Source organism: Shewanella sp. SM74 (assembly GCF_025653725.1).
Lineage (GTDB): Bacteria > Pseudomonadota > Gammaproteobacteria > Enterobacterales > Shewanellaceae > Shewanella > Shewanella oncorhynchi.
Genome location: NZ_JAKKRZ010000011.1, coordinates 115,344 through 168,583, shown reverse-complemented (window position 1 = coordinate 168,583; position 53,240 = coordinate 115,344). Strand labels below are relative to the sequence as shown.

The following is a 53,240-nucleotide window of genomic DNA, read 5'->3' as shown; positions in this document are numbered from 1 at the left end:
GATGGGTTTTACGGACCTTAGACAGAATACAGATACTTGATAAAGTTAAAGACTCAACAGAAAATCAGCTTTCCGAATTATTATTAACGTGAGCCAGCGATGGACACGGTAATAAACAGAATTTGCTTGGTGACAATAGCCTTGTGGAACCACCTGATCCCATCCCGAACTCAGAAGTGAAACGCAAACGCGCCGATGGTAGTGTGGGGTCTCCCCATGTGAGAGTAGGTCATCGCCAAGCGCCTAATTTAGGTTAACGTGTAGACGCTAAGCTAAAGGAGTGGTAGTTCAGTTGGTTAGAATACCGGCCTGTCACGCCGGGGGTCGCGGGTTCGAGTCCCGTCCGCTCCGCCAACATTAAGAGATAAGCCTCATCGAAAGATGAGGCTTTTTTCGTTATGGCGTCGTGGATAATTCGTGTCAGTGACGCACATGCTTCGGGCTCGAAGCATGTGGTTATCGTCATAGTCGGGCATCATGTAGATGACATCCTTATCAGAATATGAAATTTTTGTTTTAAAGCTAAACCAATTCTATTAATTAGCAAAATTTATCCATTCCCGAAAGCACAACTGAGTCATCTTCTGTGGCTCCTCAAGACATTAATGCTATCGAGCATTACATAACAATATCGCCATACCTATTGAAACAACGATTTGCCAATGTGTGCTGCCTCGGCCATGACTACATCTGCTCTATCGGATTCAATTTGATTCAAACGGTTCCTGTAGTAGCCCAAAGCCAGCTACTTCATTTTCAAAACGATTGAGGGAAAGGATAGATAAGCGCACAGATGCAGCAAGGTGCGCTTAGGAAGGAGGGCTACTGGTTGTGCTCAGAATGTTTGCGATGGAGAACTTCAAGTAGTTCATCTTCGAGTTCGAAGCGTGTTTCCATGTTATGGGCGAGCTCAGATAGGTCTTTATCGAGTTGATACAATACGAAATCGTCTTGTGTTTCCGCATATTTATCGTTGAAATCTAATGCTGCATTCGTGGTTGGCGTTATCTTGGGCAATACTTGTTGTGCGAGCGTTTTGCTTGATTCGCCATATTCACTGCAGGCATTAACGACTTTATCATAGACCTCGAAATGTCCTTCGGAGACATAGTCAACTAATAAGTCACAGAAAGATTTAACATGTTCGAACGAGGGAAGTGATTTTTCTGATTTACTGTAAGGAGGAAGCCCAGCAATTTGGCAGTAATGCACTAACAGTTTTCGACGGTTTTTTAGCCATTGATCAATAAGCTTATTTGAACCGCCCCACTTCTGTTCTGCTTTTTCGAGTTCTCTCAGCATGATGCATTCCATTTAAGTGCCAGCACATAACTCTAATGTAGGGACAAGTTGCTAATCGATCAACTCTTTTCATGCGAATTTGCGAGAATGACGAAATGGACAAACCAGCTGTTTCGTATCGAAAAATGCAAATAAAAAGCCCAACGATAGAAACCTATCGTTGGGCGAGTAAAGTTTATAGCAGGCTCGATGCGACGAGCTTCTTGATTGTTCTTGCTAGCGCAGACTTTTTATACCAAAGGCGGGGAACCGGCGCAACTTTTTTCTGTCTGAGTGTGACTTCGTTACGAATAAATGAGCAGTATGTTAGCTGGCTAACATTTTCCGGTTTATGCGGTCAAATCGACGCCAATGATGGGGAATAGCTCACATAAATTTGCACATAAAGGTTACATTATTCGCGTAAATGCTAAACTACCGACCCAGCGGATCTCAATAAGACTAGGAACCAAGCCCAATGGCAGAATTAAAGAATGATCGTTATTTACGCGCCCTACTAAAAGAGCCTGTCGATGTGACCCCTGTGTGGATGATGCGTCAAGCTGGCCGTTATCTTCCTGAATATAAAGCCACTCGCGCTCAAGCGGGTGACTTCATGTCTTTGTGTAAAAATCATGAGCTTGCCTGTGAAGTCACGCTGCAACCTTTACGTCGTTATGATCTCGATGCGGCGATTTTGTTTTCCGATATCCTAACTGTGCCCGATGCTATGGGTTTAGGTTTGTATTTTGAGGCGGGTGAAGGCCCACGTTTCGAGCGCCCAACAGACACTATCGATGCGATCAAAAAGCTCTCAATTCCAGATCCAGAAGATGAGCTGGGTTATGTGATGAAAGCCGTTAGCACTATTCGCCGTGAACTGAATGGCGCAGTGCCGTTAATTGGCTTTTCTGGCTCACCTTGGACCTTAGCGACTTATATGGTTGAAGGTGGTTCGAGCAAAACCTTCGAAAAAATTAAGAAGATGGCTTACGCAGAGCCAATGGCATTACACATGCTGTTAGATAAATTAGCCGATTCAGTGATCCTATACCTGAATGCTCAAGTTGCTAACGGTGCGCAATCTTTGATGATTTTTGACTCATGGGGCGGCGCGTTATCGCACTCTGCTTACCGTGAGTTCTCTTTGCGTTATATGCAGAAGATTATTGATGGTCTGACACGCTTTGCCGATGGCCGTAAAGTGCCAGTGACGCTGTTTACTAAAGGCGGTGGTTTGTGGCTAGAAGCGATGGCAGAAACTGGCTGTGATGCACTAGGTTTGGATTGGACGGTAGACATTGCCGATGCCCGTCGTCGTGTTGGCCATAAAGTGGCATTGCAAGGCAACATGGACCCATCCATGTTGTATGCGCCAATTCCACGTATCGAAGAGGAAGTTGGCCATATTTTAGCGGGTTATGGTGAAGGTACTGGCCATGTATTTAACCTAGGCCATGGTATTCATCAGCATGTCGATCCAGAACATGCTGGCGCCTTTATCAAGGCGGTTCATGCGCAATCAAAGCAATACCATAAATAATTTTTGGTTTGCGAAACAGGCCCGCTTGCGGGCCTGTTTTATATCCGACATTTGAATTTGATAGCGTTGGAGCTTCTGGCGAAGGTATCTTTATGGATTAGCGTATGCGGTGGTTTCTATCGTCTGCGAGCTTAATGAGTCTTACTTTTAAACAACGACTTGAATTCCCTATATTCACATACTGATTATGTGTGAATTATCTTGATAAAAAAGTAAAACTTATAATCGTTTAATTTATAAATTTTAATTTAAATCAAAGGTATAAAATTGATTTAATTGCATGAAAATGTCTACTTTAGCAACGACTAAAGCAAAGTGATGTTTAATACTATTCGCAAATAAGATATGTTGCATGGCGCAGTGAAGGATTATGCAAGGCCGTCAATCAATTTAGTCATAACAAGCCGTGGTAAGAGATGCACATTGGCAAGAAAATAATGGTATTTATTGCGGGCTTTTGTCTCCCTGCGGTGGTAATTGTCTCCTATTGTCTTGGTTATTGGTACGACCATCGCGTCGAGCTATTACGTCAAGATAGTGCTAACCGTGAGCTTGCCAATATCCAGCAGCAGTTTCAAATTGATGTCGATCGCTTAACCTTTCTCACTAATATCTATGCCTTACCTTTGTCTCAATTAGATGAAGACCAACTTAAAAAGCTTGAATCCTCGTGGCGCGATAGCTCAATGTCAGCCAATCTGAGTTGGTATATTCTACGGCAGGGTGAATTGCACCCTTTTTTCCCCAATGAACGTCCCTTTGAGAATGATAAGTTACGAGAAATCGCCAGTGCTATTGTCAGTGCCGATAAGCCCAGTGTTGCTGGCGCTTATTTGATGGGCAAGTATGCTTATGTCGTTACTTCCGTGGCTTCTGCGCCCAATGAATCTGTGCTGCTGGTACGCCAACTGACTGATAAAGACTTACTTGAATATGCTCAGGCCTTATTGGTGACTAAGGTGAGCATGAGCCATTCTCGCGACGTTACGCCAACAGTTGATGGTGTGCACAGTGACGCGATTAACATTCCAAGTCTGTTAAAAGATAAGCCTGTCTACCTGCAAGTGCTGTTTTCCGATGGTCCCTTTAGAGAGGTTAAATTTCAACTCGATTGGGTATCGCTCGGATTTATTCTCTTTGGTGTGTTTATTGTTGGTCTTGGTTATATTTGGCTGCGTTCGGGCTTACTCAAACCCTTTAAAAATCTGATGCATCAATTGGCGCTGGTCGATCCTATGTCCAGTGTCTATCAACCCGTTACAAGCGAGGGTAATGAAGAATTAGAAGTGCTCGCCAGCCGTGTTAATAGCTTGCTGGCAAGAATTTATCAGCAAAAAGAACGCGCGAAAATCACCTTAGAATCCATTGCTGAAGCGGTGATTTTGACCGATGTCGATGCCAACGTGATTTATATGAATCCACGGGCCGAGTTGCTTCTCGATGTTGCTAGTTGCTATGCCATAGGTCAAAGCCTTGCGAGTCTGTTAAAGGCTGGGGAGCAGTTGAACCAGGCGGTTTTTACCTGTATTCGTCTCGAAGAATCAGCGCCGCAGGTCGAGAAAATCAAACTATTAACTGCTTCGCCTCGGATTATGGAGCGCAGTATCAGCAATCTGCGCAATCACGATAAAGAAATTGTTGGTACTGTCGTGGTATTGCGGGATATCACTCAAGAAGAGTTGCTTAAACACCAGCTACAAAAAAGGGCAAATTTCGATAGCATTACAGGGCTGCTAAACCGTCAGGCATTTGATGAGCAGTTACCCCAATTTGCCGCCTCTGCTAAAACCATCGCCGTTTGTTATCTCGATTTGGAGCAATTCAAGTTAATTAACGACAGTTGTGGCCATACTGCAGGCGATCGTATGCTTGCTATGGTGGCTAAGGCCATGCAGGCTTGTCTTGGGCCACAGGAGTTATTGGCGCGCCTTGGTGGCGATGAGTTTGGTTTAGTGATTTGTAATCGTAGTGCCTTATCTGTGGCGCAATTACTGAAGCAAATGATCGCGCAAGTCTCCATGCAAGTGTTGAACGATAAAAACTGTAATTATAAAGTTGGCCTCAGCATAGGTGTCGCTTTTGGTCGTGCGCCCTATATTGATGCGCAAGAATTATTGAAAGACGCGGACATTGCCTGCATTGCCGCTAAAGCTAAGGGGGCTAATCAAATTCATTTTTACGATGATAAAGATAAAGAGCTCACCTACCAAAGAAATGCGCCTAAATGGGCGGTACGTATTGCGCAAGCGATTGAAGAAAATGAGTTGATTCTGTATTACCAACCGATCCGCGGACTAGGCAGTGGTCCGCAGCGACAACGAATGGAAATCCTGCTACGAATTCAAGAGCCCTGTGGCCGCATTTTGGCGCCTGCGCAGTTTATAGCCGCCGCTGAACGTTTTAAGTTGATGCCAGATATCGATAAAGAAGTCATCCGCAAAGCTTTTTTATGGTTGTCTTTGAACCCCGTGCTTTGGCCTGATCATTGTATTTCGATCAACCTTTCAGGCAATAGTTTAGGTGCCGAAGGTATGGTGGAATATATCGCCCAGCAGCAACACATTTTTGATATTCCAAGCCAATGTATTTGTTTTGAAATTACTGAAACCACCGCGATCCAAAATCGCAATCGTGGTATGGAAATGTTGAAGCAGTTACGTAAACTCGGTTTTTCATTTGCACTGGATGATTTTGGCAGTGGTTTTGCCTCTTATGGCTATCTGCGTGAGCTGCCCGTGGATTATGTCAAAATCGACGGCTGTTTTATTAAGAATCTCGCCGTGAATGCTAAAGACTACGCCATCGTTAAATCGATTCAGGATGTTTGTCGGGTTATGGGAATCGAGACTGTTGCTGAATTTGTTGAGAATCAGGATATTATTGACAGGTTGTTGAGCATAGGCATTAACTATGCGCAAGGTTATGCGATAGGGCGCCCGCAACCCTTAGCTAATTATCGTGAGCAATACGAGATGAGGCTTGCACAACGCGCGTGAAGGATTGCGCTTTTAGCGTGATTATGCCAATTTAGCAAAAGGCGTAATTAACATAGCGATAACAAAGGAATGACTATGGATGGACTCACTGGCAAGGTCGTGATCATCACGGGTGCCTCAGAAGGTATTGGTCGGGCGCTCGCAGTGGCAATGGCGCGAATGGGCTGCCAACTAGTGCTCAGTGCGCGTAATGAAACACGTCTCGCATCACTCGCTTTAGAAATCGCTAATTATGGTCCGCCTCCTTTTGTATTTGCCGCCGATGTCTCCAGCCCAGAACAGTGTGAAGCCTTAGTTGAAGCTGCTGTTGCGCATTATGGCCATCTCGATATTTTGATTAACAATGCTGGCATGACTATGTGGTCACGTTTTGATGCACTGACTCAGCTCTCGGTGCTTGAAGACATAATGCGGGTGAATTATCTTGGTCCTGCGTATTTAACCCATGCCGCGTTACCGCACTTGAAAGCCAGTAAAGGCCAAGTGGTGGTTGTGGCGTCAGTCGCTGGATTAACGGGCGTTCCTACTCGCAGCGGTTATGCCGCTTCTAAACATGCTGTGATTGGTTTTTTCGATTCTTTGCGGATTGAATTAGTGGATGATAATGTGGCCGTAACTGTTATTTGCCCCGATTTTGTGGTGTCACAAATTCACAAACGTGCCCTCGATGGTGCAGGTCATCCTTTAGGTAAATCTCCGATGCAGGAAGCTAAGATACTGACGGCTGAGCAATGCGCTAATATGATGTTGCCAGTGATTGCAACTCGAGGCCGTCAACTGATTACTTCACTTCGCGGTCGTTTGGGGCGTTGGCTTAAGCTGATCGCGCCAGGCTTAATCGACAAAATTGCCCGCAGGGCGATCGCCTCCGGGCACTAAAGTCTTTGCCACTACAAGCTATTTGCCACTCTTATTGAGATGCTTAATGATGGATTGTTCAGCTTCACTTTGAGTCGCTTTGTCCCCATCGATATCGATAGTCACAGTCGCGTTATGACCCGTCATATCCTCTGCAATATGAAACCAATCTGGATGCCAGTAAAAGCTGGCTCCTTCTAGGGTTTGCCAGTTATGCACGCCTGATTTTTCACCTTGATAAATAAGATCTTTTATCGAATAACCCATATATTTACCCCATTAATTTCATGATTGTTAAAAATATAAGAAGCTAGATGGTGCACGTCATCTGAACCTAGGTATGTGCTTTACATCACATTTTCAGGCAAACATAAACCCCGCCAGAGCGAGGTTTATGATCTTAGCGAGATTAAGGTTTAGCACACTTATGGTTTGGTGCACTGGGTTGGCGAACCCACGCCTTTCCACTGTGTAGTGCCATCAGTGAGTGACAGGGGCACAAAGGTTAAACCTTGGCTCATATTGGCAGGTGGCAAGTCGGTTTCTAACTCATACATGCCCATGGGGATAGCCCCTGATGTGGCATTGGCGGCTGTTTGCGCGGCCGCAAGGCTTGAGTAGTGCAGGCCTAACATATCGAAATGGCTGCGCCAATCTTTGCCTGTGAGTTTACTCAAAGACACCAGCATAAAGTCGTTGCCCGGAATATCTTTCACCGTTTTGCCACCGTAGACACTATTGCCTTCAAACGGAAATTGGCCAAAGCCCAGTTTGCTACGAATCGCTTCCCAATCACTGGCGTTATTCGCATATTTACCGAAAATACGACTGTGTTGATACAGCAAGGTAAAGAGATTAAAGCCATTGTTCAGAGTGGTGCCGTCACTGAGCGTCATGCCGTGAGCCTTAAGCGCCATTTGGATGTAAAACGCCATGCGATAACCGTTATGGACAGCATAAGCATTGCTGGCCCAAGGCGCAGTGTACCTGTCTTCACCAACATCGAGCACCTTACAATTGGCGCCAAGCACTAGGCGTTTACCACTGGTGTCTGTTGTACCTGCAGCATCGGACATAAACACATAAAAGAGATCCTTGTGGTTCATGTGACCATCGGTCACTGTGCCTGTATTGCCGTCGCGCAGATAATGGGTTTTCCACTTCAGCACATAGGGGAAGATATTGTTGGAGTTTTCCCCTGCGCGGCTGCTATAACCTGCCCAGTTATCATGATCACTTGCCGCAGCATATTGCACATTGAGACGGTTAGTTTGCAGATTGTGGCCTAACTCATGGTTATCACCCCAACCCGTTGGGTCGATATTCCATGCTGCGTCCCAAGGGTTACCGCTACAACCTCCACCGCACTGGGCATTTTGGTCATAATTCGCGTGTTGAATGATAGTGCGGGTATGCAGACTATTATCGATACAGTCGTCGCCAAACAGTCCTTTGCAGGCCGCTAGTACATCGGCAGGTAAGGATTCACTTAAGCTCTTGCCTTGGATCTTAAGCCCCGCAAGGGTGTAAACGCTGTTGATATGGTCATCGACAATACTTTTGAGTAGCGCGTTTACATCGGGCACATCCCCGCCGATGGCGTTTAAAAAGCGGTCGCGACGCAGATGCTGCTCGGCACCATCGGTACGTAAGTCCACATGGGGTAATTCGGTATTTTGGATGCGATCGTTAAAGGCTGCTATTTCTGCAGGGTTTGAAAAATCCATAATGGTCGGATGTTTAGCCACATGCTCAGCGCTGACTTCGACACTTAACGCGCCGCCATCAGCACTCGAAGTATCGATATACAGATAAATCGGCCCGCCGTAGGGGGAAGAAAATTCAAGACTTTGTCCTTGAGCTAAGCGTAGGCGTTGCTGCGCCAACTCCAATGGACCGCGGTAGATTTTCTGCTCATAGGCACGGTTAGTATTACGTCTGTGGTAGTTGAGTTTGATCTCCACATTTGCAGCGCTGCTATCGAGACGAGTCAGTTTAATGGTTTGTCCTGGCAGTGCATACCAGCCCGTGGTCGTCCATTGGCCTGCATAGGGCACGCTAATAGTTTTACGTTCTGTGACAGTCGCAGGATAAGCGTAGTGTGCATTGCTGCCCTTGCTGAGGTTAGCTCTGTCGGTAACATATTCACCTAAATCTGGCTGGGCTAAGTTATGGCTACGGGCATAGCTGACGGTCCAATCGGCAAATAGGGCCTGCTGCCACTGGGCGTATTCGCTGTAGGCTATGGGGTAGTCAATCTCGCTGCGATACTTATCGGCGAGCAGCAGTCCGGCCTTCATCAAGGGGAAGTCTGCTTTGGTAAACACATCGATAGCATGGTTATCTAAGGTTTCAGCATTGGCTCGATACCAATCGGCACCCGCTTTGAATGAGTCAACAAAGGCGGCAGCATTACAGCTCAAGTAATTACCGCCGCAGTCGTTGGAGCGTGCCACCACAGCCAGTAATGCCCTCAAGCGTAAAGCCGGTATCGGCAGTAATGCTAAAAATAGCGCTTTTGCCAGACTCCACTTTTTGGCTGCTTGGACTCAGTGCGCCACCTATTACCGATAGGCTGCTGGCGGTGTATTGTACCAGCGCGGGAGGTTGGACTGGCGGCTGAGTGGGTGGTGTTGTCGTGCCAGCATCTTCTGAGCCGCCACCGCATCCGCTAAGCAGTATGGCAATGGAGGCATAAAGTAGTCTAATCCTCATGGGGAGTCCTTGATCTTTGTGTATTTAACATTTGGTTGACATTGTATCTTGTTGCTCCTGTTTTCAATAGAATTAATTATATAATTTTATTGAAAATCATGACGTTATATTTGACGCTTGTCAAAAAACAGGCACAAAAAAACCGGCTTCTTGCCGGTTTTTTAATAGAGATATTAATTAATCTTACTGTTCACGTGCGATTGCGCGATAACCAATATCGGTACGGAAATACACATCATCCCAGTGAATTTCATCAACCAATTTATAGGCGGCTTTTTGCGCTTCGGTGACGGTGTTACCCAGTGCCGTCGCACACAATACGCGACCGCCGTTGGTAACGACGTGGCCGTTTTTCATCTCAGTGCCCGCATGGAACACTTTGCCATTGTTATCGCCAAGGCTGAGACCGTCAATCACATCAAATTTGCGATATTCATCTGGGTAACCGCCAGCAGCCAATACCACACCCACGGCTGCGCGCTCGTCGTATTCAGCGGTCACTTTATCTAACTCGCCACGGGTGGCGGCTAAACAGAGTTCCACTAAGTCAGACTTTAACCGCATCATGATGGGCTGAGTTTCTGGATCGCCAAAGCGGCAGTTGTACTCGAGCACTTTGGCGCTGCCATCGGGTGATATCATCAAGCCCGCATACAAAAAGCCTGTATAGATATTGCCTTCTGCCGCCATTCCATCAACCGTCGGGCGAATCACGTTTGCCACAGTCCAATCGTGTACCGCTTGGGTTACCACAGGTGCTGGCGAGTAAGCGCCCATGCCGCCAGTATTTGGGCCGTAATCGCCGTTATCACGGGCTTTATGATCTTGGCTGGTGGCCATTGGTAGAATATTCTTACCATCGACCATCACGATAAAGCTGGCTTCTTCGCCCTTGAGAAACTCTTCAATCACTACGCGCGAACCCGCTTCGCCAAACTTGTTACCGGCGAGCATGTCATCAATTGCGGCATCGGCTTCGGCTTGGTTTTGGGCGATGATCACGCCTTTTCCGGCGGCTAAACCGTCGGCTTTGATAACCACTGGATAACCCGTTGTGGCCGTTAATTCACGCACGAAAGCTTTGGCATCGCTGATTTCAGTGCAGTTTTTATAACCCGCCGTAGGAATATTGTGGCGGGCTAAAAAGTCTTTAGTGAAGGCTTTTGAACCTTCGAGTTGGGCTGCGGCTTTAGTTGGGCCAAAAATCGCTAAACCTGCGGCGTTGAAGGCATCGACGACACCGATAACGAGTGGTGCTTCTGGGCCGACTATGGTCAGTTCAATCTTATTAGTTTTCGCAAAATCGAGCAGAGCAGGGATGTCGGTGGCGCTGATCGCCAGATTTTCAACATTAGGTTCTAGGGCTGTGCCCGCATTACCGGGTGCTACATAAACGGTAACAACTTGAGCCGATTGAGCGGCTTTCCAAGCTAGGGCATGTTCGCGGCCGCCGCCACCAATGATTAACACTTTCATGGTTAAAACTCCCACACATCGCAAAGGAAAAGGCCCTAATCGCTAGGGCCAAGTTTGATTTAAGTTGTTATCAATGACGGAAGTGGCGCATGCCTGTCATCACCATGGCCATGCCGTGCTCGTCTGCTGCTGCGATGATTTCAGCATCGCGCATTGAGCCACCCGGTTGGATGATGCAGCTAATGCCCGCAGCCGCTGCGGCATCGATACCGTCACGGAAGGGGAAGAAAGCATCGGATGCCATTACAGAGTTCACCACTTCTAAGCCTTCATCTGCGGCCTTGATGCCGGCGATTTTAGCGCTGTAAACGCGGCTCATTTGGCCAGCGCCGACACCGATAGTCATGCCGTCTTTGGCATAAACGATAGCGTTAGATTTAACGAATTTCGCCACTTTCCAGCAGAACATTAAGTCTTTCAGTTCGCTTGCAGTCGGTTGACGTTTAGAAACCACTTTGATGTCTTCTAAACCGACCATGCCTTGGTCACGATCTTGCACTAACAAGCCGCCGTTAACACGTTTGTAGTCTAAGGTTTGGGTCTTAGTGTTCCACTGACCACATTCCAATAAACGCACGTTGGTCTTCTTGGCAACCACATCGCGCGCCGCTTGGCTAACGCTTGGGGCGATAATCACTTCAACGAATTGACGCTCAACGATCGCACTCGCCGTCGCCGCATCTAATTCGCCGTTGAAGGCGATAATGCCACCGAAGGCTGAGGTTGGGTCAGTTTGATAAGCGCGGTTATAGGCATCGAGTAAGTCTTTACCTAATGCCACACCACAGGGGTTAGCGTGTTTAACGATAACACAGGCGGGTTCCAAGAATTCTTTTACGCACTCAAGGGCGGCATCGGTATCGGCAATGTTGTTGTAAGACAAGGCTTTGCCTTGCAACTGAATCGCGGTAGCCACAGAAGCTTCATCAATTTTAGTGTCAACATAGAAAGCCGCCGCTTGATGGCTGTTTTCGCCATAGCGTAAGTCTTGTTTCTTCACTAATTGGGTGTTGAACGTGCGTGGGAACTTAGAATCAGCAAAGCATTCGTCCGTGCTGTGTGCAGGAACCATAGTACCGAAGTAGTTGGCGATCATGCCATCGTAACCCGCAGTGTGCTCAAAGGCCGCAATCGCTAAGTCGAAACGCGTCGCATGGGTCGTGCTGCCATTGTTAGCCGTCATTTCTGCAAGTACGCGATCGTAATCGGCCGCATTAACGACTATGGTAACGTCTTTGTGGTTTTTTGCCGCCGCGCGCACCATAGTTGGGCCGCCAATATCGATATTTTCGATAGCGTCTTCTAAGGTACAACCGGCTTTAGCCACAGTTTCAGCGAAGGGATAAAGGTTAACCGCAACTAGATCGATGGCATTGATATTGTTATCGGCCATCACGCTTTCATCAAGACCGCGGCGCGCCAAAATGCCGCCGTGCACTTTAGGGTGCAGCGTCTTAACGCGACCGTCCATGATCTCAGGGTGTCCTGTGTAATCAGATACTTCGATAACAGGCACGCCGTTATCCGCTAACAAGCGAGCGGTGCCGCCAGTTGATAACAATTCTACACCTTGGGCGTGAAGTGCTTTGGCGAACTCGAGAATTCCGGTTTTATCTGAAACGCTTAACAGCGCGCGACGAATGGGTCTGGCATTATTTGCAGCAGTCATTTGGGTACAGGGTCCAGTTATTTTAGTTTCAAGGATCTTTCGGAAAACAGAACAGCCTTAACGTTGTACTGCTTTCCAAAAGTCCCTTGGTCCTATTTTTACTTTATTAGCTAACTTTTTATCCCTTCGTCACAGCGCGCGTATTCTAGCGTAAAACTCGATTTACGGGTGTTTTTTCTGCGTGATTTCACAATATTCATATCAGAACAAAGCGGCATTGCCGTGTTGGCTTTCAGTAAAGTTAAAATTACCTCTTGACCTTGGAGTAGGCTCCAAGGTTTATACTTGCATTATTGAGTTGTATGCTGGAAATGATCCCTGAGTTGTGGACTATTTCGCAAAGGATGAAGACATGTATCGTATTGGTGAATTGGCGGATTTATGTGAGGTGAAAGCCGACACGTTAAGATTCTACGAGAAGCACGGCCTACTCGCGCCTTCGAGCCGTACTGAGTCTGGCTATCGAGTATATACCGAGGCCGATGCTGCGCGATTACGCTTTATTTTACGGGCGAAAGCTGTGGGTTTTACCCTCAATGAAATCAGTGAATTGCTGTCGATTGAACTCGATAAATCTAACCGAGTCTGTGCCGATGTAAAAGGCATGGTTGATTGTAAATTGGCTCAAGTACAGGCAAAAATTGCTGAGCTGAATCATTTTCAAGCGAGTTTACAAAGCTTGTCTGATGCCTGTTGTGGTGGGCCACGTAGCGCCGAACATTGCTCTATTTTAGAGGCGTTGGAGTCCAGCACTGAGCGGGTACGCGTTGAGCATCATTCTCATAATGTAAATCAGTACCAAACGCACCAGAATCATCACGGCAAAGCCATTTATGAAGAGTCAGGGAATTAATTATGTTACTGAAGAATTTTATTGATCTGTTTTTAGACTCGGCGCCTTGGTTGTTACTGGGCCTGATTTTAGCTGGGCTATTAAAAGTATTCGTGCCAATGGCGTGGATGCAAAAGCAGCTCGGTGGTCACGGTTTTAAAACCGTAGTGAAAGCGGCGCTGCTTGGCGCACCTTTACCTTTGTGTTCCTGCGGAGTGATCCCCGCCGCCGTAGGGCTGCGTCGCTCGGGTGCTTCTAAAGCGGCCACCACCTCCTTTTTAGTCTCAACCCCTGAAACGGGCGTCGATTCCATCGCGGTTTCTTATGTGTTACTCGGCCCCTTTATGGCGATCGTCAGACCGATAGCAGCGATTACCAGTGCGATTGTGGCGGGCTTACTCGTTGGCCGTGATGATGACGATGGCAAGTCAGTGGTTAAGGTAGAAACTCAATCAGATAAGCCATTAGAGGGTGAGGCGTCTTGCTGCGCCTCAAAATCAGTGGCTCAGCCAGAGATGGTAAAAGCCGAAGCGGTTAAAAGCTGCTGCTCATCGACTACGCCTGCGATAACGCCCGTAAAGTCTTCCTGCTGTGGTAATGACAATGTTGATGCGCCTGCAGCCGAGCCAAAGCCGAAGATCAAAATGACGCCTATGGCGGCGCAGAGCTTAATGGCAGGTTCTTCAAGTGTTATGGCTGTTGGCGGTCAAACCATGGGATCTGCTCAAACTATGGGTTCTGTGGTTAAGGTTAACGCTGCTAAAGCAGAAAGCGTGGGGTCATGTTGTGGCAGTCAAACCACAGAGCCTGAAAAAATAGTGGTGGTGAAAAAAGGCGCCTGCTGCGGCAGCAGTGCTAAGGATGCAGAGCAGGTGAGTACTAACACTGCAGGCGATAGCTGCTGTGCCTCTACTCAAGATATGGCGACTGAATTTAAGTCGCAATCGGTACTCAGTCGTATCGGAATTGGCCTTAAATATGCGGCAACGGATTTAGTGCGTGATACTACGCTGTGGCTGCTGGTGGGCTTATTTTTCGCAGCTCTGGTACAAACCTATGTGCCGGCTGACTTTTTGGCTAAATGGGGCGATGGCATTCTGGCTATGCTAGTGATGGTGCTCGTTTCTGTGCCTATGTATATTTGCGCGACCGCATCGACACCGATTGCCGCTGGATTATTACTGGCGGGAGTGTCACCGGGTGCTGTACTCGTGTTTATGATGGCAGGTCCGGCAACCAATATCGCGACTTTAGGCATAGTGGCTAAAGAGCTAGGTAAACGTGCGCTGTGGGGCTATCTTGGCGGTGTGATTGGCGTGGCCTTAGTGGCCGGTATGTTGGTCAATTATCTGGTTAATACCTTTGGTTTTGTGGTGATGCCACAAATTGGTGAAGAGCACCAAATGTTACCTCAATGGTTAGTGGCAACCTCTGGCATAGTGCTGGCGTTACTCATGGCAAAAGTGGTTTTTGAGAAGATCCCAAGAAGCTGGGTTCGCCGCAACGATTGCTGTTCTTAGTCGATTCATATTCCGCTAAGCAGTATCAAACACATAAACATCCCAGTGTTGTTGCTAACACTGGGATTTTTTATGGGATTGATTTGCAAACCTATCAGTATTTGTTTGCTTTTTTACCGTCGATAAACGTAGGCGGCCTGTCTGCTTCAGCCTTGTTAATCAATTAGGATGTGAAGGAGCTTATCTCCGCCAAGGTTAAGTTGCGCCATTTCCCTACATCGATATCTAAAGCCACTGCCCCAATTTGCGCCCTGTGTAGGGCAACCACTTTATTGCCCACGGCGGCAAACATCCTTTTGACTTGATGAAACTTGCCTTCGGTGAGCGTGAGTAGCACGGTTTTTTCATCCACTTGCTGCAGTGTTGCTGGCAGAGTGAGGGCGGTTTCGCCCTGTAGATTTAGCCCTGCGGCAAACTTTGCGGCTATGGCTGCAGTCGCTTCGCTGTCGAGTGGATCTCGCAGTTGGACACGATAGACTTTTTCGCACTGATATTGAGGCGAGATAATATTAAACGACCAGCGGCCATTATCAGTCAGTAGCACTAAGCCTGTGGTATCAGCATCTAGGCGGCCAACGATGTGCAGGTCAAATGCACGTTCGATATCGAGCAGATGAAATAGCGAAGGGTAGGCTCCATCCACATTTGAGCACAAGGTATTAGCAGGTTTGTGCAACATGATATAGCGAGATGGGCGTGGCGCTAGCGGCTTTCCATTAAGGCTGACAGTATTATTTTCATGTACTTGCATCGCGCAGTTTGTCGCGATAGCGCCATTGACTGTGATTGAGCCGTTAAGAATGGTGACTCTTGCGGCTTTGCGATCAAGATCTGTGCTTTTACAGAGGAATTTATCGAGGCGCATAGTTAAATCTCAGGAAAAACAATCAGCACAGGTGTTTAAGTAAGCTGCATTATCGCGACTTAGGGAGGATAAGCAACTGCCCTGTCTGAATGTTAAAACTAAGCGTACTGATTTTTAACGTTATGACCTTTGTGGATCATCTTGCTGTTCGTTTTGTGTTGATTTGACCGCAGATGTTTTCTATTTGAGCCACTCGATGAGCATGTCGTTTATTAAGTGGCTGCTTATTGAGTCGCTGTGCAATGTATTTTATGGGACTTGTTAAGGCGAGGAAAAACTTGGCTTTGTATTAATAAGTAATTGAGCAAAAATGTAAATACTGCTCAGAATACAGCATATGCCTAAATAAATGAGTAAGCCGAACTCCGTTTGGCCAAAACTGCTGGCAACTAATGGGCCTATCACTGACCCCACCGAATAGCTCAGCAGCATCACTTGAGTCGCTGAAACAATTTGGCTAGCAGGCAAGTCGTCACAAGCTAAGCTGATTGCAATCGGGTAAAGGGCAAAAGCGCTTGCGCCAAGCAATAGAAATCCAATAATCAGCGTCATATTTGAATGCTGAGTGAGCAGCAATAATGCTGCGACACCCAGTAGGCAAAAGCTTACTATCAAGCCACTTTTATTAACTCGAGGAGATAAATAACTGACTAAAGGTTGTACTAGCATGCCACCCACTATGATGAGGGCCATAAATTGTCCTGTTTGCTGATCAAGCCCCATATCCAGTGCCACATAGATGGGAAGTAAACCATAGATAGGGCCAAGCAATAATCCAGAGACTAAACATCCCATAATGGCAGGCTGACTTAGGTTTTTTAGCGCAGACAATGACATTGATTGTTGTTCGCTTACCTGAGGTTGACCGCGTTTTACCAGTAGCGCGGGTAAACTTGCCGCGGCTAATAATCCCATGATCACTAGGTAAGGTAGATTGCCCTTTGTACCTAAATAATCAATGGCTAATTGTCCTAAGGCAGTGCCTCCATAAAGCGCTGTCATATAAAGTCCAAGCCGCTTAGCGCGTTGCTTTTGGGTATCGGCCATTAATAGCCATGATTCAACCACCACAAAAATCCCTGCAACCGCAAATCCCGCTATAAGTCGAGAGGCTAACCAGACTCCACTTTTGGGGATTAATATCATAGCGACAACGCTGCAAAGAAGGATATTCAAAAAAAGGATAAAGGCTTTACTGTGGCCGATACGGGCAACAACAGGAGCAATACAAGGCGCCCCCAGTAATAAACCTAAATAAAAAATACTGGCCAGTAATGGAGCAAGTGAGGTGCTGAGTTCGAAAAAAGTGAGCGACAGTGGGATTAAGCTCATTAAGTAGCCTGATGCCAAAGCAAACAAACTTAACCCTGCTACGGGGACGAAAAGGCTGGGCTTTTGAGCCGACTGAGTTAAGGCAATTTTTTCCACGGGCGGTTCCGAAAACAGACAAATAATATACAGCTGGCGGGGTTGCGGTCGCGACTTTAGGCTGGATCGCTGACAGGGTAAAGTGAGTTAGATTGACTGTGGTGGTGAATAATATTTGTGTTTACGATTCATGTAGATATTGGGTTTTCTATGTTGCTTTGTTGCAATACGTTTGTGTTGTTCGCTTGCTGTTCACTGCGTCGCAGTTTTAGTGCACATTCAACGATACCTAGATTCGATTTAGCGCTACACACATTCAATTTTGTGCCAAATTTGGGGAATAATACCTAATCCTACCAATGATCAGAAGGTATGATTAATTAGTTGATTATCACCTTGGTAGAAAGTGTGGCGTGATCTATGTCTCAGTTTTAAACATTAATTAAATTACAACGTGGGCAAGGTTTTGTTCGATCTTTGTCCGTTTGAAATTTTAAAACAAAGGTGTCGATCAGAATTTGGTGATTATTGTCGCTAATCGGCCGTTTGTGCGTGCTAGCTCAGCAATAAATGTTGTTGCCAAGTGATAAAATTACAAAATAAACCGCTTTGCCAAGTGTGATCTATGCCCTAAATTTGCGTCAAAATAAAATGGTATTAAGGTTGTAACCATGTCTTTAACAGATTCAAGTACTGCTCCACCTAATAAAGCTCCCGTCAGCGAGGGGCTCGATAAGAAAAAAATGCTGATCCTAGTGGCTGATATTGTGCTGTTATTTGCACTTTATTACGGTTTACCTTTCGAACAAGGGGTGAATACTGGGCTGGCCATTTTGTTCTTTGCCGCGATTCTTTGGCTGACCGAAGCGATTCACATCAGTATCACTGCGATTCTCGTTCCTATACTCGCCGTATTCTTTGGGGTGTTTGAAACCAAGGAGGCAATGAGTAACTTTGCCAATCCCATCATTTACTTATTCTTTGGTGGTTTCGTATTGGCTGCGGCCTTGCATCATCAAAAGATTGATACCCTCATAGCGCAAAAGCTGCTGCTAGCCTCTAAGGGTAAACTCAGTATTGCCTGTTTGATGCTGTTTGGAGTAACTGCGCTGCTATCGATGTGGATCAGCAATACCGCGACCACGGCGATGATGTTGCCATTGGCACTCGGGATTTTGCAGCAGCTCGACCGCGAAAAATACCACAGCACCTATGTATTCTTACTGCTCGGTATTGCCTATTCGGCCAACATAGGCGGTATCGGTACTTTAGTGGGGAGCCCACCGAATGCGATTGCTGCGGCTCAAGTGGGCTTAAGTTTTAGTGATTGGCTGAAGTTTGGTATTCCAACCGTTATCCTCATGCTACCTATGATGTTGATTGCCTTGTATTGGTATTTTAAGCCTGATCTTTCTGCCAAATTCGATGTGAATGTTGAAGCTCAGAAGCTGACATTTCAGGGGAAATTTACTCTGCTTATCTTCCTGACTACCGTATGTTGCTGGATTTTCAGTGTACCGTTAGCTAAGGCATTAGGTGGCATCACTCAGTTTGATACCATAGTCGCCTTAGGTGCCGTCGTTTTACTCTCGGGCTTAGGTTTGGTCGGCTGGAAGAAAATTGAATCGACCACAGATTGGGGTGTACTCATATTGTTTGGTGGTGGTTTAACACTGAGCGCAGTACTAAAAACCACTGGCACCAGCGTATTTTTAGCTCACTGGATGACAGATATTTTCGGTAGCACTCACATGTCGTTGTTCGTCTTTGCTGTGATTGCTTTTGTGGTGATGTTGACTGAATTTGCCAGTAACACCGCCAGCGCTGCACTATTAGTGCCTGTATTTGCTGCGATTGCTGAGGCATTAGGCATATCGCCTGTAATGTTATCTGTGCTGATTGGTATTGCAGCTTCTTGCGCCTTTATGTTGCCGGTGGCGACACCGCCCAATGCTATTGTTTATGGTTCTGGCCATATCAAGCAATCGGAAATGGTGCGAGTGGGTATGATCATCAACTTTATCAGTATGATAGTCTTGGGTATTATCGCCCATACCTTCTGGGATATTTAACACTGATATATTTCATGGCAACTTTGTGTTTCAACGTTGCCGCTAGAATAGTATTCGCCTTATGAAGAGCATAGGGCGGATACGCATTTTTCCTAGCAGAGTCGTCGTACCGAGTTTTTGGGCTTAGTGTTTCGAAGTTTACTCTATGCTTATGTTTTGCACTTAATCTGAGGTTAAGTTGCGACTAAAAGTATTTGCGCTATAAATTGCTTGATGTTGATAACGTAGATAAAAGATTTCTTTTACGTTGATGATATCAATCTGTTCAATGTCATTTTTATATAATACGGGAGCGGTATCGCCTTCAGTGACATTAACGGCTTGTAAAATAATAGGCTTATCTGTCATGGCAAAAAACACTTCTGCTTGCTGTAAATTCTCTGAAAGATAAACATAAGCTGTCTGCGGCTCGGCAGAATTATGATCACTGCGAGTAAAGGCTATCCCTTGTTCGAATGGACGAATGCATTGCTTAGTGTCATCGTTCCAAGTCCCTCCCTTGTCGAGACAAGTATCAATTGTGAGATGTTGTTGTAAACCCCATCCTGTCACCACTAGCAAGAGCACTGCGCCCAGTAAGAACATTGCTTTTTTCAATTTTCGTTACCTTTACAAATTAGCTCGGCTGAGCGTTTGTATCTTAGCTCAATCCTCTTATTTATAGGCATTTAACCATTGGTTTAACGCTGAGGAGGGCAAAGCTCCGGCTTGCTGGGCGAGTATGTGGCCTTGTTTAAAAATCATTAAGGTTGGAATAGATCGAATATTAAATTGAGCCGCGAGGGCTTGCTGTTCTTCAGTATTGATTTTACCGAAGCGAAATTGAGGCTCCCATGTCTTAGCTGCTGCAGAAAATATGGGCGCAAAACTTTTACAGGGCCCACACCAGCTGGCCCAAAAGTCAACGACAAGGGGAAGCTCTGATTTATTAGCATGGTTGGCAAAGTTTGCGCTATTGAGTTCAATTGGCGCAGCCGTAAAGACACTGAGCTTACATTTACCGCAAGTGGGTTGTTGGTTTAAACGCTCATCGGGAACGCGGTTTAACGTATCGCAATGGGGGCAGGCAATAATCATGGCAAAGCTCCAAAATAAAACGTTTATACGACTTATATATTGGGCTAACCGACAGTAATTTAAAGGGCGAGTGATGATGTTATCGCCCATGATGACCTTATTATTAAGGATTAAGCAGTGAACCAAGCTGCAGAAATGTTTAGATTGCGCCGACAAGCCCGCTCTTCGGTGATAAAATCCTGCGCAAAGTTGAATATCACGCCCTAAGTGCGAAAAGAAAAGAGAATGAAGATATGACTGAATTAGAAGTAATCGATCTGCAAGTGGGCGAAGGAAAAGAAGCGGTAAAAGGCGCACTGATCACTACCCAATACCGTGGTTTTTTACAGGATGGTACCCAATTCGATTCATCCTATGATCGTGGTCAAGCGTTTCAATGTGTAATTGGTACTGGCCGTGTGATTAAAGGCTGGGATCAAGGTATTGTGGGGATGAAAGTCGGTGGCAAACGTAAGTTGTTAGTCCCTGCTCACTTAGCTTATGGCGAGCGCCAAGTGGGGGCACATATCAAACCAAATTCTGATCTCACCTTTGAGATCGAATTGCTCGAAGTGCTGACTCGCGACTAAGCGTGACAGGACTACGAGAGTCTGTGTAAGCTCAATTGAGCCAATATGATTCTGGCTCATTTTTGCACTCCTCGCTATGTTGCTTCGGCATAGGGTGATTTACACTGGACTCAATTTTCCCACTTAAAGGAAAGAGATTTGTCGTGGCTTCGGATACTGCAGCAGAGTTAATTGCGCAACTTCAGGCTGAGATCGCTCAGCTAAAAAGTGAAAACGCTCATTTAGCAGCGTTGAATTATCGTGCCGAAGAAAAACTCTTTGCGGCCCTCGATGGTAATGGTTTATGTCTATGGGAACAGCATATTCCAAGCGGAAATTTAACCATATTTAACATGCGCTGGGGCGAAATGCTCGGGTTTAGTCCTGAAGAGTTTGCTGCCCATGTTGATATCTGGAAAAGTAAATTACACCCCGAAGATAAAGAATGGGTGATAAAAGCCTTTGAAGATCATGTGAATGGTCAAGCCGATTACTATCAAGCAGTTCACAGAATGCTACACAAAGATGGCAGCATAACCTGGGTGTCCGATCGTGGGCGTATTGTCGAGCGCTTAGCTGATGGAACACCACTGCGAATGATGGGCAGCCATATTGATATTACTCAAGAAAAGCGCTACGAAATAGATTTAGCCCGTTTAGCCCACAGTGATCCACTCACCAACTTAATGAATCGCCAAGCTATTGCCAAAGTATTCGATGAATCCTCGCAATCAGGTATTCACGGTGCGTTATTTTTTATCGACCTTGATGGTTTTAAAGCGTTAAATGACCGTCACGGCCATAAGTTTGGTGACAGCCTGTTGATGCACGTTGCGCATACTTTGGTATCTCATGCAGGTGAATTTGCGCAGATCGCACGGTTAGGGGGTGACGAGTTTGTGATATTACTGCCGTCATTTGATCGTGAATCTTTAGGGGCGCTCGCACAATCATTGCTCGATGTTTATCGAGATAAATTCCTGCTAGAAGGTTGTGAAGTAGAGGTAGGCCTGAGTATCGGTATTGATATATTTGGCTATGGTGATAGTTTTGCCGAGAGTTGTGATCGCGCGGATGCCGCCATGTATCGCGTGAAACACCAAGGAAAGCATGGATATTGTTTTTATCAGTCGTCGGAATAATGTTCCAAGCCTGCTGATCTTAGTAATACTTAATTTAGATTTGATTACAGTGCCTTATTCGAACAAAAAACCACCTTTAATGGTGGTTTTTTGTTTTTTAGCTTTTTAAGCGTAGTGTCATCAGCTTATGGAGTTACAAAATTAAATGGTTGATGGCAACTGACACAATAGTTTTCAGATTTTTTGTGTACATGGTGGCACTTACTGCAATCAGTTTCGGTGTCGAAGTGGCGATTTTTATGGGGATTGGTTGGTTTTACATCCGCCGTTTTTTCCGCTAATTTCTTAGTGTTGTGGCATTGTACACACTTGAGCATAGGGACTGCTTGTCGTTCTTCTGCACCATGGCAGCTTGCACATTTAAGGCCTTTCGCCATATGAGTTTGATCGAGTAAAGTACTCTCTTTAGCGAACGCGCTGCCAGCGAAAATACCCAAAATAATAGCCAATATAATTGTTAAGTTTTTCATTGTTTGATCCCATTATTCATTTCACAGGATGCCAAAATGTGAGGCATCCATTATTGATGACTATGTGTTCTATAGCTTTGCTACATATTTGCCAGCTAAATAGCCGAAGGTGTAGCAGCGACCTAAAGACAAGCCAAATACCGTTAATGGGTAGTCAACGCCACCGTAGAAACCTGCTCCTAGGTTACCAACAATGAATAAACCTGGAATTTCCTTACCATCGGCATCAAGTACTTGGTGGTTGTCGTTAACGAGAATTCCTGAACATAAAGTAGAAATACGCATACGACGGTGAATACCGTAAAACGGTGGTTTGAGCACTGGTACCATTTTGCTTCTAGGTTTACCGAAGTCCTCATCTTTACCTTTTTTGCACAGCTCGTTATAACGGTTAACGCTGGCAACAAAGGTTTTTGGATCGCACTCTAACTTCACAGCCAATTCTTCTAATGTGTTAGCTGAATGGGTGTTGATCAAAGAGGGAAATACTCCTGTTTTCTCACCAGGAACTTCAGGCATATAAACTTTAAGCTCTTCAGGAGAATAGAGGTGGCCAGGCCAATCCTTCGCTTGCGTCATATAGTCAGAATCAAATACTTGTGAGTAATGCCCCGCATTCTGCTCATCTTTCAAGTAGTTATTCATTAGAGACATCTCAACCTTCTCATTCACAAAGCGCTCACCTTTACGGTTTACCGCTAAGAATGGCATGTCACACATGGAAGCCGGGCCGGCATCGAAGTCGTGCAACATTTTGGTATGTCCAACAGGTTCAATAACGCCGCCAGCCCAATAGGCCATAGCAAAACCGTCACCGGTACGATCCATTTGTTTACGTTCAAAGTTTTTCAGTTCGGGGATGAAGAAGTCACACATGGCTTTGTTATTTTGATAGTCGCCAGAGGACAGAATGACACCTTTCTTCGCCATGTATTTGTGGTACTTACCATCACGAGTTTGAGCAATGACGCCGATGACTTTTCCTGACTCATCCTGGATTAATTGTTGTGCAGGAGTATTAAAGAAAAACTTAACGCCTGCTTTTTCCGCTGTTTTAGCTAATGCGCGGATAGCATCACCCGTGGTGTAGGGTTTAGGGCCGCAGAAAGAAGTGATAAAATTTAAACGGTCATCAGTATCAGCAATTCCGCGAATACCGTGCTGCACTTTAGTTCCTTGGTCAACAATCTGGCCGCCACCTTGTTTAACTCTATCGATAACCCAAGTGACAGCTTCACCTGAATTGTAAGCCCATTGCTTAAGAAGACCGGGATGTGAACGGTGCGCGTTATCCGCCATTAAACGGCTAACTAAAGCTTCAATTGCTGATTTATCACTGTTTTTCAGGTCAATCCCTGAACCAGTGTTTCCTTGAGAGACTGGAATGGCTTGCTTTTGTAAACACGCAACGGTTGCACCACTTTCTCTGGCGGATAGAGCCGCAGGCACACCAGAGGCTCCAGCACCGACGACGACGACATCAAAGGTTTGGGTTGTTGCAATATCTTTATCAGCAATAGGTTTTGGCTTAGGTAGAAAATTGAGCGTTGCGCCGCCAATTTCGCCATATTCAGTGCCAACTTGAAGTGGTGCAGCACTCGCTGAAGCAATACCAAGACTTGCAAAGGCTAAGCCACCACTTCCCACTGCAGCTCGAGTTAGGAAACTTCTTCGAGATATACCATTCTGAAGCACGCTAGCAGTGTATTGATCGATTTCTTTCGGTTTCTGTGAATGCTCTTTACTCATTTTGATACTCCTTGGGTCCTCATTGCTAAGGTCGATATGACATCGTTAGCAACGACAATGGATCTGGCCATAACCGTATGTGATTTGTTTGCCTTAAAAACTAGAAGTGCAGTTGTGTGAAAGTGATTAAATTCTCATTCATTAACAACATACGTTTAAATGTATGACATATGACAATAAACCAAAAGAGGTATTAATTACATCTTTGCAGTGCTTCACAAAATGCTGGCATTTTGAGCGATGAATGTGATTATTCTTTTTAAAACAATCTAATATAGGACTTTATTGAATGAATAAGTTTGGCGACGCGGGAAATATGAGCGTCTGATTTTATGCATGTTTAAGTAGTTAACAAATAGGGACTATTTATAAATAAACATGATTTGAGGTAGGCCACCTCAACAATATTGAGGTGGCCTTTGGGCTTTAATGCCCTAGGGATTATTTAGGCGATACACAGGTAAAATTGGTGGCATCTTCAACATTACCTATACCATTGTATTTTGCGAATTGGGGGTATGGGCAGAGGATCCTCGTTCTGTTTTTTGACCAATCACTGGGTAGTTCGGCATTTTCAGGGCGGACTGAAGCCGTGATGTTTTGGGGTTCGACTCCTTTTTCAACCCAGTCAACCAATGCGCGGATCATGTTAAATTTATCTGTGGTAGGACCGCTGCCGCAATGATTCATCCCAGGGATAAGGAATAAACGGGCGAAGGTTTCTGCGTGCCCAGCATTGGCCTCGGCTAATTCGTTATACCAGTTCACTGTATCATTGGCTGAAAATACGGGGTCAGATGTTCCATGGAACAACATCATCTTAGCGCCGCGATTTTTTATGACCGAAAGATCCGTTGGCTGGGGCGGTGTCATAAAGTCTATACCCGATTCGGAGTAAATCGAATCCGTGGCATAGATCCGTTGAGTATCCTCATCCATGCTAAATGATTGCACAAATTCCAAACTGGATTGTTCAGTTGCACCATTAAAGGGGGTTGGTGGCGAACTAAAAATAAAACCAACGGCACCAGGGTCTCGATTGAGCGCCATGTTATATTCCCAGGAAGCCCAACCAGATGCGCCGATACCCGCATCGTATGGGAAGTCAGTATAAATGGCTTCACCTGTCTTGCTGTTATGGGGCCCTGCCATGATATTGCCGAGTACCTGCTTTTGCTCTGCTGTTAAGCAGGTATTATCTCTGTCACTTGAACAGGTTGGAACATCACGTTCAAGGTCAAAGGTCTTTTGACAGGAATAGGTGTCGGTAATAATGCCATCGCTCACGCCGTCAAGGGCATCACACTGCTCGAGGACTTTTTGGGAAACGAGGGAGAATTCTTCAGGGGTAATGGCGGTTTGTAGTGTGGCTAAAATATCAGGACCATCAAATTCAACCAGCTTTGAATACTCTTGAACACCATACATTTGCGCTACTGCAGCTTTAGGTAAGTTAAATCCAGGGTTGCCTACTAGAAAGCCATCGTACATATCGGCAAAACGACTGGCCGCGACCATAGTGTGTCTACCACCGTTAGAACAACCGGCAAAATATGATCTATCAGGTTGTTTACCATATGCTTTTTCTATTAAATTTTTCGCCATTGGCGTTAACTCGGCCACAGCATTGTAACCATAGTCAAGCCTTGCTTGAGGATCTAAACCAAAGAAAGGGGTTGGTGCTGGATGCCCCATATCAGAACTTATCACAGCGAACCCTTCATTGAGGGCGGCAGAATCTGGGCCTGCGGAAAACACTAAGCGGCCAACCGCCTTAGCGACCGAACCGTCGAGGCCGCCATTGGCTTGATAATAGAATCGACCATTCCAGTTAGTGGGTAAACGCATTTCAAAGCCGATCGCATAGCGGGTTTCTCCCGCAATGCCAGTTCCCATCCATCCTTTCATTCATATAACCAGTCACTAAACAATGTTCTGGTGCTCGGTAACGTTCAGTAGCGCTATATTCAACATTGCCAGCCGCAATAATTTGTGAGTTCGTTATCACAGTATTTTTGAAATTATATTGTGAAGCAATTTCACTACATAGATTCAGTGTGGCGGGTGTGGCCGAGGCTAACTGTGGTAATGGGGTTTCGGCGTTATCGTTATTTCCACATCCGCTAAATAAAAAACATGACATAGCAACGGCTGGAATAAGTAAGAAATTCTTTGTTTCCATTTAATCTCAATCCTTAAGTCAAAGTGTTTACCGCAACTTTTAGTTGGGTATGGGTAATTTTGCGGTACAAAAATTGGGTGTATCGAACAAGGCTGATACACCCATATAAGTTTTGGTGCAGGGGAGTTAAAACGGATGAACTATTTACCTAAGGCAAATTTATAAGTGACATATAAACGCAGATCGTCAAGATCTTCGGCTTGATCAAAATCGACCATGGCATAACGCGCCTTAAGACCTAGGCCCGATAACATGCCTGAAAATTTATAGGCGATTGAAAAGTTTGTTTCATTAAAATCTGACGCAGTCCCCTCTGGCACATCGTACTGCCCATAAAAGGCATAGGCTTCTAATCCACTCGCCCCTAATTTTTCAAAGTCATAGGCCAGCTTTAACGCGTTGACCTCTTCATTCGCCCGTGCAGATTGATATACCTGTTGAATGACCACTTTTTCATCGCCCCATGGGGTCAGCACTGTGTCATCCCCGGTTTTGGCGTACATATAAGTGAGATCTGCCCCCGCCAATTTGGCGCCTAGATGGAAGCCATATTGATAGGTATCGAGTGGGCCGCCGGTTTCTTCACCTATTGCCTGTTGAGTTAAATAGGAAGGTGTTAAGTACAAATTCGTTGGACCAACATCAGCGGCTAATTTCACTTTGGCATAGGTTTGATTGAAAACATCTTCCATGCTGTAGTGCCAAAGATGGGCTTCAGTTTGGACTGTCTTAAAGGGCAATTGATATTTAGCACCTAGGGCATAAACTGGGTTATCGGCAACATCTGCCACAATACCCGCTCTTGCTAATTCGCTTTGTACCGCCTCTTTTACGGATACGAAGCTATTATCAGACCACCCCATGGAATCTGTAATATAGAGTGCTGATAACGTTAGATTGTCAACACTCTTATTTTCTGCTGAAAAGCCGCGAAAAGTTCGTGGGATCGCACGAATGTCATGGGGATTCATCATTGGTGTGCGCAGTTCTTGTGCACCTAATTTGAATTGAGTATCCCACCAATTACCTTGGACAAAATACTCCTGTAAACGGTTGACGCTGTCATGGTCGCCAGCGGCATCGCGAGCAACTAGGCCGTAGACATCATCTGAATCATTGGTCCAAATGGGATTTGCAGATGCGAAGCTGGTCCCAAAACTGAGGCCATTCACTTTTGCGGTATTGTAATAAAACAGTCCGCCAAATGACGTATCGTGTTTAGTGTTCGTCGTATTATCAAAGTCACGGGTAAAATCGAATAAGCGTAATTCCCCTTTTAACGTACCTTGGCTAAACATTTGATCAATGCTGGTATCTGCTGTAGCAGGAATCGCTAGCGTAGATAGCACAAGCAAAGATAAATAAGATTTTTTCATCATCATCTTCCCTATTATTAGTAAGCCCTGATCAGAATTGTCTGAGCTAGTTAAAGAAATTATGTTTAACATTCTTAGGTTAAATGTATGACGTATGACTAATGTCGACAACGAAGTTAGGATGAATATGAGAAACTAGTTACGAAATTCGCACAGATGTTACTTGGATCAACAAATGTGAATGTTTTTTAATCACTAATGTAGGAAAGATGAGAGTACTTTTTCTGCGTTAATGCGGTTTTATGCTAGTATGGCGACACTAAGCATATTTGGGATAATCAAGTGCATATCTTCAAGCCAATTAAGCAGATAAGAGCATCGAGTGAAGTCGGGCAGCAACTGAAAAATGCTATTTTAGATGGCGAATATAAGGCTGGCGATAAATTACCCTCTGAGCGCGAATTAATAGAATTATTTCAAGTTAGTCGCACTGTGGTGAGAGAGGCGATCAAAAGCCTCGAAGCGGGTGGATTAGTGGAGATTCGCCAAGGTGCAACAGGTGGCGCATTTGTTAAGCACTTAACCTTTGAACGTTTAAGTGATGCTTGCCAAGATTTATTTCTAATGGGGAAACTTTCCCTTCCTGAACTGTGTCAAGCACGCATGCTGATTGAACCGCAAGTGGCTAGAATGGCTGCTAAAAATTGCACTCCAGAGCAAGCTAAAGCTTTGCAAGAGGCGAATAGCCATGAAAGTGACTCATTGGCTTATCCCGAAACTGTCATATTGCGATCTCAAGTACATTATTTGCTCGCTGAAATGTCTGGAAATCGCTTTTTAGAAGCGATCGTAAAATCCTTGTTGGTTTTATTAAGTAATCAAACGACTAAGTTTCAGCCGCCGACTGATGAAATTCATCCTTTAGGCTTGCATGATGTCATTGTCGAAGCGGTTATCGCAAAAGATGGGGCGAAAGCTGAGGCCGAAATGTTTGCACACCTTGAGGATTTTAATCAGCGCCTAATAGAAATTGAGCGTAAATATATGGATAAACGCACTTAAGGCAAAGAGTTGCAACCCCATAGTTCAACCGCGGCTGTTTGTTTGTTGGGTACGCCAATCCAATGACTCATGGCTTGGCATTGCACTTTTCCTGAGATTTGAGTGAAGCAAAGTTCAAAATCCCCTGCTTCGGGCGTGCGACCTAAGCGCAACACAGGTAAAATGGGTAGCTTGGGCTGATAATGCCAGCTGCCATTTTTAAGATAGGCATCATCTGGGATTTCCATTCCAGCACCCGTACCTTTCACTCTTGCTTCGACCAACACTAATCCTTGTGGGGTGACGTTATAGTCTTCCTCCCAGCGAATTTTTTCTATGCTATGGTTCCATGCCAAGGCGAAGTTGTCTGTGGGCACTTGGGTCCACAGCGTGCCCGCTAGGCCTAAACACAGGCCTAGCATCTGTTTACCTTCAATGGCTGATTAACGACCAATAATCTCAAGAGCTTATCCTTGCTCTGCGAGACGTTTGAGTTTGCGTGCTCGCCAGCTGTGTTGCACGATAAATAGCAGTGCGAGCCCAAAACCAATTTCATCACTCAACGGTGTAGCAAGAATTAAGCTCGCACCTGCAAGGAAGCCGATAACGCGTTCCCACCAGTAGAGTTTTTGTAATAGATATCCGGTAAAGATGACGCCCCAAATACCAATACCCACAGTCGCTTTTAGCAAGACAAACCCAGTGGCTAACCAGCTATCACCTTGAAGCATCAAAGCGGGATCGTAAACCGCCATAAAGGGGATCACAAAACCTGCAATGGCGATACGGATTGCCCAAAGGCTGATCTTAAGGCCTGATTCCTTAGCGATTGGCGCCGCGGCAAAACAGGCTAAGGCAACGGGAGGCGTGAGATCGGCCATGATGCCGAAATAAAATACAAACATATGCGACACAATCAGTGGCACACCGAGGTCGAGTAATGCGGGAGCGGCAATCGAGCTAGTAATAATGTAGTTAGGGATTGTGGGGATCCCCATGCCGAGTACTAGGCAAGTGACCATAGTTAACACGAGTGATAAGAACAAGTTATCTTGGCCAACGGCAAGAATATAGCTCGCGAAGGTCGAGGCAATTCCTGTCAGTGACACTATGCCGATAATCACACCGACTAAAGCACAGGCGATACCCACAGGCACGGCATGACGGGCGCCTTCTACCAGTGCATGCAAGCAGATGGTGAGAGTATCTCTGCCGCCTTTAATAAACCAACAAATGGCGACTAATAAGGCGATAACCCCAAATACGACCCCGATCCCGAGTTGGAAGAAGCCAGCGCAAAGGATGCCAAGGGCAATCCAAAAGGCAATCCGCATCGCCATTGAGGAAAGTCGCAGTACTATGGCTGAGCCTAAAATTACTATCGATGTGAGGGCGAGTCCTACCATGCCTGAGAACAGCGGCGTTCTACCCGAAAACAGCAAGTAGACTAAAATAAACAAGGGGATAAGGAGATACCAACGCTCTTTAATTGCCGCCCATGGATTCGGGCACTGATCTTTAGGCAGGCCACAGAGATTGGCGCGTTTGGCTTCTAAATGCACCATCCAAAATACGGAGCAGAAATAAAGTAGCGCAGGGATCAATGCCGCTTTGGCTATCTCGATAAAGGGGACGTTAATGGTTTCGGCCATGATAAAGGCCACTGCGCCCATGATCGGCGGCATGATTTGGCTGCCCATACTCGATGTTGCCTCTACCCCGCCGGCGAAGGCTGGGCGATAACCGAATCGTTTCATGAGTGGAATGGTAAATTGGCCAGTTGTGACCACGTTGGCAACACCTGATCCTGTAATCGTCCCCATCAATGCCGATGACACTACTGCAACTTTTGCAGGACCGCCGAGCTTGTGGCCAAATAATCCCATGGCAAAGTCGGTAAATAAACGGATCATTCCGGCTTGTTCTAAAAAGGAGCCGAAGAGAATAAACAGGAATATATACGTCGCCGATACATAGGTTGGTGTGCCGTATAGCCCTTCGGTACCGAAGGCTAATTGATTGATGATCTGATCGAATCCATAGCCGCGGTGCATTAAGTCACCGGGTAAATACTGGCCAAATAAGCCATACATCAAAAAGATGCTACAGATGATCGGTAGCGCCCAGCCCATGACTCGGCGCGCTGCTTCAAACACTAATACGATCAAAGTGATACCTATCACTATATCCGCATCGGTCAGATCGCCTGAACGTTGAATTAAGTCGGCTTCGAAATACCACTGATAAGCCGCTGTGGCCATGCCAGCTAGACCGAGTAGCCAAGCGAGTGGCTGCCAAGGCTGAGATTTTCCTCTAGCGGGATAACTTAAAAAAACCACTAACAGTAAAAAGCCCACATGGGTGGCACGCAGTACTTGAGTCGAGACGGGATGAAAAGCGGCAGTGATGATTTGAAAAATAGAAAAAATTAAGGCTGTATAAAATAGAGCCTTGGGCCAATCGCCAGTATTTGCGCTGAGACCTTGTTGGGGATCACTCATATTATGCCTCACAGCATTAGACTACAGAGATGATATAAACGAGATGCCGTTATTTAACGGCATCTCAATTGCTTAGTTTGGAATAGGATGCACAGATATCAGTAAAACTTAGAGTGCACCAACTTCTTTGTAATAACGTTCTGCACCTGGGTGCAGTGGTATTGGCAGATTTTTCGTCGCTTTATCTACGCTGATGGTCTTCGCGGCGGAGTGCGCGTTACCGAGTCGGTCTAAGTGCTCGAACATGAGTTTTGTCATCTGATAGGCTAAATCATCCGATACACCGCTTTGAGTCACCAGTAAATTTTGAATGGCGACGGTAGAAACGTCGGTGGTTTGGCCTTCATAGGTTGATGCTGGGATCACGCCATGTTGATAGGCGGGATTGTTAATCTTAGCGATCACATCTTCTGGAATTTCAACAAAGTTGATTGCCATTGTCGCAGCTAAGTCACGGATAGCTGCCATGCCGAGACCGGAAGATTGTAACGTGGCGTCTAATTGACGATTTTTGATTAGCTCAACGGATTCGGCATAGGGTAAAAACTCGACTTTCCCCATGTCTTCGTAACTTAATCCCGCAGCCTTGAAAATCGATCTGGCATTGAGTTCTGTCCCTGATTTAGGGGCACCCACTGAGATGCGTTTTCCCTTTAAATCAGCCAAGGTTTTAATGCCAGACTCTTTATTAGCGACAATTTGAATGTAGTTAGGATAAGCCGAGGCAAGTACTCGGATTTTATCCAGCGGCGTTTTAAAGCCTGCATCAATATCACCTTGATATGCTGCTGCGACTGAATCACCTAAAGCGAACGCTAATTCGCCACGACCCGCTTGTAATAAATTGAGGTTTTCTACTGAGGCTTTAGTTGCTTGAACTGAGGTTTTAGAACCTTCGATTCCTGTGCCGTAGAGTTGCGACAGCGCAACGCCAATAGGGTAATACACACCACTGGTGCCGCCTGTGAGAATGTTGATAAAGGCGGGGGCAGCAGCCATAGCGGCAGCACTGAGTGTGAGAGTCACTGCTGCGCCGACGGCGACAAAACGTTTTTTGATTTTCATTATGAAATATCCTTATTTTTTATAGTGTTATGTAGGGTCTTTCGAGCGGTAAATACCGTAATCAGCTCAATATAACTACATAAAACCTGAAAAAGGTCAATTAGGCTATAGTCGATAGCGGCTACTTTTGTATCACAAAACTGAGATCTGAGACTGTTTTGAGCAAGGTTGTATTGTGAGGTAAAACTTGGTTGGTTCAATGAAGCGGGCAATAAAAAGGGCTAACCTAAGTTAACCCTATTTGTGTTATTAGAGGACAAACCTCCTAATAACAAGACACTATTTAGTGTTATCTAAGAAACCTTTAGTTGCGTTTTTCGCATGTTTTGCTGCTCTTTTCTCTTTAGGAGACATCAGCGGTTGTTTCTTCGATTCTTTACGGTTTTTTTGCTCTTTACTCATATAAAACTCCATGTACTCTTTGGTTATTCATCAGGCTAATCATGTAAGCCGTACTTAATTGAACCTATTCCATGACGTCCTGATTGAAGCGAAATTTTTATCTCGAATTACAACATTTTAAATTACAAATATCTAAAATAATTGATAATTATCTGTGAATTTATTTGCCTCAATGAGCGATTACAGCAAAATAATCTTATCACCGAATTCCGTACCATGATCCATCTATCACTTAGAATAATTAATGCTAATGCTAGCGTTAACCTGTATAAGAAATATGCGAACAAGGACACAGTACCTCTATTTTCGTCATTGTTTGTGGTTTTAGTGGGCCCTAATTGGAGGCTTAACTAAGTACCATATGCCTAACGTCGGCTCGATTTACCTAACATGCCACCTAATATACCGCGCAAAATTTGTTTACCTAATTGGCTGCCAACTGTGCGTGCCGCTTGTTTTGACAAGGTTTCAGCTAACCCTTGGCGGCGCTTATTACCAAAAATAAGTTCACTGAACCAACCTTGTTCCTCAGCTTTTTGATCCGTTTGCACATCACTTGCTGTGGATGTGGTGTCGCTGGTGGCGTTACCAACTCGTCTTTGGTTAAGGCGTTCGTAGGCCGATTCGCGGTTGATTAACTGATCGTATTTACTTCCAATCGGGCTTTGGGCGCGGACTTGTTGTAACTCCTCACTTGTGGCGGGTCCCATGCGGCAACGTGGCGGTGCGATGAGTGCGCGCTCGACCATAGTTGGCACGCCTTTGTCGGCTAACATAGACACTAAGGCTTCACCTACAGCGAGCTGGGATATGACGTCGCTAACAACCAGTTTGGGGTTAGGCACAAAGGTTTCGGCGGCGGTTTTAACGGCCTTTTGATCCCTTGGCGTGTAAGCTCGCAGGGCATGTTGAATACGATTACCTAATTGTCCGAGAATTTCGTTTGGGACATCATCAGGAAATTGCGAGCAAAAATAAACGCCTACGCCTTTTGAGCGAATTAGGCGCATGATCTGTTCGACGCGTTTTAATAGACTCGGTGGGCAACCCTCAAAGAGTAAATGCGCCTCATCGATAAAAAACACTAGCTTAGGTTTTTCGGGATCGCCGACTTCGGGCAGATTCTCAAATAATTCTGAGAGTAGCCATAGCAAAAAACTTGAATATAAACGGGGAGTTAAAATCAGTTTGTTTGCTGCTAATAAATTGATAATGCCGCGTCCTTGCAAATTAGTGTGCATTAAATCTTCAAGCTGTAACGCGGGTTCACCAAAAAAGTCTTTGCCGCCATCGCGCTCTAATCCTAGTACCGAGCGTTGAATCGCTGCGAGGGATTGGGCGCTGATTAAACCATATTTGGCGGAGATTTCTTTGCGTTCCTCGGCAACTAAGGCCAGCATGGCCCGCAGATCATCTAAGTCGAGCAGTAATAACCCTTGGTCGTCCGCTAGTTGAAAGACTATGTCTAAAATACCGCTTTGGGTGTCATTCAATTCTAAAATTCGGCCGAGTAAGGTTGGGCCCATTTCGCTGATGGTGGTACGCAGCGGGTGGCCTTGAACGCCCGCTAAATCCCATAACACCACAGGGTTAGCTTCGTTGTGATAATCCTCAATGCCAATTTGAGTTGCCCTTTGTAATAGCTTTTCACTTGGAGTACCCGCCATCGCTAGACCCGAGATATCGCCTTTAACGTCTGTGATAAAAACCGGCACGCCTTGGCGTGAAAAACCTTCGGCAATACTCATCAGCGACACGGTTTTGCCTGTCCCTGTGGCACCGGCAATTAACCCATGGCGATTGGCATACTTAAGATTTAAGTGAACCTGTTGTTCACCTTTTCCTATTAATAGCGTATTCAAAGGCATTCCTTATGTTAACGGTAGGGCTTATATTGGAATCGTTGCAGCATCCTTATTTTAGCCTCTGTGTATTTAATCCACTTTAGTGTCGTCGTTCATGCGTATAAAAATTCATCATTGAGTGTTGGCCTTAGCGTAATTTATGTCAACATGGGGCCTGAATAAGCTTGATATCACTTAGCAAAAATGTGTGATTGGCAATATGGGCGTTACCTATGAATGAGGTGTGTTATTTGGGTCATTCACTGAGGCGTGCTTGATGGTGACATTCCCTTTGATTATGCTGCTCTTGTTCTTTACTGTGCTGACATCTGCTTGCGCCGAATTAGAGTGTTCTGCCAGAACTGATGTCGATCCCTATGAGCCCATGCGAGATAAACAGCGCTGTGTTGCCGAGGCGGATAAAAATCTCGACGAGTACCAAAAGGCAAAAGCAGCGGAAGAAAAACAACGGCTGAAAACGGCCATAGAACAAGCCACTCAAAAATCGTTAATGTAGAAAGGATATCTATGAAAGGTGCGGGCGGAACACAGGGCGGGACGGGACAATTTTTTATGGGTCTGGCCATGATGTGTGGCGGATTTTATTTATTGTTCAATGCAATACAAGTGAGTTCTAGCTTTGGGCTGGGCTATGGTTTATATCGAGTGAATGCCTTTGGGCAAGGCATGTCGATTACTACAGGCATGGTGATGCTGCCGTTTATTATCGGCATTGTTATGGTGTTTTTTGACGCTAAGAGTAAGTTAGCTTGGCTGCTGAGTTTAGGTTCGCTAACGGCCTTGATTGTGGGTGTTATCAGCTCGATTCAATTCCACTTTAAATCTATGTCGGCCTTTGAACTTATCGTGATCCTCGTTTTGGCCTTTGGTGGTTTAGGGTTGTTTTTACGCTCACTGAAAGACGCGCCCACAAGCGATACACAAGCGAAATAACCACTAGACTCTTAATCACTAGGCTTTTAACCACTAGGCGCTAGAGTGCAAATACGAAATCAGAGTTGTGCATCTAAGTGGCTCAAATAGCGATTTAACGAACGGTTTAACGAGAGTTTTTAACTACAGAGTGAAGGAATGCGATGCGCTGGCGTGACACTGACAGAAGCTCCAATATCGAAGACAGACGCGGCCAGCAAATGGCATCTGCGGGTGTGCCGAGTGCCTTGTTACTCAGGTTCTTGCCCTTTTTGCTGAGAACTAAACTTGGCCGCGTGGTGTTGCTCATCGGCGGCATTTATATTGCTTTTCAGTATGTTACCGGTGGTCTTTCACTTGACCCGAATACTCAAACTCATCTTAGCCAATCCCAATCTAGCTCAACAACAGCGGTACAGGATGAAAATGCCCAGTTTGTGGCGGCCATTTTAGGCACCACAGAAACCGTTTGGGGCCAGTTGCTCAAAGGGCAATATCGAGAGCCTAAGTTAGTGCTTTATCGCAATATGACCTCCACTGGCTGCGGTATGGGACAGGCGCAGTCTGGGCCTTTCTATTGCCCTGCCGATAGCAAGGTGTATATCGATCTTAGCTTTCTTGATGAGCTTAAAACATTAGGCGCGCCCGGTGATTTTGCCTTTGCCTATGTGATTGCCCACGAGGTAGGCCACCATGTGCAAAACCTGCTGGGCACTAGCACTAAGGTGCGCCAAGCCCAGCAATCTGGCAGTAAAGTGCAGGCGAATCAATTGAGTGTCGCACTTGAATTGCAGGCTGATTGCTACGCAGGGATTTGGGGGCATTATGTCAATCAACAACTTAACTTACTTGAAGCGGGCGATTTAGCGGAAGGCATTGCCGCCGCCAGTGCTGTGGGTGACGATCGTCTGCAAAAGATGGCGGGTCGCGCCGTACAGCCCGATGCTTTTACCCATGGCAGTTCGGCGCAGCGGGTGAAATGGTTTAAGACAGGGTTTGATTCGGGTAATCTCGCCAGTTGTAATACCTTTGCGGCGAAGTGATTTAGTCTGATATCTCAAATACGTACCGAACAGAAATGCAAGGATAACTGAGTGGCCTTTAACGATACCTTTAGATTGAGCAGCCACGCGGTTATCACTAATGCGCAGGGACAAGTACTGTTGCTTAAGGCCAATTATGGTAATTTTGCTTGGGGTTTGCCCGGTGGCGCACTCGAGCCCGGTGAAACGATTCACGAGGCCTTAGTGCGCGAATGCCAAGAGGAATTAGGCTTAAGTGTGCGGGTTAACTATTTGAGCGGCGTGTATTATCACAGCGCCTATCAATCCCAAGCCTTTATTTTTCGTTGTGAACTGTTGTTGTCTGATGGGCCTGAGGTGGCAAAAAATGGGGCAGAAGGTGAGCCATTGCCGATCCACTTAAGCCACGAACACTCAGAGTTTGCCTTCCACAATATAGATACCCTTAGCGCGGTTCAGCAGCAAAGAATTAAAGATTGCCTCAATTTCAACGGGGTTGTCATGAGCGCAAAGTTTTAATGCTTTGCCAGTAAACCGCCGGCCGTTAATCGGCTTGGGTTTGCGCGAGTAAGGTTTCTAAGCAGTGTTCCTTGATACCGTAATAGGCTTTAATGTCAGCAATTTGCGCGAGTATTGCGGCGCTGTCTTTCTGATTGTGTTGTGGCTTTTTAACGGCCAAAATCATCTTATTTTTATTGGTATGTTCTAGGCTGATAAATTCAAACACCTTAGTCGCATAACCGTTGGCTTCCAAAAATAGCGCACGTAATGAATCCGTCACCATTTCAGCCTGTTGGCCCATGTGCACCCCATATTGCAGCATAGGTTTGAACAATTCTGGGCTGTGCATCTGTGGGCGAATTTGTTTATGGCAGCAAGGCGAACACATGATGATGTCGGCATTGGCGCGAATACCATAATGAATCGCATAGTCAGTGGCGATATCGCAGGCGTGCAGCGCGATCATCACATCGGTTTGCTTAGGTGCATGGGTTCTCACATCGCCGCAGACAAACGACAATCCTTGATGATCCAGCGTTGCCGCCGTTTCATTACATAAATCGGCCAAGGCTTGGCGTAATTCCACCCCAGTCACCTGCGCATCATTGTGAAGGCTGTGGCGAAGGTAATCATGGATTGCAAAGGTGAGATAACCTTTACCTGAACCAAAATCGACCACATTGATTGGTTGATCATTCTTGTGGGGTGAGGCTTCGAGCGCTTGGCTAAAAACCTCAATAAACTTATTAATTTGCTTCCATTTACGCGACATCGCAGGAATAAGATTATGTTGGCTGTCCGTCACCCCTAGCTTGGTCAGGAAGGGACGTTCGATATCCACAAAACGCTTTTTCTCACGGTCATGTTCTAAGGGCGCCGCGACGGCTTGTTTAACGTTATGTGTGCTGATTTGGACTTTGCCTTTTTTGCTGATCTCAAGCTGAACTTCTGCCTGCGCCGTAGCTAAGTGGGCACTTTTAAAATCGCTACCGAGTAACAGTTTTATGCTAGCTAACCCTTCGTCATAACTCAGGTTTTTAGTGATGTGATTCGTCTGGTGTTGATACACAAACGACAGCATAGATTCATTTTGCAAACTGATCGGCCGAATCGTAATGCGCTGCAAGCTTTTATCTGCCCCTCGGTACTTACTCAACAATAGTTTGATCAGACTATTCTTCGCCAAGCTGTCAGCCAAAAGCTGGTAAAAATCATCAAAAGAATTAAGCGCTGAATGGGACATTATTGTTTCCGAAAAAGTAACCAAGAAAAACAGGGTGAGTATTCTAACCGCGATCCGCCGCTACCTAAAGTTATTCTCATCGAGAAGGAGGGTTGAGGCAGAGCTCCGATGCTGATCTATCTGTTGGAGGTCGTAGTGACGCGCTCTATTAATGATGTGGGTCAGATCCACCTCTACTGAGAGTTGTGGATGTTCGGTCTCTCCTGTTAATTTGTCTGATGTGTCCGTGATTCACGGGTACGATTTAAGGTAAAACGACCATGAGGAAATTAATGGTTAACGGCTAGTTAAGCTGCAGTTTGTAAGTTGCGGCGTTGTGGATTACTTTTTCGCAGTAATACCACAAAACTGCAACTCACAAACGGTCCAGTACACGAAATAAGCGATGCTTGAGCGATTTCTTATGCCTTTACAATAGTGCCAGTAAGGCAGTTGCACCGGCTCCAACTAAACCTGCAATAGTGGCATTGTTAAGTAATTCCTTAAGTTTTGATTTTGCTTCTACATCATTGGTTTTAGCTACATTTTCGACCAACTCTTGCATGCTTATATTCACACTAAGCGAATTGCCATTACCAACTTGAAAAGAGCTACCTGAAATATTGCCGATATTAATTGAATTCATTGCTTCCTTGACCGGGTTAGTTAGCTCAGATAAAAATTTTCTTCCAGAAATTGTTATTTGAGGATGAAGATAGACATCACCATCACGGCTACTCGCGTCGGTTGCTTTAACGTAACCTTGTGTATATAACTCTTTGAAAACTCTTATCAGTTGAAACTCCCTTTCACTTATTCTCTCGGGGAATTGATTATTAGATAATTGCTCAAGAATGAGTTTATGGTCTTCCATTATCTCTCCATTACATTTTATTAGTGTGCATACGCGTTTACTTCATTAGAACAGTGTAGTGGTTAACCATTTGTAATAATTAACTTATCGGCTTTTATTTAGATATGCCATCTAGCAAAATGCGCATGAGCGCTTTCAAACCTTTCACTTAACCTGTGATACAGTTAAGTTATTAATTTTAATTATTTTCTAATGTATAGTGCTGAGATGAAGCGTATGGTTTTTGACTAAAAAGTCCATAAAACCATGTATTTTTGAATACGATTGGATGATGTTCTAGTTTCGGCAACGCGTGGTGAATAACTGAAAGATATGACTGGCATATTTTTCACTGTAGCAACAGTGTCGGTTATTTTGGGAATCCAAGCTCAGTAGATATGTCTGTTGAGATTGCCGCCTCTGTTTTGGTATCGCAATGCGCCATAATTTAGTTATCAAAGCGGGAATAAAGTTAAGGGTGTGCCACGTTTCGCCTTCTGTCTTTGCTGGCTAGCGGATATACGCAAAGGTTAATAGGATTAAGCACTGTCATGGAAGTGACCGTTGACGGCATGGATGCCGTCGTCGAGCCCTCAGGGATGAGTTAATGGCGAGTCACTGGAATGACAGTGCTTAATCAATTTAGTCATTACAACATAAGTGCAAATCAAGGTGTGGCTCTTGTCTTGTGGATCAAACGCGCAGGCGGGTTTTCTTCTGTTATAATGCCTCCTCGATTTTTTGGAGGCGAGAATGGACGTATCTTCTTTACTAGACGGCCTGAATGATAAGCAGCGCGAGGCTGTCGCGGCACCGCAATCTAGCATGTTAGTGTTGGCAGGCGCGGGCAGTGGTAAAACTCGGGTGTTGACCCACCGCATTGCGTGGCTGATGCAGGTTGAACAGCAGAGTCCTTACTCGATTCTTGCGGTGACGTTTACCAATAAAGCTGCGGCTGAGATGCGCGAGCGAGTTGAAAAAGTCGCTGGCACCAATATGGGCCGCATGTGGATTGGGACTTTCCACGGCTTGGCGCATCGCTTGTTACGCACTCACTTCCAAGATGCGGGTTTACCGCAAAGCTTCCAAATCCTCGATTCAGACGATCAAGTACGCTTGATCAAACGTATTCTTAAAAGCCTGAATTTGGATGAGAAACAATATCCTCCACGCCAAGCTCAGGGTTATATCAATGGTAAAAAAGACCAAGGATTACGCCCCAAACATATCGATGCGGGCGGTTTTCCGCTTGAGCAGAATCTGCTAAAAATCTATCAGGTTTACCAAGAGTCTTGTGACCGCGCGGGTTTAGTCGATTTTGCCGAAATCCTACTACGTGCCCATGAGTTATGGCTCAATAAGCCGCACTTGTTGGCCCATTATCAAGACAGATTCAAGCATATTTTGGTGGACGAGTTCCAAGATACCAACGCGATCCAATATGCGTGGATCCGTGTGCTCGCCGGTCAAACCGCCAATGTGATGATAGTCGGTGATGACGACCAATCGATTTACGGCTGGCGCGGCGCTCAGGTTGAAAACCTACATAGATTCTTAAAAGATTTCCCGACGGCGACCACGATTCGCCTCGAGCAAAACTATCGCTCGAAGGGCAATATCCTTAAAGCGTCCAACGCCTTAATCGCCAATAACCCAGAACGTATGGGCAAAGAGTTGTGGACGGATGAAACCGATGGCGATCCGATTTCGCTCTATTGCGCCTTTAATGAAATGGATGAGGCGCGCTTTATCGTCGGTCGAATTAATGATTGGCACGAAAAGGGCGGCAACCTCAGTGATTGTGCGATTTTATATCGTTCTAACGCTCAATCGCGGGTATTGGAAGAAGCCTTGTTACACAAAGGCTTAGCCTATCGTATTTACGGCGGTTTACGCTTCTTCGAACGCCAAGAAATTAAAGATGCCATGGGTTACCTACGGCTGATTAATAACAAAGACGACGATGCTGCGTTTGAGCGTGTAGTTAACACGCCGCCCCGTGGCATTGGCGATCGTACTTTAGATATTTTGCGCTCCACCGCGCGCCAGCATGAGTTAACCCTGTGGCAGGCGAGTGTGCGTTTACTCGACGAGAAAGTGCTCGCGGGCCGCGCAGCAAATTCTGTGCGTGGTTTCATGGACTTAATCATGACATTGCGTGAAGACACCCAAGATATGGTGCTGTATCGCATGGCCGATACAGTGATCCAAGCGTCGGGCCTTAAGGCCATGTATGAAGCCGAAAAGGGCGAAAAAGCCCACGCTAGAATCGAAAACTTAGAAGAACTCGTCACGGCGGCGCGTACTTTTGAGCTGCCAGAAGAGCTGGAGGACATGGGTGAACTTAACGGTTTCCTGTCCCACGCGGCGCTCGAAGCGGGCGAAGGCCAAGCCGATGCCTTTACCGATGCGGTGCAGCTAATGACGCTGCATTCTGCCAAAGGGTTAGAGTTCACTATGGTGTTTATGGCGGGTGTCGAAGAAGGGATTTTCCCGAGTAAAATGGCGCTCGAAGAGGGCGATAGACTCGATGAAGAACGCCGTCTCTGCTATGTGGGCATGACCCGCGCCATGGAAAAACTCTACATAACCTATGCCGAATCGCGGCGCATTTATGGCCGCGAAGATTACGCTCGGCCGTCGCGTTTTATCAAAGAGATCCCGCCGCAATATGTGGATGAAATCCGTCTTAAGGCGCAGGTTTCAACGCCGATGGCGAATAATCGTTTCAGCGCCCCAAAATCGGCTGCGACAAATGATACCGGTTTTAACGTCGGCCAACGAGTCAATCACCCTAAATTTGGTGAAGGTAAAGTGACCAACTTTGAGGGCAGCGGTGCCCAAGGGCGAGTTCAAGTGAGCTTTACTGACTTTGGCAGCAAGTGGTTAGTGGTGGCTTACGCTCGGTTAGAGGCGCTTTAATACCAGCCCTGAACGCGATGAATGTCAGCTTTTTATGACACGCTTTTAGGGCGTAAATTCGCATCGGGAGAAGCATGGGTATATGATGCTAATCCTGAAACCGAGTGGAAACTTGAGGGTATTGGGAGTACCTAGTTAATGAATTTAAAGCAGAAGTGGGATGTGTATTCCCGTCTTACTCGAATCGACCGTCCCATAGGTACGCTATTGTTGATGTGGCCATGCTTGATGGCGTTGATGTTAGCGGCGGGTGGTATGCCCGATCTTAAGGTATTGGTTATCTTTATTATTGGCGTGGTGATCATGCGTGCCTGTGGCTGCATTATTAACGACTATGCCGATCGCGATCTCGACTCTTTTGTGGAACGTACTAAATCTCGGCCGCTGGCCAGTGGTGAAATCAGCACTAAAGAAGCCTTGATACTGTTCGTCGTTTTAGGTTTGTCTGCTTTTGGTTTAGTCTTATTACTCAATGGATTAGTGGTTAAATTATCCGTTGTTGGTATTATCCTCACTATCATTTATCCCTTCACTAAACGCATCACCAATATGCCGCAGATGTTTCTAGGCGTGGTGTGGAGTTGGTCTATCCCTATGGCTTACGCCGCGCAGACGGGTGAAGTACCTATCGAGGCTTGGTGGTTATTTGCGGCCAATTGGTTTTGGACTGTCGCCTACGATACCATGTATGCCATGGTCGATAGGGATGATGATTTAAAGGTGGGCATTAAATCCACTGCAATTTTGTTCGGTAAATATGACCGCCAAATCATAGGTTTATTTCAGCTTGCTGCGCTGGCTTGTTTTATCGCCGCCGGTTGGAGCGCCGATCGTGGTTTACTCTATGGCCTAGGTTTACTGACTTTTGTCGGCTTTAGTACTTACCAGCAAATGCTGATCTTTGATCGCGAACGAGCCCCTTGTTTTAAAGCGTTTCTCAATAACAATTGGGCGGGACTCGCATTATTTGTTGGGCTGGGCGCCGATTATTTAGTTTAGCGAGCATCATTTTTGTTGTGGAAGATCCTGATGGATCATCCACTGATTCTGTGGCGCTAATATTTGTTCTAAATCAATCTGGTGGATGTTGTCTTGGGAGATAACCTTGATAACTGGGCTCACTCTGTGGGGATAAGGCGCACCTTCGAGTGCGCGCACCGCCAGATCGATGGCAATCCGAGCCTGCAATACTGGTGAGTCGCTGACCGTCGCGAGTAACTGTTTTTTCTGCACTAATTCTATGGTCTGTGCATTCGAGTAGAACGCGATGACCTTTCCCGTTTTATTCCTACGCCCGTCTAAATAGCGCGCCGCGAAAGTGGCGGCAACTGCATTGGCGATCACATAATCTACACTTTGTTTAGTAAGCACTTTTCGCACTAAATCAGCTTGAATAAATAACTCCGTAGTACCAAACCCTCCTTCAATTGTGTCGAACTCTTGTTTAGCTGCCGCCCGCCTAAATCCTTGTTCCGCCGCCATAACCCAAGAGGCATCCTTAGGCCCTGGAAACCAAGCAACTTTAAGTTTCACTGGCGCTTTATCGACAGGGTCTCGTTGCTGCGATGCAATATACTCAATCGCCGCCGCAGACATATCTTCAAAGCTGACTAAGGAGCGACTCGTGAGTTTGTCGGTCGCGATACCATTCACTAAATCAATAACAGGAATGCCCGAAGCAGAGAGTTGTTCGATATCCGCAATCAGTCCATCGGCCGTATTCGCAGCAATAATATAGGCTTGAGCTTTGAGGGCTTGGCAATCATAGAGTTGTTGTTTTTGTTGCTCAATATTGTCATATCCTCCAGCATCATAAATGCCGAGAGTTACACCTTGACGTTCGGCTTCCTGCGATAACCCAAAGGCGACGCCCCACCAATATTGGTCTTTACCATGGGGAAGTAAGGCGCAGATCCGCCATGCTTTTTTGGCTTGAGTGAGTGGTGTGTATGCCGTTTTTTTGCCATCAGCAATCACATCGGCAGGATACCAAGTTGCCTGCACTGCAAAGGCGAAACTATAGAGGATTAAGGTGAGGCAAATCCTGAGGGAGTAAGCGAAGAATGCAGTAAAATGCATAGGATCATCATGTTAAGTTAACAATAGATTAAGCATAGATGAATGATCCATAGTTGCTAAGTCGATGCTAAATAAAGCTGATTTATTCTTAATAACCAGTGCCATGAAGTGTTATGGCACTTTTATGATGGGCTGCAGAGTGGTTGAAATTGTAGGGTCGTCTTACATTAGCAGGCTTTACGCTTTGACTTGTTCACTGAATGCTTAAGTTTACATTTCACGCTTAAGGCTTAATTGCCACTGCTGGTTTTCGCCATAGTGCTTAGTCTATAGTCATTGGCTAATAGTGGTTTTTTATGATCAATTTCATGCTTAGGTAACAAGGAATCGTTATGTTTATTCCGTCAGGATTTGCACGGGTTAGCCCGTATATGATGATCGCTGATGCCGATAGTTTAGTGGTTTTTTTACAGAAAGCCTTTGATGCTAAAGCGCTACATATTTCCCGTCGGGCTGATGGCAAAATAGCTAATGCACAGATGCAAATCGGCGACTGTTTATTTATGTTGAGTGAGGCGAGTGAAGCTTTTCCGCCTATGCCCGCATCCTATTATTTATATGTGGAAAATGCCGATAAAACTGTGGCTCAGGCACTCGCCGCTGCGGGTGAATTAGTGATGGAAGTGGCGAATATGCCCTATGGCGATCGCCAAGGTGGAGTGCGGGATCCCGTGGGCAATCTGTGGTGGATCTCCCAGCGTTTAGCCGCGGGGCCATATCAGGATTGAACATCAAGTGATAACAAGTCAAAGGAGGTGATGTATGCCGTGCCAGTTAACCCGATTATTTGGAATCGAATTACCAATTATTCAAGCGCCGATGGCGGGTGTTCAGGGCAGTGCCTTAGCGATTGCCGTGTCGCAAGCGGGGGCGTTGGGATCTTTGCCCTGCGCCATGTTATCCCTCGAAACCTTAGATACCGCCTTGACACATATTCGCACCCAGACGACTAAGCCCATTAATGTAAACTTCTTTTGTCATCACGAACCTGAACCGCAAGTAGCGAAACAAGCCGCATGGCTTAATCAACTCGCGCCTTATTTTTCTGAGTTGGGTGTCAATCCTGATAGCCAAACCGTGGGGGCACAACGCGCGCCATATACCAGCACCCAGGCTGCAGTGTTAGCTAAATTTAAACCTGAGGTGGTGAGTTTTCATTTTGGCTTACCGAATGAAGATTTGTTGCTGGAGATAAAGTCTTGGGGTTCAAAAATCATTTCGACAGCGACAACTGTAGAAGAAGCCCTATGGCTTGAAGCGCGTGGTGCGGATGCCATTATTGCACAGGGTTTAGAGGCCGGAGGTCACAGGGGGCATTTTTTATCCGATGATTTAACCGAGCAATTAGGCACTTTTAGTCTATTGCCGCAAATCATTGCCGCCGTTGATATTCCTGTTATTGCAGCGGGTGGCATAGTCGATGCCAAGACTGTGCGCGCCGCTATGGCGATGGGCGCTTCGGCGGTGCAAGTGGGGACGGCATACTTACTCTGTCCCGAATGCACCACCAGTGATATTCACCGTGCCGCCCTGCAAAGTGAGGCAGCGCAGCATACGGCTCTGACTAACTTATTCACTGGTCGACCCGCCCGTGGAATTATGAATCGTTTTATGGCAGAGCTTGGCCCCATCAATAATGCCGCACCGGATTTTCCGCTCGCCTCAAGTGCCGTCGCAGTATTGCGAAGCGCCGCTGAACAACAAGGATTTGGTGATTTTAGCCCACTTTGGTGCGGCCAAAATGCAACAGGTTGTCAGGTGATTCCCGCCGCAGAGCTGACGAGGCAATTGGTGTTAGGTTTGATGGTCTAAGATATTGTTGGATAGGTTATTAATACTCATTGTTATGCTCACCAAGGCTTACATTTAATATGGCTAAATTAGCGGCTTGTTAGTTTATACTCGTCGTTTAAAGGTTGGTTTGTCGTTAGACTGCCGCTTCTTTTAAATTATGTTTTTCTGTACAAATGGCTGCAAATCACTGGCCCTATAGCCGTGGGTGCGAGTGATCTATAAATTTAAGGAAAACAATATGTTGTTACGTAAAATCATTGTTATGTGCTTTGCCGTTATGAGTTTTGCTACGTTTGCGGGCAATAAAGCCTATCAAGATATCGCACTTAAAACCTATCCAGATCAGCAGCAAGTGACTTTAGCCAGTGTTGCGGGTGACAAGCCGATATACCTAAAGTTTTGGGCGACCTGGTGCCAACCTTGTATGGAGCAAATGCCGCATTTTGAAGCCCTGCAGAAGAAATATCAGGACAAGATTAATATCATCGCGGTGAATATCAATATTAATGAAGAGCAGCCTAAGATTGCTGACGTTATTGCGCGTTTCGGGCTTACTATGCCCGTGTGGTTGGATAATGAAGGCGAGCTGGGTGTGGCTTTAGGTTTGGTCGGCACACCCTATAGTGTATTAATCAATCGTGCTGGTGATGTGGTTTACACTAGCCATGAGTCTGATGCCAATTTAGATAAATTTATCGATATGTTGGCGAATGGCCAAGAGTTGACTGCGCAGACAACGGAGGCACCCAGTGCCGAACAAACAGCTAAGTTACTGAAACCTTGGGAACAAGGTGAGCATTTACTTTTTTTTACCGCAACATGGTGTGATTGGTATTTGGCTGATAGCCGCCCAGAAATGTCTAAAGAGTGTATTACCGTTCAAAAAGGTTTAAATAATCTCGCGCAAAAAGTGCCTAATAAAGCGTGGCACGGTGTGGTCAATCATTTGTGGACAGACAATAAAGCGCTCGAAGATTTTAAGCAGCTTTATCAACCTCAAGTCGATTTTAGTATTGATGAATTAGGTGTGTTATTTAATCATTTTAAAATCCGCAATATTCCTACTTTACTGTGGGTTAAGGATGGTAAAGTTATTCAGCGTATTACCGATTTTAGCCAGCCAGAGAAAGTAGTTGAGCAGCTTTCGGCTCAATAAGCTCATTCCAAATGTTAGGCCTTTGATAGATATCCAAAGGCCTTTTGTCTTCAAAGATTGAATAGATACACAGCTCAATATTCGGTGTTAAAGTCATTGCCCATGGGAAGCACTGCGCAATAAACTGATTCGTAGAACGAGTTGGTTAAGCGTTAACCTTGTTTGGTGTAATGCAGAGTGTTTTCCATTTTATCGTTGAATTTTATTGTGGGGGGGTTTAGCACTATGACGCCGATTTTCAGTAATGCCGCTATTGGTCGTAGTTTGTTGGTTTTGCTCTTGTGTGCTGGCGTATTCTTTTTTATCGATTTTTTAGTGCCCGCCTTAGCTGCATTGATTGTGTGTTTTTCAAGTTGGCCTCTCTATCAAAAACTATTGGCAAAATGCGGTGGTCGCTCGGCGTTGGCGGCAACCATTGCCCTGTGTTGTATTGTGCTCGGGCTGATTATTCCGCTGGTGTTTGTATTTTCCTATGCGTTACAAGAGATTAGAACTTGGGTTGATTGGTTGGTGTTTACTAACCAACATGGTTCGCCCGTGCCCTTGTGGATCAAAGACTTGCCTTGGATGGGCGAATGGTTAACCCTGCAATGGCAGCAGTTTATTGGTGAACCCCATGAATTAGGCCAAATTATCAGTGCCATTAGTGGCCAGAATTTGAGTGGCATTTCCCGTTGGGTGCTGCAATTGGGTTGGAATACTTTAGGGTTGTTATTGACCTTACTTTTTATGCTGATCACTTTGTTTTTCCTCTATAAAGATGGTCCGCAAGTGGCTAAACAGTTGGATATCGTGGGTGAGCGAGTGCTGCCTGCTCGCTGGCATAGTTTTTCCCGTGTGGTGCCTGCAACAGTCAGTTCTACCGTGATAGGTATGACGCTTATCGCAATTGGTGAGGGTATAGTGCTGGGGATTGCCTATTGGATTGCGGGAGTACCTTCGGCCGTGGCTTTTGGGGTGTTAACTGCCTTTATGGCCTTGGTTCCCGGCGGCGCGCCAACCATGTTTACCTTGATTTCACTCTATCTTGTCGGCACTGGCGATATGACGGCGGGTGTCGGCTTGTTCCTTTGGGGCAGTATAGAGCTGTTTATTGTTGATAAAACCTTAAGGCCTAATCTTGTCGGTGGGCCGATTAAATTGCCTTTCTTACCGACTTTTTTCGGTCTGATCGGCGGCGTAAAAACCATGGGTTTTGTCGGTTTGTTTGTTGGTCCAGTATTGATGGCCCTGCTGGTGGCCATTTGGCGTGAGTGGTTAAGGGAAGAACCCGAAACGATAATGGATAAACAGGAGGATAAATAGTCGCTAAAGCTTCATTTCTCTAAGGTATTTTTGCGCTCATCGGTGTAAAACCACCAAGGTTTAGGATCTTCACCTGCCATAAAACGGGTGATGGAGATAAACACATCGAGCATACAGGGGTCGTGTCTCTGGCCCGTTTTGTCGCACAGCGTTTGATACAGCTCGTAGGGGTTTCTATCTAACAGCTGCTCAGGCTTATCTATGCCAAGCAAACGTAAATCCGCCGCACAGGCTTTGCCAATATTGGGTAAATCAGTCAATTGCTTAACCTCGGCACGCACGACTTTTGCAGGATTCATACGGATTGCCTCGTTAAAACACACGCTGAAAAGTCATTACTGCTGGATAATCGCTTAGGCGAGATAATTGCCTTGGCGAAATAAGAGCCTGCAAATAACAGGCTCATAAACAAAGCTATCAAATCTAGGCTTTAACCAGTGTAGTCAGATCCGCTGGGCGATAGTAAACCGATTTTAGTACCTTGCCTTGGCGAACCACTTTACCTGCCATTTCAACATCTTTAGCGCATTTCGCTATGATGAAATCACCTTGCTGACTACCGACAATTTCAACACCTTGTTTGGCATAGAAGGCAATGGTCTCGGCCAGTTCTTGCTCGTTACGGCACACTTTACTCATATTGCTCGAGTGGACTTCATCCCAGCAGCTAATAAAGTCGATTTCACGGTTTTGAGCCACGCAAAGCAATAAGTCAATCAGGTAACTGATTTCGAGTCTATCCGTCATTGCTTGCGCGCCTAAGTGCACTAGGCGGCCCATTAATACGTATACAGAATCGACGATGGCATCGGCCTGTTCGATACGGCTATCGGCTTCAGCAAGTTCAGTTAACTCCTCAATAATCAGTGAAGTATGTAAAGTGTCGGCCTTGTCATCTAAAGAATCAACATCATTAACGGGCAAGTCGAAGGTGCTACGAAACTCACTGATATCACGATATAAGTGGTCATAAATAGGTTGAGTTAAGCGGGTGAGTTTCATCTGATTTGCCTTGAAATAAAGAGTTTGGCGGCAATTTTAAAGAAATGCATCGCAGAATACAAAGATAGGGCAGAGATAAAAATACCCGCAGCCAAATAGGCGGCAGCGGGTTTCGGTAAATTTTGGCGGATGACCGAATGGAGAAATATATTGTGAGTCTGTGTTACTTGGTGATTATTGGCCGTATTTTGCAATCAGTTGATCAAGATAAGGGCCAACGTCTTTATCAGCCCAATCGAGATATCCCCGCACAAAACCGACAAGATTACCTTTAGCATCAAAAATATAACTGGCGGGTACGACATTCGCGGGAATGATTTGTTCTATGTTTTGCTCTGGGTCAAGCCAAGTGGCGTAGCCGCTAAAGCCATGTTGGTTAAGAAAAGGGCGTACATCTTTAGATTCTTCATCGATAGAGATTGGAATGATGGCGATATTCTTCCCTTGATACTGCTGCTTAAGTTTTTGGAGTTCTGGAATTTCCCTTAAACAGGGGGCGCACCAGGTTGCCCAAAGATTGACTAAAACCAATTTTCCTTGGTGCTGTTTTAGGGTTTGGGTTTGTCCTGATTCATCAATAAAGGGAACTTCTGGTACGCCGCGTGCGTGCTGCATTTCTATAAAACCAGTCATCACAAGGGGCTTAGGGAGGGGCTCTCCCGTACTGTAAAGTTTATTGTCTAGTGAGTGGGCTGAGCTGCTATTAGAAAACAGACCCAAACACACGAGTAGAACAAAGGGAAAATAGTGTAATTTCATCTGGTTATCCTTTACTTTTAAATAGTCGTTTGTGTTTTTCTACGGGTTACCAATGCGAGACACAACCCAACACCAAGCACTAATAACAGCAGTGGCCCAAACCAAAGTGCGAAGGTGGAGGCTTTAAATTCAGGTTGATAACGGATTTTTTGACCATAGCGTTGCACCATAAAATCGATAATCTCATCTTGGCTTTGCCCCTGTTCCAGCATCGAGAATATTTGTGCTTTGAGTTCGTGGGCGATTGGCGCCTGTGACTCAAATAGGCTCTGATTCGTCGCCATAGGGCAACGCAGCACTTTACTGATATCTATTGCCTGTTGCTGGTAGGAAAGGCTTGATATGGGCTGAGCTTGCGCAACGGATAAGCATGGGATCCCTATCCCACATAAGGTGATAGGAAGCAGTAAGACTAAAAAGCGCAATATTGGATTCATTAGGCAAGTGTCTCCTGTGGTTTGTGATGGGATAGGTTACCTAAGGTTGTTAAATCAGCTTGGTAGCTAAAATGGCGAGTAGGCCAAGCGGCAATCGCCCCACCTAGCATCATTAATAGCGCACCAAGCCAGATCCAACTCGCAAGGGGTTTATAGCTGATGCGGATAAGGTATTCGCTGTCACTTAATTGCAGCCCCATAGACACATAAATATCCCGCCATAATCCATGGTCGATACCCGCGTGGGACATTTCCATCCCATTGCTTTTAAAGGTTTGGCGTTGCGGCCTAACGTAACCGAGGATCACTTCATCATTCGCACCATCGCGGATACTGATATTGGCTTGGATTGCCGTAAAGCTGTTGGTTTCGACATTCTCAGTGCTTTCATACACTAAGATATAACCCGCCAACGGTTTACCTTGGCCAGGGCCCATTCTGAGGAGGGCTTCCTGTTCAAAAAAGGAGACGGATGTTGCTCCAATAATAGTGATAGCCACCCCAAAGTGAGCGAATAGCATGGCTATAAACCCTTGCTTTGATGATTTAACGGGAGGATTTAAGCCGTGCTCACTGCGGTTTTGGGTTAATTGACAGGCATATATTCGTCTACCTAATCCCGAGGCTGCCAATATCGTGAGCAATAAACACACTAGCAACCAAAGTGCTGCGGCAGTGCCAAGGAGTAAAAATAAGCTACTGCCCGAGGCGGCTTGTAAGCTTACCCAGCCTGCGACGGCTAATATCACTAGACTAGGAATGAGCAGGAAAGTAATACGAGTCTTTGAGGCATTTTGCCATTGCACTATTTGCCATTGCACTAAGGGCGCAATGCCCATTAACAGGACAAGCAAGAAAGTGAGGGGGACAAATATAGCGTTGAAATAAGGGGCCCCCACTGAAAGTGTACCTAAATCGAGCAGCTCATAGATCAAAGGGTAAAATGTACCGAGTAATACGGAAAACGCTGCTACGACTAAGATAACGATCCCGAGCAGTAACAGCGTTTCCTTACTGAAAGGCGCGAAAGCCACATCCTGTTTTAAATGGTGGGCTTTGAGTGCAAAAATGAGTAACGCAGCCCCAACAAAAATCACTAATAAGCAGAGGATTGACATGCCACGGGTCGGATCGGCGGCAAAGGCATGTACCGATTGCACTATGCCGGAGCGCACCAAAAAGCTACCGAGTAAACTGAGTGAAAATGCCAATAAGCACAGCAGCAAAGTCGTGATTTTAAAGCCATGAGTACGTTGAGTGAGAATGAGGGAATGCACTAATGCTGTTGCCACAAGCCAAGGAATAAAGGAGGCGTTTTCTACCGGATCCCAAAACCACCAACCACCCCAACCCAGTTCGTTATAGGCCCACCAAGATCCAAAGGCATTGCCGCCCGTTAGAAACACCCACGCTAATAATACCCAAGGTCGTAAATAGTTAATTTGACGAGTATTAAAACCACCACCGAGCAGTGATGCTAACGCTGCAGCAAAGCAAACTGTGAGGCCAACATAACCAAGAAAGAGCATGGGCGGATGCAGTATGAGTCCTATGTCTTGCAAAATGGGGTTAAGATCTCGCCCTTCAATTGGAATGTTAGGTAATAAGCGGGCAAAGGGATTAGAGGTAAAGAGTAAAAATAAGTTAAAACCAAGGATCACTAATGCCAAAATAGCCAACAGTCTCGCAAAATACAGGGCGTCTTGGTATTTATCGCTGGCCTTATCTTGAGTGCAATCCGCCATCTTTATGCGATAACTGATGATCGCCCCCCAAAGGGCAATCGCAAATATCCAAAACAGCATTGATCCTTCGTGGCTGCCCCAAACGGCGGCCACTTTGTAACCCAATGCTAATTGGCTATTAGAGTGGTTTGCGACATAAGCAACAGAAAAATCATCAGTCATAAAGCAATAAATTAAGCAAAGAAGTGAAAGAAATACTGAGGTAAATATGGCCCTAAAGAGTGTAGGGCTTAATCCCACCAGATAGGCATTATTCTGCTTAACACCGATTAAGGTCAGTGCTGCAGAAAATAATGCCAATACGCTACTGATGATCAGTAATATATGTCCAATTTCTGGAAGCATAGTTGTCATTTATTATGCCTTAGAATAATGTGGTCGCGGTAATATAGTGTTTACAGTTGGCTATTTTGCCCGTGTGATTTTCACATGCTGATTTTTATTAATTTCGCTCAGAAACTTGAGTTGTTTTCTTGTGATTTTAAATTTACATATAAGACCTTATTGGAAAAAGTCAGTTTAATTACAAGCTTTAATCACTGTTGATTTTAAGATTAGTCGAGTTTTTTATTTAATAATGTGATCTTATCCGTTATTAAATCATTCCTTTTTACGCTTGATGTTTTTTGAAAAATAAAATGCATTTTTAGTTTTTTTTATAACTGAAATGTGCTTTTTAACTTCTAAAAAACAAATGACATTAATTTTGTAAGCTATTGTATTTTATTTGTTTTGTTTGATTTAATTCATCTTGATTTATCAGCGGGAATTTAGTGTGCTCTAGCTCTGATTTTTAATGGTTTTTTGCCTCCACCATGCTGTAACTGGTCAATTGTTTATGTCGTTCAGTGAGCAATTAGGTTCAGTGGAAAATAAAAAACTAATGATAATTAGGAGTGAATGATGAAACGATGGAAATCCAAAATAGCACTCAGCGTGCTGTTTTGTTTAGGTACTATCGTCAGTGTGGCCGGAATA

45 protein-coding genes, 1 tRNA gene, 1 rRNA gene and 1 pseudogene (1 of these 48 only partly in view) are annotated in these 53,240 nt (G+C 45.5%); 22 read left to right on the top strand and 26 right to left on the bottom strand.

Going from position 1 to position 53,240, the window contains the following annotated elements; translation table 11 throughout:
- The first annotated feature begins 125 nt into the window (after window positions 1-125).
- A 5S ribosomal RNA gene (rrf, locus tag L5M49_RS13330) occupies window positions 126-241 on the top strand.
- Between the two features lie 36 nt (window positions 242-277).
- Window positions 278-354, top strand: a tRNA-Asp gene (locus tag L5M49_RS13325).
- A 468-nt stretch (window positions 355-822) separates the two neighbouring features.
- On the opposite strand, the gene rsd is transcribed toward L5M49_RS13325, so the two are convergent.
- On the bottom strand, window positions 823-1,302 hold the full coding sequence (gene rsd, locus L5M49_RS13320; RefSeq protein WP_113941703.1) for a sigma D regulator: 480 nt from the start codon (window positions 1,300-1,302) through the stop codon (window positions 823-825).
- Window positions 1,303-1,759: 457 nt separating this feature from the next.
- Between rsd and hemE the strand changes: the two genes are divergently transcribed.
- From hemE to L5M49_RS13305, 3 genes are all read left to right on the top strand, one after another.
- Window positions 1,760-2,824, top strand: coding sequence for a uroporphyrinogen decarboxylase (hemE, locus tag L5M49_RS13315; protein ID WP_006079904.1), 1,065 nt, complete (start codon window positions 1,760-1,762; stop codon window positions 2,822-2,824).
- Window positions 2,825-3,240: 416 nt separating this feature from the next.
- Complete coding sequence (locus L5M49_RS13310; RefSeq protein WP_113941706.1) at window positions 3,241-5,820, top strand: putative bifunctional diguanylate cyclase/phosphodiesterase; 2,580 nt, start codon at window positions 3,241-3,243, stop codon at window positions 5,818-5,820.
- Window positions 5,821-5,895: 75 nt separating this feature from the next.
- A complete protein-coding gene (locus L5M49_RS13305) occupies window positions 5,896-6,699 on the top strand; it encodes an SDR family oxidoreductase (RefSeq protein WP_263266243.1) in 804 nt (267 codons plus the stop codon).
- A gap of 18 nt (window positions 6,700-6,717) precedes the next feature.
- Here L5M49_RS13305 and L5M49_RS13300 read toward each other — a convergent pair whose 3' ends face one another.
- The 4 genes and pseudogenes from L5M49_RS13300 to purH form a co-directional block, all read right to left on the bottom strand.
- A complete protein-coding gene (locus L5M49_RS13300) occupies window positions 6,718-6,945 on the bottom strand; it encodes a hypothetical protein (RefSeq protein ID WP_105250390.1) in 228 nt (75 codons plus the stop codon).
- A gap of 158 nt (window positions 6,946-7,103) precedes the next feature.
- Window positions 7,104-9,393: pseudogene (locus tag L5M49_RS13295) on the bottom strand (ImpA family metalloprotease).
- Window positions 9,394-9,576: 183 nt separating this feature from the next.
- Window positions 9,577-10,869, bottom strand: a complete 1,293-nt coding sequence (gene purD, locus L5M49_RS13290) for a phosphoribosylamine--glycine ligase (RefSeq protein WP_131524201.1) — start codon at window positions 10,867-10,869, stop codon at window positions 9,577-9,579.
- A gap of 70 nt (window positions 10,870-10,939) precedes the next feature.
- A complete protein-coding gene (gene purH, locus L5M49_RS13285; protein WP_131524202.1) occupies window positions 10,940-12,538 on the bottom strand; it encodes a bifunctional phosphoribosylaminoimidazolecarboxamide formyltransferase/IMP cyclohydrolase in 1,599 nt (532 codons plus the stop codon).
- A gap of 352 nt (window positions 12,539-12,890) precedes the next feature.
- Between purH and zntR the strand changes: the two genes are divergently transcribed.
- The gene (gene zntR, locus L5M49_RS13280; protein ID WP_168827789.1) at window positions 12,891-13,391 is read left to right on the top strand and encodes a Zn(2+)-responsive transcriptional regulator; all 501 of its coding nucleotides are present in this window, start codon (window positions 12,891-12,893) and stop codon (window positions 13,389-13,391) included.
- Window positions 13,392-13,393: 2 nt separating this feature from the next.
- Complete coding sequence (locus L5M49_RS13275; RefSeq protein ID WP_263266242.1) at window positions 13,394-14,890, top strand: SO_0444 family Cu/Zn efflux transporter; 1,497 nt, start codon at window positions 13,394-13,396, stop codon at window positions 14,888-14,890.
- Window positions 14,891-15,053: 163 nt separating this feature from the next.
- Here L5M49_RS13275 and L5M49_RS13270 read toward each other — a convergent pair whose 3' ends face one another.
- Window positions 15,054-15,755, bottom strand: a complete 702-nt coding sequence (locus L5M49_RS13270) for a pseudouridine synthase (protein WP_263266241.1) — start codon at window positions 15,753-15,755, stop codon at window positions 15,054-15,056.
- Between the two features lie 261 nt (window positions 15,756-16,016).
- A complete protein-coding gene (locus L5M49_RS13265; protein ID WP_173496227.1) occupies window positions 16,017-17,183 on the bottom strand; it encodes an MFS transporter in 1,167 nt (388 codons plus the stop codon).
- Window positions 17,184-17,794: 611 nt separating this feature from the next.
- On the opposite strand from L5M49_RS13265, the gene L5M49_RS13260 reads away from it, so the two are divergent.
- Window positions 17,795-19,195, top strand: a complete 1,401-nt coding sequence (locus L5M49_RS13260; protein ID WP_168827785.1) for a DASS family sodium-coupled anion symporter — start codon at window positions 17,795-17,797, stop codon at window positions 19,193-19,195.
- 162 nt (window positions 19,196-19,357) lie between these two features.
- On the opposite strand, the gene L5M49_RS13255 is transcribed toward L5M49_RS13260, so the two are convergent.
- Together L5M49_RS13255 and trxC are read right to left on the bottom strand one after the other, a co-directional pair.
- Window positions 19,358-19,792: a hypothetical protein gene (locus tag L5M49_RS13255; RefSeq protein ID WP_263257194.1), complete on the bottom strand. Its 435-nt coding sequence runs from the start codon at window positions 19,790-19,792 to the stop codon at window positions 19,358-19,360.
- Between the two features lie 57 nt (window positions 19,793-19,849).
- Complete coding sequence (trxC, locus tag L5M49_RS13250) at window positions 19,850-20,272, bottom strand: thioredoxin TrxC (protein WP_113939239.1); 423 nt, start codon at window positions 20,270-20,272, stop codon at window positions 19,850-19,852.
- A 233-nt stretch (window positions 20,273-20,505) separates the two neighbouring features.
- On the opposite strand from trxC, the gene L5M49_RS13245 reads away from it, so the two are divergent.
- Together L5M49_RS13245 and L5M49_RS13240 are read left to right on the top strand one after the other, a co-directional pair.
- Entirely contained in the window at window positions 20,506-20,841 is a 336-nt protein-coding gene (locus L5M49_RS13245; protein WP_263266240.1) for an FKBP-type peptidyl-prolyl cis-trans isomerase, read from the top strand.
- Between the two features lie 143 nt (window positions 20,842-20,984).
- Window positions 20,985-21,962, top strand: a complete 978-nt coding sequence (locus L5M49_RS13240; RefSeq protein ID WP_219250988.1) for a sensor domain-containing diguanylate cyclase — start codon at window positions 20,985-20,987, stop codon at window positions 21,960-21,962.
- Window positions 21,963-22,087: 125 nt separating this feature from the next.
- Here L5M49_RS13240 and L5M49_RS13235 read toward each other — a convergent pair whose 3' ends face one another.
- From L5M49_RS13235 to L5M49_RS13220, 4 genes are all read right to left on the bottom strand, one after another.
- Complete coding sequence (locus L5M49_RS13235) at window positions 22,088-22,432, bottom strand: cytochrome c3 family protein (RefSeq protein ID WP_105250378.1); 345 nt, start codon at window positions 22,430-22,432, stop codon at window positions 22,088-22,090.
- 69 nt (window positions 22,433-22,501) lie between these two features.
- On the bottom strand, window positions 22,502-24,181 hold the full coding sequence (locus tag L5M49_RS13230) for an FAD-binding protein (RefSeq protein WP_105250377.1): 1,680 nt from the start codon (window positions 24,179-24,181) through the stop codon (window positions 22,502-22,504).
- A 441-nt stretch (window positions 24,182-24,622) separates the two neighbouring features.
- Window positions 24,623-26,089: a tannase/feruloyl esterase family alpha/beta hydrolase gene (locus L5M49_RS13225; protein WP_263266239.1), complete on the bottom strand. Its 1,467-nt coding sequence runs from the start codon at window positions 26,087-26,089 to the stop codon at window positions 24,623-24,625.
- A 414-nt stretch (window positions 26,090-26,503) separates the two neighbouring features.
- The gene (locus L5M49_RS13220) at window positions 26,504-27,742 is read right to left on the bottom strand and encodes an OprD family porin (RefSeq protein WP_263266238.1); all 1,239 of its coding nucleotides are present in this window, start codon (window positions 27,740-27,742) and stop codon (window positions 26,504-26,506) included.
- Between the two features lie 279 nt (window positions 27,743-28,021).
- Here L5M49_RS13220 and L5M49_RS13215 point away from each other — a divergent pair, with 279 nt between their 5' ends.
- Entirely contained in the window at window positions 28,022-28,741 is a 720-nt protein-coding gene (locus tag L5M49_RS13215; protein WP_105250375.1) for a FadR/GntR family transcriptional regulator, read from the top strand.
- On the opposite strand, the gene L5M49_RS13210 is transcribed toward L5M49_RS13215, so the two are convergent.
- The 5 genes from L5M49_RS13210 to L5M49_RS13190 all read right to left on the bottom strand — a co-directional run bounded on the left by L5M49_RS13210 (window position 28,738) and on the right by L5M49_RS13190 (window position 34,550).
- Complete coding sequence (locus L5M49_RS13210) at window positions 28,738-29,142, bottom strand: DUF1850 domain-containing protein (protein ID WP_263266237.1); 405 nt, start codon at window positions 29,140-29,142, stop codon at window positions 28,738-28,740. The genes L5M49_RS13215 and L5M49_RS13210 overlap by 4 nt on opposite strands.
- Before the next feature lie 45 nt (window positions 29,143-29,187).
- Window positions 29,188-31,221: a TRAP transporter permease gene (locus L5M49_RS13205; RefSeq protein ID WP_131524216.1), complete on the bottom strand. Its 2,034-nt coding sequence runs from the start codon at window positions 31,219-31,221 to the stop codon at window positions 29,188-29,190.
- 108 nt (window positions 31,222-31,329) lie between these two features.
- Window positions 31,330-32,286, bottom strand: coding sequence for a TAXI family TRAP transporter solute-binding subunit (locus tag L5M49_RS13200; RefSeq protein ID WP_105250372.1), 957 nt, complete (start codon window positions 32,284-32,286; stop codon window positions 31,330-31,332).
- Window positions 32,287-32,565: 279 nt separating this feature from the next.
- Window positions 32,566-32,688, bottom strand: coding sequence for a hypothetical protein (locus tag L5M49_RS13195; RefSeq protein ID WP_105250371.1), 123 nt, complete (start codon window positions 32,686-32,688; stop codon window positions 32,566-32,568).
- Window positions 32,689-33,053: 365 nt separating this feature from the next.
- Window positions 33,054-34,550: a DUF853 domain-containing protein gene (locus L5M49_RS13190; protein WP_263266236.1), complete on the bottom strand. Its 1,497-nt coding sequence runs from the start codon at window positions 34,548-34,550 to the stop codon at window positions 33,054-33,056.
- Between the two features lie 259 nt (window positions 34,551-34,809).
- Here L5M49_RS13190 and L5M49_RS13185 point away from each other — a divergent pair, with 259 nt between their 5' ends.
- The 4 genes from L5M49_RS13185 (at window position 34,810) to L5M49_RS13170 (ending at window position 37,006) form a co-directional block, all read left to right on the top strand.
- Complete coding sequence (locus L5M49_RS13185; RefSeq protein WP_263266235.1) at window positions 34,810-35,049, top strand: hypothetical protein; 240 nt, start codon at window positions 34,810-34,812, stop codon at window positions 35,047-35,049.
- A gap of 11 nt (window positions 35,050-35,060) precedes the next feature.
- Window positions 35,061-35,486 carry a hypothetical protein gene (locus tag L5M49_RS13180; RefSeq protein ID WP_006084327.1) on the top strand — a complete coding sequence of 142 codons (426 nt, stop codon included), beginning with the start codon at window positions 35,061-35,063 and terminating at the stop codon, window positions 35,484-35,486.
- A gap of 143 nt (window positions 35,487-35,629) precedes the next feature.
- Window positions 35,630-36,508, top strand: coding sequence for a neutral zinc metallopeptidase (locus tag L5M49_RS13175; RefSeq protein WP_263179984.1), 879 nt, complete (start codon window positions 35,630-35,632; stop codon window positions 36,506-36,508).
- Window positions 36,509-36,559: 51 nt separating this feature from the next.
- Window positions 36,560-37,006: an NUDIX hydrolase gene (locus L5M49_RS13170; protein ID WP_263266234.1), complete on the top strand. Its 447-nt coding sequence runs from the start codon at window positions 36,560-36,562 to the stop codon at window positions 37,004-37,006.
- Window positions 37,007-37,031: 25 nt separating this feature from the next.
- Here L5M49_RS13170 and L5M49_RS13165 read toward each other — a convergent pair whose 3' ends face one another.
- Together L5M49_RS13165 and L5M49_RS13160 are read right to left on the bottom strand one after the other, a co-directional pair.
- A complete protein-coding gene (locus tag L5M49_RS13165; RefSeq protein ID WP_131524220.1) occupies window positions 37,032-38,231 on the bottom strand; it encodes a class I SAM-dependent methyltransferase in 1,200 nt (399 codons plus the stop codon).
- A 409-nt stretch (window positions 38,232-38,640) separates the two neighbouring features.
- Window positions 38,641-39,084: a hypothetical protein gene (locus L5M49_RS13160; RefSeq protein ID WP_263266233.1), complete on the bottom strand. Its 444-nt coding sequence runs from the start codon at window positions 39,082-39,084 to the stop codon at window positions 38,641-38,643.
- A 732-nt stretch (window positions 39,085-39,816) separates the two neighbouring features.
- Between L5M49_RS13160 and uvrD the strand changes: the two genes are divergently transcribed.
- Both uvrD and ubiA read left to right on the top strand, forming a co-directional pair.
- Entirely contained in the window at window positions 39,817-41,985 is a 2,169-nt protein-coding gene (gene uvrD, locus L5M49_RS13155) for a DNA helicase II (protein ID WP_263266232.1), read from the top strand.
- Window positions 41,986-42,123: 138 nt separating this feature from the next.
- Window positions 42,124-42,984: a 4-hydroxybenzoate octaprenyltransferase gene (gene ubiA, locus L5M49_RS13150; protein ID WP_263163724.1), complete on the top strand. Its 861-nt coding sequence runs from the start codon at window positions 42,124-42,126 to the stop codon at window positions 42,982-42,984.
- A gap of 6 nt (window positions 42,985-42,990) precedes the next feature.
- On the opposite strand, the gene torT is transcribed toward ubiA, so the two are convergent.
- Window positions 42,991-44,064, bottom strand: coding sequence for a TMAO reductase system periplasmic protein TorT (gene torT, locus L5M49_RS13145; protein ID WP_263266231.1), 1,074 nt, complete (start codon window positions 44,062-44,064; stop codon window positions 42,991-42,993).
- A gap of 332 nt (window positions 44,065-44,396) precedes the next feature.
- Between torT and L5M49_RS13140 the strand changes: the two genes are divergently transcribed.
- The 4 genes from L5M49_RS13140 to L5M49_RS13125 all read left to right on the top strand — a co-directional run bounded on the left by L5M49_RS13140 (window position 44,397) and on the right by L5M49_RS13125 (window position 48,319).
- Entirely contained in the window at window positions 44,397-44,792 is a 396-nt protein-coding gene (locus tag L5M49_RS13140; protein WP_263266230.1) for a VOC family protein, read from the top strand.
- Window positions 44,793-44,826: 34 nt separating this feature from the next.
- Window positions 44,827-45,876: an NAD(P)H-dependent flavin oxidoreductase gene (locus L5M49_RS13135; RefSeq protein ID WP_263266229.1), complete on the top strand. Its 1,050-nt coding sequence runs from the start codon at window positions 44,827-44,829 to the stop codon at window positions 45,874-45,876.
- Between the two features lie 220 nt (window positions 45,877-46,096).
- Window positions 46,097-47,014, top strand: a complete 918-nt coding sequence (locus L5M49_RS13130; protein WP_263266228.1) for a redoxin family protein — start codon at window positions 46,097-46,099, stop codon at window positions 47,012-47,014.
- A 225-nt stretch (window positions 47,015-47,239) separates the two neighbouring features.
- Window positions 47,240-48,319: an AI-2E family transporter gene (locus tag L5M49_RS13125; RefSeq protein ID WP_131524227.1), complete on the top strand. Its 1,080-nt coding sequence runs from the start codon at window positions 47,240-47,242 to the stop codon at window positions 48,317-48,319.
- An 11-nt stretch (window positions 48,320-48,330) separates the two neighbouring features.
- Here L5M49_RS13125 and L5M49_RS13120 read toward each other — a convergent pair whose 3' ends face one another.
- The 5 genes from L5M49_RS13120 to L5M49_RS13100 form a co-directional block, all read right to left on the bottom strand.
- On the bottom strand, window positions 48,331-48,618 hold the full coding sequence (locus tag L5M49_RS13120; protein ID WP_168827746.1) for a helix-hairpin-helix domain-containing protein: 288 nt from the start codon (window positions 48,616-48,618) through the stop codon (window positions 48,331-48,333).
- 124 nt (window positions 48,619-48,742) lie between these two features.
- Window positions 48,743-49,321, bottom strand: a complete 579-nt coding sequence (locus tag L5M49_RS13115; RefSeq protein WP_105250355.1) for a nucleoside triphosphate pyrophosphohydrolase family protein — start codon at window positions 49,319-49,321, stop codon at window positions 48,743-48,745.
- A 174-nt stretch (window positions 49,322-49,495) separates the two neighbouring features.
- A complete protein-coding gene (locus L5M49_RS13110) occupies window positions 49,496-50,080 on the bottom strand; it encodes a TlpA family protein disulfide reductase (RefSeq protein ID WP_105250354.1) in 585 nt (194 codons plus the stop codon).
- 17 nt (window positions 50,081-50,097) lie between these two features.
- A complete protein-coding gene (locus tag L5M49_RS13105) occupies window positions 50,098-50,517 on the bottom strand; it encodes a cytochrome c-type biogenesis protein CcmH (RefSeq protein WP_105250353.1) in 420 nt (139 codons plus the stop codon).
- On the bottom strand, window positions 50,517-52,616 hold the full coding sequence (locus L5M49_RS13100) for a heme lyase CcmF/NrfE family subunit (RefSeq protein WP_263266227.1): 2,100 nt from the start codon (window positions 52,614-52,616) through the stop codon (window positions 50,517-50,519). Before L5M49_RS13100 ends, L5M49_RS13105 begins: the two co-directional genes overlap by 1 nt.
- A 549-nt stretch (window positions 52,617-53,165) precedes the next feature.
- Between L5M49_RS13100 and sirA the strand changes: the two genes are divergently transcribed.
- On the top strand, window positions 53,166-53,240 hold the beginning of the coding sequence (gene sirA / locus L5M49_RS13095; protein WP_105250351.1) for a dissimilatory sulfite reductase SirA. The gene runs 1,989 nt beyond the window's last position; only the first 75 of its 2,064 coding nucleotides appear in the window; it begins with the start codon at window positions 53,166-53,168; its stop codon lies off the right edge, out of view.

Coding starts and splice junctions, on each gene's coding strand:
- L5M49_RS13270 (WP_263266241.1), bottom strand. CDS start 15,755: ATGCGCCTCGATAAATTCCTCTGTAAAAGCACAGATCTTGATCGCAAA.
- L5M49_RS13260 (WP_168827785.1), top strand. CDS start 17,795: ATGTCTTTAACAGATTCAAGTACTGCTCCACCTAATAAAGCTCCCGTC.
- torT (WP_263266231.1), bottom strand. CDS start 44,064: ATGCATTTTACTGCATTCTTCGCTTACTCCCTCAGGATTTGCCTCACC.
- L5M49_RS13200 (WP_105250372.1), bottom strand. CDS start 32,286: ATGAAAATCAAAAAACGTTTTGTCGCCGTCGGCGCAGCAGTGACTCTC.
- trxC (WP_113939239.1), bottom strand. CDS start 20,272: ATGATTATTGCCTGCCCCCATTGCGATACGTTAAACCGCGTTCCCGAT.
- L5M49_RS13130 (WP_263266228.1), top strand. CDS start 46,097: ATGTTGTTACGTAAAATCATTGTTATGTGCTTTGCCGTTATGAGTTTT.
- L5M49_RS13105 (WP_105250353.1), bottom strand. CDS start 50,517: ATGAATCCAATATTGCGCTTTTTAGTCTTACTGCTTCCTATCACCTTA.
- L5M49_RS13225 (WP_263266239.1), bottom strand. CDS start 26,089: ATGAAAGGATGGATGGGAACTGGCATTGCGGGAGAAACCCGCTATGCG.
- L5M49_RS13185 (WP_263266235.1), top strand. CDS start 34,810: ATGGTGACATTCCCTTTGATTATGCTGCTCTTGTTCTTTACTGTGCTG.
- L5M49_RS13175 (WP_263179984.1), top strand. CDS start 35,630: ATGCGCTGGCGTGACACTGACAGAAGCTCCAATATCGAAGACAGACGC.
- rsd (WP_113941703.1), bottom strand. CDS start 1,302: ATGCTGAGAGAACTCGAAAAAGCAGAACAGAAGTGGGGCGGTTCAAAT.
- L5M49_RS13275 (WP_263266242.1), top strand. CDS start 13,394: ATGTTACTGAAGAATTTTATTGATCTGTTTTTAGACTCGGCGCCTTGG.
- L5M49_RS13100 (WP_263266227.1), bottom strand. CDS start 52,616: ATGACAACTATGCTTCCAGAAATTGGACATATATTACTGATCATCAGT.
- L5M49_RS13195 (WP_105250371.1), bottom strand. CDS start 32,688: ATGAGTAAAGAGCAAAAAAACCGTAAAGAATCGAAGAAACAACCGCTG.
- zntR (WP_168827789.1), top strand. CDS start 12,891: ATGTATCGTATTGGTGAATTGGCGGATTTATGTGAGGTGAAAGCCGAC.
- L5M49_RS13235 (WP_105250378.1), bottom strand. CDS start 22,432: ATGAAAAACTTAACAATTATATTGGCTATTATTTTGGGTATTTTCGCT.
- L5M49_RS13210 (WP_263266237.1), bottom strand. CDS start 29,142: ATGCTAGGCCTGTGTTTAGGCCTAGCGGGCACGCTGTGGACCCAAGTG.
- ubiA (WP_263163724.1), top strand. CDS start 42,124: ATGAATTTAAAGCAGAAGTGGGATGTGTATTCCCGTCTTACTCGAATC.
- L5M49_RS13300 (WP_105250390.1), bottom strand. CDS start 6,945: ATGGGTTATTCGATAAAAGATCTTATTTATCAAGGTGAAAAATCAGGC.
- L5M49_RS13110 (WP_105250354.1), bottom strand. CDS start 50,080: ATGAAATTACACTATTTTCCCTTTGTTCTACTCGTGTGTTTGGGTCTG.
- L5M49_RS13245 (WP_263266240.1), top strand. CDS start 20,506: ATGACTGAATTAGAAGTAATCGATCTGCAAGTGGGCGAAGGAAAAGAA.
- L5M49_RS13125 (WP_131524227.1), top strand. CDS start 47,240: ATGACGCCGATTTTCAGTAATGCCGCTATTGGTCGTAGTTTGTTGGTT.
- L5M49_RS13205 (WP_131524216.1), bottom strand. CDS start 31,221: ATGAGTGATCCCCAACAAGGTCTCAGCGCAAATACTGGCGATTGGCCC.
- L5M49_RS13180 (WP_006084327.1), top strand. CDS start 35,061: ATGAAAGGTGCGGGCGGAACACAGGGCGGGACGGGACAATTTTTTATG.
- L5M49_RS13120 (WP_168827746.1), bottom strand. CDS start 48,618: ATGAATCCTGCAAAAGTCGTGCGTGCCGAGGTTAAGCAATTGACTGAT.
- L5M49_RS13220 (WP_263266238.1), bottom strand. CDS start 27,742: ATGATGAAAAAATCTTATTTATCTTTGCTTGTGCTATCTACGCTAGCG.
- L5M49_RS13140 (WP_263266230.1), top strand. CDS start 44,397: ATGTTTATTCCGTCAGGATTTGCACGGGTTAGCCCGTATATGATGATC.
- hemE (WP_006079904.1), top strand. CDS start 1,760: ATGGCAGAATTAAAGAATGATCGTTATTTACGCGCCCTACTAAAAGAG.
- L5M49_RS13115 (WP_105250355.1), bottom strand. CDS start 49,321: ATGAAACTCACCCGCTTAACTCAACCTATTTATGACCACTTATATCGT.
- L5M49_RS13310 (WP_113941706.1), top strand. CDS start 3,241: ATGCACATTGGCAAGAAAATAATGGTATTTATTGCGGGCTTTTGTCTC.
- uvrD (WP_263266232.1), top strand. CDS start 39,817: ATGGACGTATCTTCTTTACTAGACGGCCTGAATGATAAGCAGCGCGAG.
- purD (WP_131524201.1), bottom strand. CDS start 10,869: ATGAAAGTGTTAATCATTGGTGGCGGCGGCCGCGAACATGCCCTAGCT.
- L5M49_RS13160 (WP_263266233.1), bottom strand. CDS start 39,084: ATGGAAGACCATAAACTCATTCTTGAGCAATTATCTAATAATCAATTC.
- L5M49_RS13230 (WP_105250377.1), bottom strand. CDS start 24,181: ATGAGTAAAGAGCATTCACAGAAACCGAAAGAAATCGATCAATACACT.
- L5M49_RS13165 (WP_131524220.1), bottom strand. CDS start 38,231: ATGTCCCATTCAGCGCTTAATTCTTTTGATGATTTTTACCAGCTTTTG.
- purH (WP_131524202.1), bottom strand. CDS start 12,538: ATGACTGCTGCAAATAATGCCAGACCCATTCGTCGCGCGCTGTTAAGC.
- L5M49_RS13305 (WP_263266243.1), top strand. CDS start 5,896: ATGGATGGACTCACTGGCAAGGTCGTGATCATCACGGGTGCCTCAGAA.
- L5M49_RS13135 (WP_263266229.1), top strand. CDS start 44,827: ATGCCGTGCCAGTTAACCCGATTATTTGGAATCGAATTACCAATTATT.